Here is a 57,470-nt window from a genome sequence, read left to right as displayed (position 1 = left end):
GGAACTGGGCCCTCCCGAACTGGTCGAGGCCACGGTCGACGACCTGGCCGGCTTCCTGCTCAACCCGTCCTCGTACCGCAAGGTGCTGCGGACCATGCAGGACCGGGCGGACGAGTCATGGAAGGTCTGGCGGGAGGCGGAGAAGGTATGAGCGGCACGGTCAGCAGCGCGGGACCGGTGCGCACACCGCGCCGGATACCCACCCGGACACCGCACCAGGCGGTCCGTGCCGGGAACAGCGCCAAGAAGTACGGCGGCTCGCTCGCCGGCATCCCGTGGGCGACGCCCGCCCTGGGCCTCGTCGGCGTCCTCCTGGTCTACCCGTTCTTCCGCAGCGCCTACGGCAGTCTCTTCCAGGACAACGGCTTCACCAGCAGCTACACCGGGTTCGACAACTACAGCCGGCTCGCCGACGACCCGATCTTCGGACGTTCCGTCCTCAACACCCTGATGTGGGTGATCGGGACCCTGCTGCTCCCCGTGCTCGCCGGACTGCTGATCGCCGTGGCCACCCACCGGGTGCGCCTGGGCGGGTGGGCCCAGTTGGTGATCGTCCTGCCCTACGCCATCTCCGGTACCGCCACCGCCGTCCTGTGGAACTTCATGCTCACCTCCGACGGCGCCGTCAACCAGGTGCTGCGCGGGGTGGGCCTGGACTCCCTGGCCCGTCCCTGGCTGCTGGAGTGGCCGGAGAACACCATCTCGATGATCGTCGCCAGTACCTGGCAGGCCACCGGGCTCAACGTGGTGCTCTTCGCCATCGGGCTGCGGGCGATCCCCCGGGAGACCGTCGAGGCCGCCGAACTCGACGGCGCCACCGGCTGGCGGATGTTCCGCTACGTCACCCTCCCGCAACTGCGGGCCGTGACGGTGGTGGTGGTCGGCATGGCCATCGTCAACAGCCTCAAGGCGTTCGACATGATCTGGATCCTCACCAAGGGCGGCCCGTCCAGGTCCTCGGAGACCCTCGCCCTGACCATGTACCGCGAGACCTTCCGGCTGTTCCACGTCGGCTACGGCTCCGCCATCGCCCTCGTCCTTTCCGTCATCGTCGTGGCCTCCTCCTGGCTCTATCTGCGTCGCCAGATGCCCAGCTCGGGCCGGGACTGAGAGGAGCACCCCATGAGACAAGCGCCGAAGGCGCCGTCGAGGTCCTCCGCCGGCCACGCCCTGCGGAACCTGTTCATCGTCGGCTGCGTCCTGCTCTGGCTGGTACCGGTGTACCTGCTGTTGGTCAACGCCATGACGCCGCCGACCTCGTACACGGGGGAACCCGACTGGTCCCCCCAGGGGTTCGCCCTGTTCGACAACCTCGAGGTCGCCTGGGACCAGGCCGGCATCGGCGACAGCTTCCTGAACTCGATGCTCTACGCGACGGTCTGCGGGCTCGCAGCCGTGGTGGTCGCGGCGATGGCCGCGTTCGCCGTGGTGGTGCTCCCGATCCCCAAGCCGTCCCTGTGGTTCTGGGTGATCTACTCCGGGACGCTGTTCCCGCTCCAGATCTTCCTGGCGCCGCTCTTCGGGATGTACGCCGACGCCAACCTGTACGACACCCGGCTCGGACTGATGCTCGTCTACGCCGCCTGGGCGGTCCCGTTCGCGTTCTTCCTCATCCGCAACCAGATGACCACGATGCCCCCGGAGGTCACCGAGGCGGCGATGCTGGACGGCGCCTCGTTCCGCCGGATCTTCTGGCGCATCCACGTGCCGTTGATGAGCTCCAGCCTCGGTGCCGCGTTCATCTTCCAGTTCACGGCCGTCTGGAACGACCTGCTCTTCGGCATCACCCTGAGCCGCAGCCCCGAGGTCCAGCCGGTGATGGCGGCCCTGACCACCCTCAACAACGCGTACAGCTCCTCGGGGCCGCCGGTCATCCTGGCCGGTGCGCTGATCGTGTCACTGCCGACCCTGCTGGTGTTCCTGGTCTTCCGCGGCCTGTTCCTGCGGGGGATCGCGGCGACCGCCCGCTGACCGCGCCCCGGGCCCGGCGCCGCCCGCACCACCGACGTTCCGCACGACCGCACAACCACCCACCCCTCGAAGTGGAGACCCCCCGATGACAACCCGTGCCCTCGTCCGCACGACAGACTGGGACAACGACCGCATACGTCAGAGCCTGCGCGGCTCCGTGGTCACCGCGGAGGGCAGTCTCGACGGCCGTGCCCTGCGGTTCACCGAGGAGCCGCTGATGCGCCGCGCGACCGGCGGGGGGCTGCTCCAGTCGCTGCGGGTGGAGACGGCCGACGGCTCCGCGCTGCCGGAGGCGTTCACCGTGCGCACCGACTCCGGTGCCGCCCTGCCCGTGGAGCCGGTACCCGGCCCCAACGGCTCGGTGCGGCTGCTGCTGCCCGCCGTGGACACCCCCCGGCGGGTCGTGGTCGGCCTGCCCGGCGGGACGGGGGACGGCGGGGACGGCGACGGGGGCGTCACCGTCCCCCTCACCCCGCAACGGCAGTGGACCATCCACCTGGTGCACCACTCGCACCTGGACATCGGCTACACCGACCCGCAGGGCCGGGTCCTCGCCGAGCACCTGTCCTTCCTCGACTCCTGCCTGGAGCTCACCCGCGCCACCGACGACTGGCCCGCCGAGTCACGGTTCCGCTGGTGCGTGGAGTCCCTGTGGTCGTTCCAGCAGTGGGCCGACGCCAGGCCCGTGGAACAGGTCGAGGAGTTCGTGCGGCGGGTCCGCGAGGGACGCATCGAGCTGACCGCGATGCCGTTCAACCTGCACACCGAGACCTGCTCCACCGACGAGCTGCACGAACTGCTGCGCCTCGCCGACGACGTGCGCGGCAGGTACGGCGTCACCTTCACCTCGGCGATGCAGACCGACGTCCCCGGCTCGGTCGTCGGCCTGGTGGACGCGCTCGCCGCCGCCGGGGTGAAGTACCTGTCCGTGGCGCACAACTGGGCCGGCCGCTCGGTGCCGCACCTGGTCGGCGGGGAGAAACTGCCGCGCCTGTTCCGCTGGCGCGCCCCCAGCGGCAACAGCCTGCTGGTCTGGGTGACCGACACCCCGCACGGCCTGGCCTACATGGAAGGGCCGCTGCTCGGCTTCGACACCGACTACGGAAGCGTGGACGACCTGCTGCCGGCCTACCTGACGTCGCTGGCCACCAACCCCTACCCGTACCAGGGCGGGGTCTTCGGCTGGGCCATGGACAAGGCCGAGGTGGAACGCGAACCCTACCCGTGGGACGTGCTCCACCTGCGGGTGCAGGGCAAGTTCGGGGACAACGCCCCGCCCCGACGGATCATCGCCGACACCGTGCGCCGGTGGAACGAGACCTGGGCCTACCCGCAGCTACGGCTGTCCCGCAACGAGGACTTCTTCGCCGACGCCGAGTCCCGGCTCGGCGACCAGATCCGCACCTTCGACGGCGACTGGACCGACTGGTGGGTGGACGGCGTGGGCTCCGGCGCCCAGCCGATGTCCCTGGCCCGCACCGCCCAGTCGGTGGTCGCCGACGCCCAGACCCTCGGCACCTTCGCCGGTGTCCTCGGCGCGCCCGGCGCCGCCGACGACACCCGGGACGCGAACGGGGTCTACGAGGCGGTCTCGCTGTTCGACGAGCACACCTGGGGCGCGGGCGACCCGTGGACCCACGGCCATGACCACGCCCACTCCGGCGAGCACCAGTGGCACTGGAAGTACGGCCAGGCGATGCGCGGCCACGACGACGCGCAGTCCCTGCTCAACCGGGCCACGGCCAGGCTCGGCCAGCGACTGCCCCGCCAGGCCGGGACCGCCGCCTCCTACCACGTGGTCAACACCTGCTCCTGGCCGCGCACCGACGTGGCGGAGGTGTTCCTCCCGGAGAGCAGCGTCCCGTTGGAGCAGCCGGTCGCGGTCCACGACGCGCGCACCGGGCGTCGCCTGGACCACGAGGAGCGTCCGCAGGTCAACCCCGACCACCGGGACGCCGGGCGCTTCCTGCGCGTGCGGGTGGACGACGTGCCGGCGGCCGGCTCGGTGCGCCTGGACGTCGTCGCGGACACGGAGCCCGCGACCGGACCGGCCGAGGACACCGTGCTGAAGGCGGCCACCGGCTGGAACCCGACCGGCGGCACCGGGCAGGGCGACCCGGCCCGGCTCGCCGCCGAGGCCCACGCGCACCCCGACCCGACGCTGCTGGAGAACGAGCACCTGGTGGTGCGCGTGGACCTCGCCAGGGCCTGCGTCGCCTCCATCGTGGACAGGGCCACCGGTCGGGAACTGGTGGGGCAGGACGCCGTCGCCGGCTTCAACGGGTACATCCACGACAGCTACACCACCGCCGGGGCCTTCAACCACAACTCCAGCCGCACCACCGCGTCGGACCGCCTCGAACACCTCGGCGCCCGCGCCGTCGCCCCGCCCGCGGCGCTCGTCGCCCGCCGCTCCACGCCGACCGCGGAGATCCTCACCTACGAGACCCGGCCGGCCGGCGCCAACCGGCTGCGCACCACGCTGACCCTGCGGCACGGCGTGGCCCGCCTCGACATCGAGAACTGCCTGGACAAGGACGCCACCCTGGGCAAGGAGAGCGCCTACTTCGCCTTCCCGTTCGCCTTCGACGCCCCGACGGTGCGCATGGAGGCGTCCGGCGGCGTCACCGGCAGCGGCCTGCCGGTGGTCCCGGGCTCGGCGCTGCACATGCGGGCGGTGCGACGCTGGGTGACCCTGGAGCAGGACGACCTCACCGTCGCCTGGTCCACCCAGGACGCCCCGCTGGTGCAGTTCGGCAACATCGCGCTGCCGTACGCGCCGTTCCCCAAGACCCTGGAGGACGAGCCGGCGACGGTCTTCTCCTGGGTCCACAACAACCTGTGGGACACCAACTTCCCCAGCGAGCAGGGCTTCGAGCTGACGTTCAGGTACAGCGTGGCCTGCGCCCCGCGGGACGCCTCGGCGGGCCTCGGCGCCCGGACCTCCGCCGCCTGGAGCCGCCCGCTGCACGCGGTGCGGGCCCGGGGGGACGAGAGCCAGGACGCCCCGAGGACGCTGGCCTTCGTCGAGGTCGGCGACCCCAGGGTGCGGCTCGTCGGCGCCACCACGCCGGACGCGAACGGCGCGGTGCTGCTGCGGCTCCAGTCGTTCGCCGAGGAACCGGTGACCTGCCCGGTGCGGGCGCTGTTCCCGGTGACGACCGCCCACCGCAGCGACTACCTCGGCGCCACCGACAGGACCGGCGCCCCGGCCACCGAACTGCCCGTCACCGACGGGCGGCTGACCGTGGACGTCCCGGCGCTCGGCACCACCGCCGTGCTCCTGCGCCGCGACTGAACCGGCACCGGCCCCCACCGTCCGACCCCACCCCTACCCGCCCCCGTGACGACCGCGGGGCAAAGGAGATTCCGTGTACCGGCTCGACCCGCGCTACCCCCCGGCACCGCAGGCGACCCTGGTCGCCGGCTGGCAGCGCGTCGCCGCGCAGCTCCCCGATGGACCGGCGACCGTGGCAGTGGACGGTCCCCCGTCCGTCGACTGGGACCGGCTCGTCCGCGGCCTGCGGGACGAGCTGGCCGCCCGCGGCACGGCGGTGCGGGTGCTCGACGTCCGCGAGCACTACGCACCGCCGGCCGCGGTCACCGACCGCACCGTGGAGCCAGGGGCCGCCCCCGACCCCCACTACCACCGGCTCGCCGAGAACCCCCTCAGCGACCTCTTCGACCAGGTGCCGCGGGTCGAGCGGCCCACTGAGGGGCTGCTGCTGGCGTACGGCCCCGGCGCCGCCCTGGTCGCCCACGACCTGCTCTGGTACGCCGACCTGCCCAAGCGGTACGCCGAGGCCGCGGTGGGCGCGGGCACCGGCGTCAACCTCGGGCTGCCCGGCCAGCCGGGGGAGCTCAGGCGGCTGTTCTACGTGGACTGGCCGATGCTCGACCGGCACCGGGACGCGCTGGCCACCCGCATCGCCGGCTGGCTCGACGTCCAGGAGCCGGACCGCCCCGCCCTGCTGGACGGCGACGGGATGCGGGACACCCTCGCCGCGCTGGCCCGACGGCCGGTGCGGACCCGGCCGTACTTCAACTCGACCCCGTGGGGCGGGCACTGGGCACAGCGGGAGCTCGGGTTCAACCCCGGCGCGCGCAACACCGCGCTCGGCTACGAACTGATCGCCCCCGAGTCCGGCATCCTCGTGGGCCACGGACCGGAGGCCCAGGTCGAGGTGCCCTTCCAGTTGATGTGCGTGCTGTTCCCCGAGCAGGTGCTGGGAGAACGGGTGCACGCCACCTTCGGCTCGTCGTTCCCCATCCGCTTCGACTACCTCGACACCGTCGGCGGGGGCAACCTGTCGATCCACTGCCACCCACGGCAGGCGTACATGCGGGAGCGTTTCGGCTGGACCTACACCCAGGACGAGACGTACTACATGATGCGCGGCGGTGCGCGGACCACCGTCTACCTCGGACTGCGCCAGGACGCCGACGTGGACCGCTTCCGCAAGGAAGTGGAGGCGGCGGCCTCCGACGGGGTGCCCATGGAACCCGCCGACCACATCATGACCTTCCCCGGGGAACCCGGCCAGCTCTTCATGATCCCGGCGGGCACCCCGCACTCCAGCGGAGCCGGGAACCTGGTGCTGGAGATCAGCGCCACGCCCTACCTGTACAGCCTGCGCTTCTACGACTGGCTGCGGCCGGGCATCGACGGCACCCCCAGGCCTCTGCCGTACCAGCACGGCCTGGCCAACCTGGACGCCGAACGGCGCGGGGAGGCGGTGGAGCGGGACCTGGTCCAGCAGCCGCGGACCCTGCGCAGCGGCGACGGTTGGCGGGAGGAACTCCTCGGGGCGCTCGACGAGATGTTCTACGAGGTGCGGCGCTACGCTGTGGAGCCGAACGGTGTCGCAGAGGACGACACGGCAGGGCGCTTCCACGTGCTGAACGTGGTGGAGGGCGAGGGTGTGATCGTGCGGACGGCCGCCGGCGACCGGCACGAGCTGGCGTTCGCCGAGACCCTCACCGTGCCCGCCGCCGTCGGGCCCTACCAGATCCACGCCCCGGGCGGCCCGGTCAAGGTCGTGAAGGCGCTCGTCAGATGATCCCGGTTCTCGAGATCGGCGGCACCCACGTCACTGCCGCCTGGACGGACGCGGCGGCCACACGGGTGGGCGGACGGGTCCGCCGGTCGCTGGACGCGCAGGGCAGCGCCGAGGAGATCCTGGGCGCCATCGTCGGCTGCGCGCGGACGCTGCCGGTGCCCCCGGGAGCCCCCTGGGCGGTGGCCGTCCCCGGTCCCTTCGACTACGACCGGGGGGTCGCGCTCTTCGAGGGAGTCGGCAAGTTCGACAGCCTCCGCGGGACGGACGTCCGGGCGGCACTCCGCGCCAGGCTGCCCCAGCGGCCCGGCCGGGTGGTGTTCCGCAACGACGCGCACGCCTTCCTCGCCGGGGAGTGGCACGCGGGAGCCGCCCGCGGCCACCGGCGTTGCGTCGGCATCACCCTGGGCACCGGGGTGGGGTCGGCGTTCCTGGCCGACGGGCGGGCGTGCCGGGACGGCGTCGGGGTCCCCCCGCAGGGCCGGATCGACCTGGTGCGCGTGGGCGGGCGGCCGTTGGAGGACACCGTCTCCCGCCGGGCCATCCGGGCCGGCTACGGGGACCCGCACGCCGACGTGCGGGACATCGCGGAGCGGGCCAGGGCGGGGGACCCGCGGGCCCGTCAGGTGCTCGACCAGGCGTTCGGGGCTCTGGGGGAGGTGCTGGGGCCGTTCCTCGCGTCGTTCGGGGCCACCGTCCTGGTCGTGGGCGGCTCCATGGCCGCCTCCTGGGACGTGGTCGGCCCGGGCCTGCGCGGCGGGTTGGGCGACGCCCCCGTCGCGGTGCTGACCAGCGACCTCGCCGACGAGGCCGCTCTGATCGGCGCGGCCCTCGCCGTCGCCGGAGGGTGAGGAGGTCGGGTTTGGCGAAACCAGGAGCGTCCAGGGCCGGGCAGCCGACGCTGCGCGACGTGGCGGAACGCGCGGCGGTCAGTGCGATGACCGCCTCCCGTGCGCTGCGCGAGGACCCGAGGGTGCTGCCGGCGACCCGGGAACGGGTGTTGGCAGCGGTCGCCGAACTCGGCTACCGGCCGAACAAGGTCGCCCGCAGCCTGCGGCTCGGACACGGCACCGGCCTGGTCGGGGTGGTGGTCACCAACCTCGCGAACCCCTTCTACTCCCGGCTCGCCCTCGGCGTGGACTCGGTGGTCGGCCAGCAGGACCTGAAGACGGTGATAGGGAACACCGCCCAGGACCCCGACCGGGAGCGCAGCCTCGTCGCCGACCTGGTCGCCCGTCGGGTTGACGGGATCATCGCGGTGCCGGCCGGAGCCGACCAGCGCCACCTGGCCGCCGCCGCGGCCGAGGGCGTGCCGGTGGTGCTGGCCAGCCGCCCACCGGTCGGCTTCGACGCCGACTGCGTGCTGGTGGACGACTTCGGCGGGGCCCGGGCCGGCACCGAACGGCTGCTGGCCATGGGCCACCGCCGCATCGGCTTCCTCGGCTCCCCGCCCGCCGTCTACACCGGGACCGAGCGGCTGCGCGGCTACCGCGCGGCGCTGCGCGACGCGGACGTGCCGGTGGACGAGCGGTACGTCCGACAGGGGCAACGGGAGACCGCGGAGGCCGCGGCGGCGGCCGGTGAACTGCTGGCCCTGCCCGACCCGCCCACCGCGCTGTTCTGTTCCAACAACCGCAACACCATCGGGGCCTTCCGGGCGATCAGCGCCGCCGCCACCGACACCGCCCTGGCCGGCTTCGACGACTTCGAACTCGCGGACGCCCTGGGCCTTCCGCTGACCCTCGTCGCCTACGACCGCGACGAACTCGGCCGTGAGGCGGCCCGCCTCCTGCTGGACCGCATGCGGCACAGCAAGGGCACACCGGCCGCTCCCCGGCGCACGGTCGTGCCCACCACCCTGGTCGAGTACGGGGCCCGACACGTGGGTCCCGGGGCGTGACCCGGCGGACCTGTCCCTCGGCCGTGGGCGCAGGTGAAGGGCCGAGAACGGGTCCCTGGGATATGTTGGTTGAGCGACGTCACGCCGTTGGGAGAACGGTCGGTTCCGGGGAGGGGATGTTCCGTTGGGCGGACTCAACAAGGGACTCGGGAAGATCAAGGTGACGCTGAAGTGGGACCCCAGTGCCCTCGGCGAGCCGGACACCGACCTGGACCTCGTCGCCGGCACCTACCGGGCCGAGGCGCCGTTCGGTGCCCCCGCCTACCTGGTGCACTTCGACAGCCGTTCCCCGGACGGCACCATCATCCTCAACCGGGAGAGCCACACCGGCCAGGGGCTCGGTGCCGACGAGGACATGACCCTGGAGCTCGACCGGCTCGCCGACGAGTACGTGCGGGTCGTCGTCGGCGTGGCCATCCAGCAGCACGCGGGCCGCAAGACCTTCGGCGACATCGTCAACTGCGGCGCCAGGGTCCTCGACGGCTACACCGAACTGGCCAGTGTTGACTTCGGCGGGGTGCGGGACTGCACCGCGGCGACCGTGGCCGAGTTCTCCAGGACGGCCTCCGGGATCTGGACGTTCCACGCCCTGGTCCGCGGGTTCACCACCGACCCGTCGACCTTCTCCCTCACCATGGGCCAGCACTCCGCCTGACCACGCCGTGGCGAGCCGGTCCCGCACCCGCCCTGGGGAAAAGGGTTTGACCATGCGGTGCCGATCAGGTCATCCTTGCCCCTGCCTCCGCCGACAGGCCGGGGACCCACCAGGAACGCACGTACGGAGAGGAGGACGTAGCCCATGATCCGCATGATCATCGCGCTCGTGTCCTCCGGGGGAACGCACCTCGTCTGACCCCGGAACGGCCGGGCGCCCGCGCACAGGAGTGCCTAGACCGTGGAACAGAACGACCTGACCGTGCGTCCGCTCGCCGGACGCTCCGAACTCGACCTCTTCCTCACCCTCCCCTACGTCCGCAACGACGAACTGGCGACGGACCTCGACGAGGGACGCCGCCGGCCGGAGTGGATGTGGCTCGCCCTGCGGGGGGACCGCGTGCTGGCCAGGCTCGCCTGGTGGACCACTACGGGTGCGGACGAACCGAAGATGCTCGACATACTCGACGTCGACGACGACGCGCCAGCCGCAGAACGGGTGGACATCGGCGCGCGGCTGCTGCGCACAGCGATCGACGCGACCCTGCCGGCGGGGACGACCCCTCCGGAGTACATCCGCTTCGTTCCGGCCGACTGGCGCGACACCGCGGCGACCAGACAGGTCGTCGAGGACCGGATGGCGGTGCTGGAACGTGCCGGCGCCCGGCTCCTCGTGGAGCGGCTGTCCCTGGAGTGGCGCCCGGGAACCCCCGTACCGCCTCCGGCGGGACGCCTGGTGTTCCGGCAGGTCGAGGACACCGAGGAACTGCTCACCGCCATGACCCGCGTGGTGCACGGCACTCTCGACGCGCACGACGTCGCCGCCCTGACCCACATGTCCCCCCGCGAGGCGGCCGTCCAGCTCTACGAGGAGTACCTCAAGACCCTCCCCAGCCCCAGGGGGTGGTGGCGGCTCGCCGCACTGCCCGACGGTGAGCTGGTGGGATTCGTCCTCCCCGGCCGCAACGACTACAACGCGGTCATCAGCTACATCGGCGTGGTGCCGGAGCACCGTGGCCACGGGTACATCAACGACCTCCTCGCCGAGGGCACCCGCATCCTGGCCGAGCAGGGCGTGCCCCGCATCCGGGCGGCCACCGACCTGGGGAACGTCCCCATGGCCAACGCCTTCCGCCGAGCCGGGTACGTCAGCGAGCAGCACACCGTGAACATGGTCTGGGACTGATCGGGCGCCAGGGAAGCCGGGGCGGGGGTGACCCGCCCCGGCACCGGTCCCCGGTGTCATGTCCGGAACGTGTTGGCCGCCGCTCCGGCCGGCCGGGATCAGGGGGAGCAGAACTCGACGCTGTCCCCGTCGTCGGTGAGACTGAATCCGAGCTTCTCCGCGACCAGGGTCGTGCCGTCACTGAAGAACAGGGTGACGCGCGCGTCGTCGATGGTCCAGGTGTCGTTGCCGTTCGTCTTGATCCACATCCGCACCTTGAACCCGTCGCAGTTCGACTTGGTCGCACCGGGCGCCTCGACGACCAGGGGCACGATGTGGTGCGAGTCGTCGTTGTAGGTGGTCATGTCCTTGCCCGAGCTGTCCGCGTTGTTGATCGACGCCAGCAGGGTCCTGTCGTCACGGGTCTTGACGGTGATGTAGATGCCGGTGTCGTGGTCCTTGTTGTCCCCGTCGCCGGTCAGGGTGAACAGGTCGGCGCGGTACAGGGTCGGCTGCCTGTCCGTGCAGGGCCCTTCCTGGCAGCCGTCCTCGTTGACCCCCCTGGCGCGTTCGCCGAGCTGCTCCCGCTCGTCGGTGGGAGCCGGCGGTGGGTCCACATGCGACTGGTTGGTCATGGCGACATTCCTCTCGGGAGGCGTCTCAGGGGCTTGGCTGGTCGAGCGGTGCGTGTCCCCGCGGCACTCCTGCTCGCGGGCATTTCTCGCGTGCACGTGGTACGTCAATGGCGCCGCTTGATGACGCGTATTCACGCTGCCGGTTCCGCGGTGTCGTGCTCTTCGCGGTCACTCGGACGGATAAGGCGCGCGGTCGCGGTGATGAGCCGAAACGCGGGAGAATTTTCCCGCTGGTTGCGTTACTCATGGTCTGTGAGCGGTGAGGAGCTGTCAAGGTGCCGGATTGCGGTCTTTCAGGCACTCGCCGACAGAGCACCTCTTGTCCTTGAGTAAAGAGACGGATGTTATTGTCGAATAATCCGCTGATCTGTTTTTCTTCGACAGGTAAACGGCGGCCGAAACCCCACCCGCACTTCGCCGGACTGCCCGATCCGCAGATCCGACGCGGCGCCCCGGGGAAGGAGCACCTGGGGAAAGGAGCACCTGGGGAAAGGAGCACCTGGGGAAAGGGGCGCCGTCCCGCCGGGGAACGCCGCGCTGTCAGTGGGTTTCCCTACGCTGGCCCCATGTCTCGTACGACACCTCCTCGGCCGGTGGACATCGCCGCGGTCTTTCCGGAGCTCGCCCCGTTGGCCCGCACCGCGGTGCGGCTGCACCCGCGGCCCGGCACGCCCACCGCGCACGACAGTTCGATCGGCGGGCCCCTGCTGTGGCCGGAGGACGAGCCGTGGCCCAGGTGCGCCGAGCACGCCGGGCCCTGGCACGTCGGTTTCTCGCCGAGGGAGGTCAGGGCCCGGCGGAGCGCGTTGAGCGCCGGGTGGGCCAGGGCGCGGGACTGGCGCCTGTCCCTCACGCCGCAGGAGCGGGAGGCCGTCGATCGGGTCGGCCACACCGGTCGCCGGATCGCCCAGGACGGTCCGGTTCCCCTGCTCGGGGCCCTGCAACTGTTCGCCCGGGACCTCCCGCCCGGTGCCCCCGGGTGGCCGGGCCCGCGGGGGACCGACGTGCTCCAGGTCCTGTGGTGTCCGTTCATGCACGGCGACGGCGTGCCCGAGGCCCACCTGCGGTGGCGCGTCGCCGCGGAGGTCGGCCGGCCGCTGCCGCGGGCACCGGAGCCGGACGTCATCGAGGCCGGCGGTCACCTTCCCTCGCCGTGCGTCCTGCACCCCGAGAAGGTCACCGAGTACCCCGCCCCGCACGAGCTGCCACGCCCCCTCGTCCAGCGCGTCCACGCCTGGGAGGAGTCCAGCGGGCTCAGCTACCAGCTCGCGCTGTCGGTCGCCTGCGGCTGGAAGCTCGGCGGCTGGGGCCCGTGGAGCTTCTGCGATCCCTGGCCCATGGAGTGTCCGGACTGCGGCGGGCCGGTCCGCCCGCTGCTGACCGCGGCGAGCAGCGAGTGGGACGGGGAAGGGGACTGGTGCCCGGTGGAGGACAGCGCCGCCGAGGCCGCGCACCGGCCGGTCCACCCACCGCTGCACGAGCCCACGGAGATATCCATGGGGCGCGGCTACAACCTCCAGGTCCACGTCTGCGTCACGTCGGTGGACCACACCCCGCTGAGCGTCATGCAGTGATCCCCGCCGCCCCGTCCGCCCGTCCGCCCGTCCGCCGGTCCGCGAGCCGGGTGGGTGCCTGTCCGCGCGGGGCCGTGGCTCCTCCTGGTCACCGGCTACCGCGCGGTGTAGCCACCGTCGATCACCAGTTCACTTCCGGTGACGAACTTCGCCTCGTCGGAGGCGAGGTAGACGATCCCGGCGGCGATGTCCTCGGGCTCCCCGACGTGCCCGAGGGGGTGCAGGCCGTCGAGCACCCGGTGGAAGCCCTCCACCCCCTCGGACGAGTTCCTGGCCATCTCCTCGACCAGAGGCGTCCAGATGAACCCGGGATGGACCGAGTTGACCCGGATCTGGTCCTTGGCGTAGAGCAGCGCGTCGGTCTTGGACATCAGCCGCACCGCACCCTTGGAGGCGTGGTAGGGCGGGAGGTCCTCGGCGCCGATGATGCCGTAGATCGAGGAGAGGTTGACGATGGAACCTCCCCCCGCACGCCGCAGGTGGGGGATGGCGTGCTTGGTGCAGAGGAACACGCCCCGGACGTTGATATCGATGACGTGGTCCCACTCCTCGACGGTGATTTCGTCCGTGGGCTTGTCCACCCCGGAGATGCCGGCGTTGTTGACGAGCACGTCCAGCTTGCCGAAGGCCTCGACCACCTCGCCGATGACCTTCCGCACCGCCCCCTCGTCGGTCACGTCCATGGCCCAGAAGCGGGCCTTCCCCCCGGAGCCGCGTATCTCCTCGACGATCCGCTCCCCCTCGTCGGGCAGGAGGTCGGTGACCGCGACGGCTGCGCCCTCGCGGGCGAGCGCCCTGCTGGTGGCCGCGCCGATCCCGTGCGCCCCTCCGGTGACGAGTGCGACCTTCTCTGCGAGCCGTGGCATGGTTTCTCCACTTCTGCGTCGCCGGGGCCGCGGCCGGCCCACGGCTGTCGGGTGTGCGTGCCGGTGGTGGCCGGCTCCCGGACAGACCGGGGACGCCCCAGTGGGTACCCGGGGACGGCTGCCCCAATCGGGGGGCCGCCGCACGCGCGCACGGACCGGTGGGCCCCGCGGGGCGGTGTGGGGATCACGCGACCGCCGCATGCCGGGTCCGGGCCGGTGTGTTCTCGTTGACATGACGATCGTCGCTCAGAAGAATTCTCGGCAAGCGCGGAGGACCATTCTCGATCAGGTGCGAGATTGAGGTAGTAGTGCGCAGAAAAGAATTGATCGGAATTCTGGCTGGCATGTCATCCGTGTTGGCCCTGACTTCGACATCTCACGCGGTTGCCCAGCCGGGCGGCGATGTTTCCGTCACGGCTTCCCTGGCGGTCCGCAGCCCCTACGTGTCGCGGGGCGAGGTCTGGGCGATGATGGAGTACGCCGGCAGGTTCAGGAAGATCTGTGTCGAACTCCAGGGGCAGACCCTGTCGGGGTGGGTGTCACTGAAGGGCTACTGCACGGACCCCCGCAACACGGGCGGCAATATCGCTGTGACCGTGGCGTGCCCGACACGCGGTGCGTTCAGAACCTGGACAGTGGGCTATCCCAATTCGGGTGGGTCCCGGGTCAAGGCGTCATCCGGCGTGTACCTCGAGTGCTGACCGGCCACTGGGAGGTCTGACGGCCGCCGCTTCTGACCATGCCCGCTGCGGAACGTGGCCATGGTCAACGGGATCGCGGATCCTCCAATCCACTGTCAGTGGAACGCTCTCATCGTCAGCGAAGTTGCGGATCATGGAGGCGGTGGAGCCGCCGGGCCTTCAGCGTGAGGTGCAGCAGCAGGCGGTCCTCACCGCGGTCCAGGTCGAGGCCGGTGAGCTGTTCGACCCGGGAGAGCCGGTAGTAGAGGGTCTGGCGGTGGATGCTCAGGGCCTCGGCTGACTGTTGCGCGTGGCCCGCGTGGTCCAGGTAGACCTCCACGGTGCGGGCCAGCACCGTGTGCGCGGGAGACAGCAGCGGGGCCACGGCCGGGTCCAGGGCCGCCTCGGGTGACAGCTCGGAGAGCGGGCGGTAGGGGCCGAGGGCGTCCCAGGTCGCCACGGGTGCCCGTGCCGGGTCGCCCGCGGCGCAGGCAGCGGCGGTCCTGGCCTGCCGCAGGGCGACCCGGGCGTGGGGCAGGTGGTGCCACACGTCGCTGACCCCGGCGACCGGCGGGTGTCCCCCTCCGTCCCCACGCCCGAGGAGCTCCACCAGGCGCCCGGCGGTGCCGACCGCCTGGCGGGCGTCCCCGGCGAGCCGCGACGGCACCAGAAGAACCGTTTCGGTCCACTCTGCCGGCGCCAGGTCCGCGCGGGCTCCGTCCTGGGCCGCGGCCGTCGGGGGGCCGCCCTCTTCGGGCTCCTCCGCGGCCGGGGCCGCCGGCGCCGCCGGGGGGTTCCACACCACCGGACGGCCGGGCAGCGCGCGCACCCCGTGCGGCGGCCCGTCCCACGAGGCGGCGGCGCGGACCGAGACCACCGCGTACGGGGCGCCCTCGGGCAGTCGCAGCTCGGCGGCGAGCACCGCGGCGGCGGCCACCCGCTCCGCCGCCGCCCCGGTGAGCAGCCGCCCCAGCTCGGTGCCGAGCACCGAACCGGTGTGGGCCTCCCCGGCCATCAGCGCCCCGGCCCGGGCCGCGATCGCCATCCCGGCCCGCAGCACGCCCTCGTTCCAGCCGGGGCCCTGAGGGTCGTGGTCGAGCAACCACAGGTACCCGTAGGTCACCCCGTCGTGCCGCGCCGGGAGGCAGAGCCGTCCCAGCACGCCGGTCTCCGGCCACGGCGGGATGCGCACCGGCCCCGTCGCGCGGCCGATGCCGAACTGTTCGAACCAGCTCCGCACCCCGGCGGTGGACCGCCGGCTGAGGATCGACCGGGCCCGCACCGGGTCCGGCTCACCCTCATGGGCGCAGAAGGCCAACAGGGTGAAGTCGCGGTCCTCGAGCGTCGCCGGAGCCCCCAGCAGCCCCGCCGCCTCTTCCACCAGGTCCTGGTAGTCGCCGTGCACGTCGTTCACCCCGTCTCGTCGTTCATACAGTCGCACAAGTCGGCTGCCTGAAGGACGTGACGCTTGTCCATGGAGGGACATTCCGCCCGCAGCCTACGGTCGAGGAACACCCTTCTGGTCCCGTCCACCGGAGGCCCCGTTGCTCAGCTCCATCCTGCTGTCCGCCTCACGCAGTGCCCGTCTGCGCCAGATCGTCGCGACGACCCGGTGCACCCGTCCCGTGGTGGACCGGTTCGTGGCCGGGGAGGACCTGGGGGACGCCCTGGGCACCGTCCGCGAACTGACCGCCGCAGGGCTCACCGTCACCCTGGACTACCTCGGCGAGGACGTCACCGACCGGGCGGGGGCGACCGCGGTGCGCGACGCCTACCTGCGCCTGCTGGACATGCTCGGACCCGAGGGCCTGGGCACCGGGGCCGAGGTGTCGGTGAAGCTCTCCGCCTTCGGCCAGGCCCTGGAGAAGGACGGGCACGACGTGGCGCTGGCCAACGTGCGCCAGGTCTGCCAGGCCGCCGACGTCGCCGGGACCACGGTCACCCTGGACATGGAGGACCACACCACCGTGGACTCCACCCTCGCCATCCTGGACGACCTCCGCAAGGAGCACCCCGCGACCGGGGCGGTGCTCCAGTCCTACCTGTACCGGACGGAGGAGGACTGCCACCGCCTCGCCGTTCCCGGGTCCCGGGTCCGACTGGTCAAGGGGGCCTACCGGGAACCGAGCTCGGTCGCGTACCAGGACAAGCACCAGGTGGACCTCGCCTACGTGCGCTGCCTGCGCGTCCTGATGGCCGGTGGCGGCTACCCGATGATCGGTTCCCACGATCCCCGGCTCATCCGGATCGCCCAGGACCTCGCCTCCCGCTACGGCAGGGCCGCCGGCGAGTACGAGTTCCAGATGTTGTACGGCATCCGCACCGACGAGCAGCACCGGCTCGTCGAGCAGGGGGAAAGGGTGCGCGTCTACACCCCCTACGGCTCCGACTGGTACGGGTACTTCATGCGCCGGCTGGCCGAGCGCCCGGCGAACCTCGCCTTCTTCCTCCGCTCCTTCGTCCCGTCCGGGCCCCGGCTCCTCACCCGTCACTGACCGACCCGGGCTCGACCCTCCCCGCGCCACCCGTGGATACGCTGGGGCACTGACCCGTACCCGTGTGCGACCGCTGCCCGGGTTCGGAGAGCCAGCAGCGCGAGCCGCTGGTGCTGGCCAGCGGTGGACCCGTGGACGTCAGGGAGGGCACGTGGAGGAGGACCTGCCGGCCGGAGCGGAGGCCGACGTGGTGACCCGGTTCTGGACCGACCTGGGGCTGCCGGGGCTGGTGGACGTGCACACGCACTTCATGCCGGACCGGGTGATGGCCAAGGTGCGGGCGTACTTCGCGGCGGGAGGACCGCTGGTCGGCCGGAGCTGGCCCCTGGTCTACCGCCCGGAGCAGGACCGGGGACTCGCCACCCTGCGGGTGTTCGGAGTCCGTGCCTTCACCTCGCTGGTCTACCCGCACAAACCGGGCATGGCCCGGTGGTTGAACACCTGGGCGGCGGACTTCGCCGCACGCACGCCCGACTGCCTGCACACCGCGACGTTCTTCCCGGAGGACGGGGCGGCGGACTACGTGCGGGAGGCGGTGGAGGCGGGCGCCCGGGTGTTCAAGTGCCACGTCCAGGTCGGCGGCTACGACCCCAACGACGCCCGGCTCGACCCGGTCTGGGGGCTGCTCGCCGAGACGGGGACCCCCGTCGTCACCCACTGCGGTTCCGGCCCGGTGCCGGGCAAGCACACCGGCCCCGAGCCCGTCGCCCGCCTGCTCCACCGGCACCCACGCCTGCGCCTGGTCATCGCCCACCTGGGCATGCCCGAGTACCGCGACTTCTTCGACCTGGCCTGCCGCTTCGCACGCGTGCACCTGGACACCACCATGGCCTTCACCGACCACAGCAGGGAGCTGGCGCCGTTCCCCACCGCGGAGCGTCCCCGTCTGACGGACCTGGGGGACCGCATCCTGTTCGGCAGCGACTTCCCCAACATCCCGCACGGCTACGCCCACGCCCTGCGGGGACTCGCCGACCTCGACCTCGGCGACGACTGGCTCCGCGGCGTCTGCCACCACAACGCCGCCCGCCTCTTCGCGCTCCCACCACGGAAGTGAGGTCCGACCCCCGTCCGCGTTCCCGAGGTCCGTCCGCGTTCCCGAGGTCCGTTCGGGACGCCGGCGACCAGCGGGCCGCGTCGAACGCGGCCGGGCTCCGCTGGCGCGTCCCGGTGCGACCAGGCCAGGCCCTAGGATCACCTGCTCATGGACGCTGGCGCAGGAATCACGATGATTGCCGTCCCACCGGGCCAGGTGACCCTTTCGGACCGGCGGACAGAACGCCGTTGGTCGGTTGAGCTCGCGCCCTACCAACTGGCGGCGTACCAGGTCACCCAGGCGCTGTACGCACAGGTCACCGGGGAGTGGCCGGGAACCTCCGAGGGGGACGAGTCGCCCGTCGAGGGGGTTTCCTGGTGGGACGCGGTCCGGTTCTGCAACGCCCTGTCGCGGCGCGACGGATTCGTACCCGCCTACCACTTCGACGCCGGGGGCGTGGGCATCGAGTGGGACACCTCTGCCGACGGGTACCGGCTGCCGACCGAGGCCGAGTGGGAACACGCCTGCCGGGCCGGGATGAGCGGACCGCGTTACGGGCCGCTCGACGAGATCGCCTGGTACCGCGGCAACTCGCACGAACGAGTCCACGACGTGGGCGGCAAGCGGCCCAACCCGTGGGGCCTGTACGACATGCTCGGTAACGTGTGGGAGTGGTGCTGGGACGTCTACGACGCCGAGGTCTACGGCACCTACCGGGTGCTGCGCGGCGGTGGCTGGTTCGACGAGCACTGGAGCTGTCGGGCCTCCGTGCGCCGCCGTAGCCATCCGACCTTCCAGGTGGACGACGTGGGCTTCCGCATCGCACGGTCCGTCGGGGCTGACCGTCACCCCGCGTGATCACCTGGGGCGTGGCGGCCCGGGTTCCGCGCGGCAGGCGGTCGGTGCCGGGGCCCGCGCGGTGGTCAGCCCAACGTGATCCATCGCATGCCGAGCTGCTCGACCTGGGCGGTCTCCGTCGCGTCGAGTGCCGCGCGACCGGTGACCTTGGCCAGGAGGGTCGGTACGTCCCAGCCCAGTTCCCGCGCCCCGTCCAACCGACCCGGTCCGAGCAGCAGTTCCAGCACCGCCGCACCGGCCTCCGTGGTCAGCCACGGTTCGCGTCCCAGTGCGTCCGCCAGGTCCAGGCCGTGAACCGCGGCCTCCACCACTCTGGTGAGCAGGAACTCCGAGAGCAGCATCGCGTCGCCGTGACGCGTGCGCACCACACGGTCCTCAGCCTCGGCCCGGCACATCTGATCCACCTGCTGCCACGTCGCGGCGAAGTCCTCGGCGAGGGCGGCACCGCTGGCGTGTCCGGCCGCGTGGTCCTGGGCCAGGCCGATGCGGGCAGCGTTGGTCCGCGGGCTGAACCGGTCGTCGGGCCGGTAGTACTCCGCCGCACCGACCTCGGCCCTGTCCGGAGCGGGACCGTCCAGCATCCGCGGCAACCACGCGATCCCCACGCGGACGTGCCCCACCAGGTCGCGAACCGACCAGGGCTCACACCGCGTCGGACGATCCCACTCGGCCTCGGACAGCCCCGCAACCGCCCGGGAGAGCTCCCCGGCCTCGAGACGGAACGCTTCCAGCACGCGGCGTTGCTCCATGCCGATCAAGCTATCAACGGGTGGGGCGGGGCCGGAGCGGATCTCCCCGTGAGGGAGATCACCTCGGGGGCACCGGGGTGGCGCCTCGCGCGGGGTGCTGCCGGACGGGGGGAGGAAGCCAACCTCGTCAACTATCCTCTCCGCTGGCTCCACGGCCCGTCGTGGGCCTCGTCGAAGGGAGGGCGCGTGGCCGAGACACCCGGCAGTGGTGAGGGTTCCCGCTCAGGTCGTCCACCGGCCGCGTTGGCCATGAGCCCCGAGGTGGCCGCCGGTCTGTTCACCCCGAACGCCATGGAACGCCTCGCGGGCCTCGTCGAGCTGGTCCACCCGGCCCCGCTCGACGACCTCACCACGCCCACCGCGCGGGCCGCGCTGGAGCGGGTCGACGTGCTGGTCACCGGGTGGGGCTGCCCACTGATCGACGACCGGGCACTGGCCGCCGCGCCACGGCTGCGCGCCGTGGTGCACACCGCGGGCTCGGTGAAGGGCATCGTCGGCGCCGAGTGCTGGCGACGGGGGATCGAGGTCTCCTCGGCCGTCCAGATCAACGCCCTGCCGGTCGCCGAGTACACCCTGGCGGTGATCCTCCTGGCCAACAAGGGCGTCCTGGACGCCAGGGAGCGCTACCGAAGGCTGCGCGGCCCCGCGGACTGGCACGCCGAGCTGGCCGGGTACGGCAACTACCGGCGCACCGTGGGCGTCATCGGGGCGTCCCGGGTGGGGCGCCGGGTGCTTGAGCTGCTCCGGCCGCACGACTTCCAGGTGCTGCTCGCCGACCCCTTCCTGGCGGACGCCGACGCCCAGGCCCTGGGCGCGGAGCCCGTCGGCCTCGACGAGCTGTGCGCACGCAGTGACGTGGTGAGCGTGCACGCCCCGGCGCTGCCGGAGACCCGGCACCTGCTCGACGGCCCCCGACTGGCGCTGATGCGTGACGGCGCGCTGTTGGTCAACACCGCGCGCGGCTCCCTGGTGGACCACGACGCGCTGACCCGCGAGCTGGTCAGCGGGCGGCTGCGGGCCGTCCTGGACGTCACCGAGCCGGAGGTGCTGCCGCCCGACTCCCCCCTGTACGACCTCCCCAACGTGCTGCTCACCCCGCACGTCGCCGGGTCGATGGGCAACGAGCTGCACCGCCTGGCGGATTTCGCGCTGGACGAGCTGCAACGGTGGTGCGGCGGCCTGCCGTTCAGCGCCCCGGTGACCGCGGCGGAGCTGGGCCAGCAGGCGTGAGGCGGCGCCGGGCCGCCTGAGAACGGACGGTGCGGGGGCCGCCGGCCGGCGCGGGCACCCGGGCCTGCCGGCGGCCGCCCACGCACTACGGGGTGCCGGCCGCGCGGCCCAGCAGGGCCGTGGCGATGGCGACCTGGGCGGGTTCGAGGGCGTCCTCGCCGTCCTCGATGTCCCACAGGGCGTTCTGCAGGACGCGGCCGAGGGTCCAGCCGGTCGCCCGCTGCCGGTCCAGGCCCAGCACCTCGGTCAGCAGGTCGAAGCGCCGGAGCACGGCGCGGCTGACGTCGCCGGTCCCCACCACCTCGTCCCACCGGTTGCACAGCGCCGGGAGCAGGTCGAAGCCGGGGTCGCCGGCCAGGGGCTCCGGGTCGATCGCCAGCCAGGGCTCCCGCTCGCCGGCGAGGACGTTGTCGTAGTGCAGGTCCCAGTGGAGCAGGCGGTCGCCGGCCTCGCCGACCAGTTCGGCGACGGAGCGGGCGCAGGTACGCACCAGTCGTCGCTCGGCCGGGTCGCGCAGCTCCACCACGGCGTCCGGCGCCCGCTCCACCATGGCGGCGGCGACGTCGGCCAGGCGGCGCAGACCCGGGGGCGCCGGGACCGCGACCAGGCGGGCCAGCAGCTCCGCGAGGATCTGCAGCGCCGCGGTGTCGTCGGCCACCGACGACAGCGGCCGGTCGGCGTCCAGCCGTTCCAGCAGCACGGTCCCGGTGTCCGGGTCGTGGTCGAGCAGGAGCACCGCGCCGCGGCCGTTCCAGGTCCGCAAGCCCAGTACGGCCCCCGCGTTGTCCTCGGTGACCTGCTGGAGCTTCAGTGCCGCGGGGGTGCCGTCACCGCGGACGACCGGCAGGACCAGCGAGGCCATGCCGTGCCCCGCCGGGCCGTCCGGCCGCAGGGACCAGCGGTCGAGGAACTCCGCGGCCAGCGCCGGCAGGGCGGCGATCCAGGCGCGTCCGGACGCGCCGTTGCTCCTGCTGTACGACGCGGCGAGCGCGTCGGGAACGTCCAGGGAAAACGACGACGTGCCCATGGTGATGCCTCCTTCGTGGGTGCGGGTGTGCGTTCGCGGGGACGAAGGAGTGCGCGGGGGCGCCCGGGGTCCGGGCAGGCGTCAAAGCATCCCCTGAGCCTACCGGTTGCGGACCCCCGGTTCCGCGAGGAGCCGTGCCGGTCGGGTGACTCGCGCACCGGCGGGTTCCCCTGCTCGCCGGCGGAAATGCGTTGACCGCCGCCGACGCCTCTGTTGGACTACGCCGGCACTGATGACCACCCCTGTGAACAGGAGACCGAGGATGCGCACCGCGTTCATGTCCCACCTCGAAGAGAAGCGACCCACCGCCGACTCGAAGGACATGACGCACCGTGCGCACACTGAACCTGGGCATCCTGGCCCATGTTGACGCCGGCAAGACGAGCCTGACCGAACGGCTGCTCCACGTCGCCGGGGTCATCGACGAGGTCGGGCGGGTCGACGACGGCACCACCCGCACCGACACCCTGGCGTTGGAACGGCAACGGGGCATCACCATCAAGTCCGCCGTGGTGTCCTTCGTGACCGAAGGGGTCACGGTCAACCTCATCGACACACCGGGCCACCCGGACTTCATCGCCGAGGTCGAGCGGGTCCTCGGGGTACTCGACGGCGCGGTGCTCGTGGTGTCCGCGGTGGAGGGGGTCCAGGCGCAGACCCGGGTGCTCATGCGGACGCTGCGCCGACTCGGCATCCCGACCCTGCTCTTCGTCAACAAGATCGACAGCAGGGGGGCGGACTGCCGACGCGCCCTGCGGGACCTCGCCGCGAAGCTGACCCCCGGCGTGCTGGCCATGGGGACGGTCCGCGCGGAGGGCACCCGTGGCGCCCGGTGCACCGCGTGGACCGGTGCGGACGCCCACTTCGTCTCCGACCTCCTCGGGGTGCTCTGCGACCACGACGACGCCCTGCTCGCGGCGTACGTCGAGGAGGAGTCCGCGGTGCCGTACCGGCGACTCCGCGCGGAACTCGCGGCGCAGACCGCACGGTCGCTGGTGCACCCGGTGTTCTTCGGTTCGGCGATCACCGGCGCCGGGGTGCGGGACCTGCTCGCCGGTGTCCGGGAGCTGCTGCCGGCGGCCCAGGGGGACCCGCGGGGGCCGGTGGCGGGCACCGTGTTCAAGGTGGAACGAGGACCGGCGGGGGAGCGGATCGCCTGTGTGCGGATGCTCTCCGGCACGGTGCGGGTGCGCGACCGGCTGCGGTTGGGGCGGGGCGGCGCGGGGAAGGTCACCGCGATCAGCGTCTTCGACCGCGGCACGGCCGAGCCTAGGCCGCAGGCGCGGGCCGGAGAGATCGGCAGGCTCTGGGGGCTGGGTGACGTCCGGATCGGCGACACCCTCGGTGCCGAGGGGGAGCCGGCCGCCCCGGCGGGCCGGTTCTTCGCCCCGCCGACACTGGAGACGGCGGTGGTGCCCCGCCGTCCCGGCGACCGGGGTGCCCTGCACGCCGCGCTCACCCAACTGGCGGAGCAGGACCCGTTGATCAACCTGCGCCAGGACGACCAGCGTCAGGAGGTGCACGTCTCGCTCTACGGCGAGGTGCAGAAGGAGGTCATCCAGGCCACGCTGGCTGACGACTTCGGCGTGGACGTCACCTTCCGCCGCACCACGACGATCTGCCGGGAACGGCCGGACGGCACCGGCGAGGCCGTCGAGTTCATCGACAGGGAGCCCAACCCGTTCCTCGCCACCGTCGGCCTGCGGGTGGAACCCGCCCCGGTCGGCACCGGGGTGGACTTCCGTCTCGGCGTCGAGCCGGGGTCGATGCCCTCGGCGTTCTTCACGGCGGTCGAGGAGTCCGTGCGGGCGACGCTGCTCCAGGGCGTCCACGGCTGGGAGGTCACCGACTGCCGGGTCACCATGACCCACGCCGGGTACTGGGCGCGGCAGAGCCACGCCCACGGCACCTTCGACAAGAGCATGTCGAGCACCGCCGGGGACTTCCGGAACCTGACCCCCCTGGTGCTGGTGGACGCGCTGCGGCGGGCCGGGACCACCGTCCACGAGCCGATGCACCGGTTCCACCTGGAGGTCCCGGCGGACGCCCTCGGCGTGGTGCTGCCCGCCCTCGGGCGGCTGCGGGCGGTCCCCGGGACGCCGGAGCCGCGGGGGGAGTCCTACCTGCTCCAGGGACGGGTACCGGCGGCCATGGTGCACGCGCTGGAGCAGCAACTGCCGGGGCTGACCCGTGGCGAAGGGGTCCTTGAGTGCGCGTTCGACCGCTACCAGCCGGTCGTCGGTCCGCCTCCCGCCAGGGACCGCACCGACCACAACCCGCTGGACCGCAAGGAGTACCTGCTGCGCGTGGCGCGGCGGGTGGCCGGGCGGGAGCCGTGAGGGCGGCCGTGACACCGCCGGGTCGGGGCGCACTCCCGGCCCGGCGCCCGTCCGTCCCGGGCGGTGCGGTATTGCGGTGGCGCGGCGGCGCGTGCCCCGACGACGATGGGACGCATGTCGCAGGCACGGTACCTGGTCGAACAGCACACGATCCTGTCGGTGGTCGTCGGCTCCAGGGCGTTCGGACTCGCCCTCGCCACGTCGGACACCGATCGGCGCGGCGTCTACGTCGCTCCGACCGAGGAGTTCTGGAGGCTGGAGAAGCCGCCCCCGCACCTGGACGGCCCGTTGCCCGAGCAGTTCAACTGGGAGGTCGAGCGGTTCTGCGCGCTCGCCCTGGCCGCCAACCCGAACCTGCTGGAGGTCCTGCACAGCCCGCTGGTCGAACGGTGCACGCCGCTCGGAGAGGAGCTCCGCGAGCTGGCCCCCGCGTTCCTCTCCCGCCGCGTCCACCGGACGTACGCGCGCTACGCGCGGGCCCAGTTCGGCAAGGCGCGGGCCCGCCGGGAACGGGAGGGCGAGCCCCGGTGGAAGCACGTCATGCACCTGCTGCGCCTGTTGATCAGCGGTGCCGCGATCCTGGAGAGCGGGGACGTCCAGCTCGACGTCGGGGCGCACCGCGAACGGCTGCTGGCGGTACGTAGGGGTGAGCTGACCTGGGAGGAGGTCCTGGCGTGGCAGGACCTGCTGTCCACCCGTCTGGACGCCGCCCTGGGACACAGCCCGCTGCCGGCGGACCCCGACGTGGCGCGGGTGGACGACTGGCTGGTCTCGGTGCGCCGCCGCTGCCTCGTCGCCGGCGCGGGCAACGACGGCTGCCGCTGACCCGCTGACCCGTCGCGGGACGCGGATCAGGCGGCTGCCCGGGCGGGAACAGCGGCGCACCGGTCCGGCGCGAGGCGTGGCGGGGATGCTGAAACCTCACAACGCCGTTTGAAGGGAAGTGAGGTCATGTCCTCCCACCTACCGGAGACCGATGCCGGGCTGCTGAGCACGGTGTCCGCCGCCACGCCGGTCCACGCCGAGGTCTCCGACCGGGCCTGGCTCCAGGCGATGCTCGACGCCGAGTCGGCGTTGGCCAGGGCGCAGGCCGCACTGGGCAGCGTGCCCGCCGGGGCGGCGGCCACCATCACCGCCGCCGCCAGGGCCGAGAACCTGGACCTGGTGGAGCTCGCCCACCAGGCCCGGGAGGCCGCGAACCCGGTGGTGGCCCTGGTGCGGATGCTCACCGGGGTGGTCGCGGAGACCGACCCCGGGGCGGCCGAGTACGTGCACCGCGGCTCCACCAGTCAGGACATCCTGGACACCGGGGCGGTGCTGGTGGCCTCGCGGGCCCTGCGACTGGTCCTCGCCGACCTGGACCGCGTCGCGGTGGCCCTGGCCGGGCTCGCCGAGCGGTACCGGGACACCCCCATGGTGGGGCGCACGCTGACCCAGCACGCCGTGCCCACCACCTTCGGCCTGAAGGCCGCCGGCTGGCTCCAGGGGGTGAACGACGCCCGGCAGCGCCTGCGGCAGGTCCGCGGGACGCTGCCGGTGCAGATCGGCGGCGCGGCCGGCACCCTCGCCGGATACCTGGAACAGGTTCGCGGGGCGCTGCCGGACGGAATCACGTCCCTGGACGAGTACGCCACCCGGCTCATCGCCGGGTACGCGGCCGAGCTGGGGCTGGCCGAACCCGTGCTGCCCTGGCACACCACCCGCGGCACGTTCGCCGAGCTGGCCGGGGCGCTCGCGGTGGCCGGCGGCGCCCTGGGCAAGATGGCCGTGGACGTGCAGTCCATGACCCGCACCGAGGTCGCCGAGGTCGCCGAGCCAGCCGTCGCCGGACGCGGGGCGTCGTCGGCGATGCCGCAGAAGCGCAACCCGGTGCTGGCCACCATGGTCCGCTCGGCCGCCCTGCAACTGCCGCCGCTGGCCGGGGTGCTCACCTCCTGCATGCTCAACGAGGACGAGCGTTCCGGCGGCGCCTGGCACGCCGAGTGGCAGCCGCTGCGCGAGTGCCTGCGCCTTGCCGGTGGGGCCGCGCACACCGCGGCCGAACTCGCCGAGGGGCTGACCGTCGACAGCGAGCGGATGCGACGCAACCTGGAGCTGACGGAGGGAGCGGTGGTCACCGAGCGCGTCGCCGCGGTGCTCACCCCGCGACTGGGCCGGGCGGAGGCCAGGCAGGTGATGACCCGCCTGGCCGGGGCGCAGGTCGCGCAGGGCCGTCCGCTGGCGGAGTCGCTGGCCATGGCGCCCGAGCTCGCCGGTGGGTTCCCCGCCGGGGAGCTGGCGGGGCTGCTCGACCCGGAGGGCTACCTGGGGGCGGCCGGCGCCCTCGTCGATCGGGCGCTGCGGCACCACCGGCGGCTGACCTCCGGGGACGGCTGAGCCGTTGCGGACGGGACCGGGCCGCCGTCACCGGGCCACGACGGGGCCGGTGGCGGCGACCCGGTCGAGCGGTGCGCGTGTGCCGGGAAGGGGAACGCCCCGCGGGCTGTCACCCAGCCCGCGGGGCGGACGTCCCGGGCCGGCGCGGGGCACCGGCCCGGCGGCGCGGTCAGGAGCAGTACTGGCTCTCCTTGCCGATCACCCGGTAGACGCAGTCCGCGGCCTCGAGCAGCAGGAGCACCGCGGCGCGGTTGCGGCTGGTCTCCCGGCTGATGACCTCGTCGGGCGGGTAGAAGCCGCCGTCCCAGGAGGACGTGGGGTACATCTCGAAGGTGTAGCTGAAGATCCGCTGGCTGCCCCACAGCCAGTCGTCGATCGTTCCGTCGGTGATGTAGAGGTCGCTGGACTGCTCCGGGGTGTAGCCGTTGGTGTTCGCCATCTGCTGGCCCAGGGTGGCGAAGGCGTTGCGGTCGTCCTGGGTCATCCCGGTGTCGGTGTCGGAGTAGGTGTAGCCGTACGGCCACAGCACCAGTTCGCTGTAGGTGTGGAAGTCGATGGCCGCCTTGATCTGCTGGGCGCCGTTGACCACCCGGGTGCGGACGAAGTTGGCGACCGTCTTCACCTCGGGTGCCGACTCCGCGCCCGACCCGCGGTACGTCTCACTGGACGGCGTGCTTGAGGAGCCGCCACAGCAGCCCCACTTGTAGCCCCAGTTGCGGTTCAGGTCCGTGCCGACGGCTGAGCTGCCGCTGTTGGGCTGGCGGTTCTTGCGCCAACTGCGGTAGCTGCCGCTGGCGATGTCGTACTCGCTGCCGTCCGGGTTCATGGTCGGCACGATCCAGATCTCCCGGCTGTCCACGGCGTTCTTGATCCTGCTGTCCGTGGTGTATTTGCTGGTGAGCTCCTTCATCAGGTAGATGGCCATCTCGACGGTGAGGTGCTCCCTGGCGTGCTGCTGGGCGGTGAACAGCACCTCGGGTTCGGCCTCGTCGGTGGCGACGTTGTCGCTGATCTTGATCGCGACGATGTCGCGCTGTTCGTAGGACTTCCCGATGACCCGCTTGCTCATGATGGAGGGGTTGGCCGCGACCAGGTTGTTGATGGCCGAGGTCATCTCCGCGTAGTTGTGGTAGTTCGAGTCGCTGGACGGGAAGTCCATCGGGGTCACGTCGCCGCTGGTCCGGGGGGCCGCGATGGCGGTCAGCTCGTAGCCGAGGGCACGGACCTGCCGCGCCTGCTCGGCGTCGGCCGTGATCACCACGGCGCCGGACTGGACCTCGTCGATGGCCGCGCCCGTCCCGGCCACGCGGGTGCGCTCGGCCGCGGTGTCGGCGCCGTGCACGGTGTACTGCCTCACCTGTTCGGAGGCGGCCTTCGCCGAATCCTGTGGGGAGGAGGACGAGGCGTCCGCCTGGGCGGCGAACGAGGCGGTGAGGGCGAGTGCGAGCAGCGCGGCGGTGGCCGATGCCCGTCGTCCTCGGGTGGCGAGTCGCATGGAACGTCCTTCCGTTCGTGTCGGACGGGACGGTGCGTGCGGGGGCGGTGCCGGAACGGGGTGGGGCGAGCAACGCCCGGACGGCATGGTGCCGCGAGTGGCACAGTGCCCTAGTGGCATGAGCGCGTCAAGACCGCATTCAAGACCCCTGTTCGACGCGCGGCCTCCCGGCCGGTTCCGGCGTTGCGGAGGCGCGCCGCGGCAGCGCGCCAATAAAGGTGCGATAAGACGATGAAAAGCTAATCAATTCGCAAGGTTGTGAAAACGCCGTGGACTTCTCTTCTTTTTGTGGCCGTTTCCTGAAATGCGGTTGCCGTGTTTTCGTGTCGTCATCAATGCTGCTTGACGTGCGTTCACACCGCACCATTGCGGCTGATCGCTGTGGTTCGGATATCAGGTGAGGGCGAACGAAGGGGGAGGGACATGGCCACTCCGCTGACCGCCGGTCGAGTGCTGGACGTGTTGCGGGACGAAGGGCTGAGCGTCGTCGAGTGCCGGGACTGGCGCAACCACAACCGCAACAGCAGAGGCCCCTGGGGCCCGGTGCACGGCGTGATGATCCATCACACCGCGAGCTCGGGCACGGCCAACACCGTGCGGTTCTGCTACGAGGGGTCCCCGGAGCTCCCCGGGCCGCTGTGCCACGGCGTCGTCGCCAAGGACGGCACCATCCACCTCGTCGGCCACGGGCGGGCCAACCACGCCGGCTGGGGGGACGACGACGTGCTCCGCGCGGTCCGGGAGGAGCGCGCCCTGCCGACGGCCAACGAGAACAACACCGACGGCAACCCGCACTTCTACGGGTTCGAGTGCGTCAACCGTGGGGACGGGTCAGATAACTGGCCCGAAGCACAGCTCGACGCGGTGGCGAGGGCCGCTGCCGCGGTGTGCCGGGCCCACGGCTGGACCGAGCGGTCGGTGATCGGTCACCGGGAGTGGACCAACACGAAGATCGACCCCAGGGGCTTCTCCATGACCAGCATGCGCGCCCGGATCGCCCGCCGCCTGGGCACGGACTGAACGGGTCGGGACCGAACGGGCGCGGACCGCACGGGGGCCCGGACGTCATCGGACGGAGCGCCGCCGCGGTCGGGAACGCGATCGGTGAGCCGGTCGACGACGAGCCGGTCACCGAATCGCCCCGGCCCGGCGCCCGCGGGTCCGGGGCGGGGCCGGAGGCGGGGGCGGCCGAGCTCACCCCCGCTGGGTGCACGGGGAGGTGGACCCGCCGACGGCGGCGACGATGGCCCGGATCTCGGTCACGCTGGTCACCCGGCGGGCGAACTCGTCGCCGCGCAGGCGGCCGCCCATCGCCGGGCGGGGGTTGCGGTGGCGCATCGGGCCGTCCTCGGTGGCGCTGGCACTGAAGTGGAGGTCGCAGGCACCGGTGAGGTCCAGGATGCGCCGGGCGTTGTGCCGGGTGACGCCGGCTCCGGGCATGATCCGGATGCGGTTGCCCGCGGCCTCCACCAGTTGGGCCAGGAGGGGTGCGCCCTGCAGCGCCGAGGCTTCCTGACCCGACGTCAGTACCAGGTCCGCTCCCAGTTCGACCAGGGACTCCAGGGCGGCGAACGGGTCCCTGGCCATGTCGAAGGCCCGGTGGAAGGTGACCGAAAGTCCTGCGGCGGCGTCCACCAGCTCGCGACAGATGCCCATGTCGACATCGCCGTCTGCGGTCAGGGCGCCGATGACGACGCCGTGCGCGCCCATGGCGGACGCGGTGGCGATGTCGCTGACCATGGCGCGTACTTCCCGCGCGTCGTAGACGAAGTCCCCGCCGCGCGGCCTGATCAGGACGTTCACCTCGATGCCCGGGGCCGTCTCCAGTGTGGTCCCCAGCAGTCCGGGGCTGGGGGTGAGGCCGCCTTCCAGCAGTGCGCAGCACAGTTCGACCCGGTGCGCTCCGGCGTCCCGGGCGGCCCGGGCGCCTTCCGCGGAGTCGACGCACACCTCGAAGAGCGTCATCGCTCGTCCCCCTGGAGGGAGTCCACGGGGGGCCGGGGCGGTGCCACCGTGGCCGGATCGGTCAGGGCAGGGGGCACCGGCGCCCTCCGCAGGCGTGGTCGGGCGGACGGGTCGCGCCGCTGGAGCTCGCGTCCCAGCTTGGACAGGCTGCCGTTGACCACCAGGTAGACCGCCGCGACCACCAGGAAGGTCTGGATGAGCAGGTGGCTGTAGGTGGCGTAGACCTGCGCGCTGAACAGGAGCTCGTAGTAGCTGACGATGTAGCCGAGCGAGGTGTCCTTGATCAGCCCGACCGACTGGCTGACCAGGGACGGGATGACCCGGCGCAGGGCCTGCGGGAGCAGGATCAGGCGCATCGTCCTGCCGTTGGTCAGGCCCAGGGACAGCCCCGCCTCGCGCTGCCCCCGGTCCAGGGAGAGCAGTCCGGCGCGGAAGATCTCCGCGGTGGAGGCGGCGGTGGACAGGGCCAGCGGGGCCACCAGCTTCCAGTACAGCGACAGGTTGACGCCGTACTGGGGGAGCGCGAATAGCGTGATGTAGATCAGGAGCAGCACCGGGACGGTGCGCATGATCTCGACGTACGCTCCGGCCGCCCACCGCACCGCGCGGCGCGGGGACAGCCGGCCGACCGCGAGGAGCAGCCCCAGGGGCCCCGCGATCGCCGCCGCGCCCGCCGCGGCGAGCAGGCTGTACCAGGCGCCGTTGAGGAGGAAGCGCCAGGTGCCCCACGCGGTGAACGGCTCCCACTTGGCGCTGTCGAGCTGGCCCCGTTCGGCGAAGCGGTGCACGGCGACGGCCAGCAGGGCGAGCCCGGCGATGCCCACGGCGACGCTCAGGATGCGTTGTCTGCGCTGGGCCCGGGGGCCGGGGGCGTCGAACAGGACGGTGGATTCGTGCTGGCTCATCGTACGATCGCCACTTTCCGTTCGATGAGGCCCGTCGTCAGTCCGATGGTCAGGGTGACCGCCATGTAGGCGAGGCCGGCGCCGACGAAGACGGGGATGGGCTGGGCTTCGGCGAGGTTGACCTCGTTGGCGGCGTGGGTGAGTTCGACGACACCGACGGCCGCGGCGAGGGAGGTGTTCATGGTGAGGGCGATGAGCACGTTGCCGATGGGCTGGACCACGGACCGCAGCGCCTGCGGGAGGACGACGTGGCGCAGGGTCTGCGGTGTGGTGAGCCCCAGGGAGCGTGCCGCCTCCGCCTGACCCCTGCCCACGCTGTTGATGCCGCTGCGGATCGCCTCGGCCATGTACGCCGCCTCGTAGAGGGCGAGGACGATCACTGCCGTGGTGAACAGGGGGAAGATCACCCCGACTTCGGGCAGGGCGAAGACGAACAGCAGCAGCCACACCAGCAGCGGGATGTTCTGGAACAGCTCGACGTAGCCGGTGGCGGCGGCGCGCAGCGAGCGGACCGGGCTCACCCGGGCGGCCGCCACCAGCACTCCGATCGCCAGGGACCCGGCGAAGGAGAGCACCATCAGCAGGCAGGTGGACAGCAGCCCGTCGAGTAGTTGGGGGAGGTGTTGGGTGAGTACGGACACCTGGAGGGTCAGTCCTTCGCGGTGTAGACGTCCGGGACGGAGCCGACGACGGGCGGCTCGTGGTCGCCGAGGGAGGCGCCGAAGTTGGCCTTCCAGACCTCGGTCCAGTAACCGTCCTTGATCACCTTCTTGAGCCAGGTGTCGACGAACGCGGCCATGTCGGCCTGGTCCTTGGGGACGCCGATGCCCATGTCACCCTCGGCGAAGGGCTTGCCGACGACCTTCAGCTCCGGGGCGCTGTCGATGCTGCCGGCCAGGGTGATGTTGTCCTGCACGTAGGCCTTGCCGCGTCCCTGCTTGAGGGCCTGGATGCAGGCGGGGTCGCTGTCGAAGGTGAGGATCTTCGCCTTGGGGGCGGCCTTCTTGATGGCGGGGATGGCGGGGGTGTTGGCGCCGGCGATGACGGTCTTGCCGTTGAGGTCGGCGAGGGTGGATATGTCGGTGGCGTCCTTGCGGGTGGCGATCTGGAAGCCGCTGGAGAGGTAGGGGCCGACGAAGGTGACCTGCTCGGCCCGTTCCGGCGTGATGCTGTAGGTCTGGAAGACCACGTCGACGGTGTGGTTCTTCAGCAGTGCCTCCCGGGTCTGGGTGGCGGAGCTGACGATGCGGACCTTGGGCTCACCGAGGATGTAGGTGGCCAACAGGCGGCCCATGTCGGCGTCGAACCCCTCGTACTTGCCGGTGAGCGGGTTCTTCTGGGACAGCAGGGGAGCGTCGGAGGAGCCGCCGACGATCAGGTAGCCGCGCTCGCGGATCCGGTCCATGGTCGAGCCGTCGGGCATGGCGGCGGCGGCAGCCGTCGGAGCGCCCTTGACGTCGGCCGCCGCGGGCTTCTTGTCAGGGCCGGAGGGGCTGGCGGGGGAGGAGCCGCTGCCGCAGCCGGTGAGGACCGTGGCCGTCGCGGCGGCGAGGAGGACGAAGGCGCGGCGGGTGGGGAGGGGGCGCATGGCGGTGTCCTTGTGCGTTAGCTGTGGATGAGGATCTTGGACAGGAAGTCCTGGGCGCGCTGGCTGCGGGGGGCGGAGAAGAACTGCTCGGGAGGTGCCTGCTCGACGATGCGTCCGGCGTCCATGAAGACGACGCGGTCGGCCGCTGAGCGGGCGAAGCCCATCTCGTGGGTGACCACGATCATGGTCATTCCGTCCCTGGCCAGGGACTTCATGACGTCCAGGACCTCGTTGATCATTTCCGGGTCCAGGGCGGAGGTCGGCTCGTCGAAGAGCATGACCTTGGGGTCCATGGCCAGGGACCGGGCGATGGCGACGCGCTGCTGCTGACCGCCGGAGAGCTGCGCCGGGTACTTGGCCGCCTGGGCCCCGACACCCACGCGGTCCAGCAACTCCTGGGCTCGCTGCCGGGCCTGGGCGGGGCGCTGCCGAAGGACCTTGACCGGCCCCAGGGCGACGTTCTCCAGCACCGTCCGGTGGGCGAAGAGGTTGAACTGCTGGAAGACCATGCCGACTTCGGCCCGGATGCGGGCGAGCTGTCTGCCCTCGAGCGGCACGGGCTGGCCCCCGATGGTGACCTCGCCGGAGTCGGGCACCTCGAGCCGGTTGATGCAGCGGCACAGGGTGGACTTGCCCGAGCCCGAGGGGCCGGCGATCACGACCACTTCCGCGGCGCCCACCTCGAGGTCCACGTCGTCCAGGACCAGGTGGCCGCCGTAGGACTTCCGCAGCCCACGGATGCTGACCATGGGGACGCCCGGGCCCGCACCACCCCTTGATCCATCCAGCATCGACAACTCCCATCGATTGAGTCGAGTGACCTGTATGAAAAGTCCAGGTGTCGAACAAAGTCAAGGGGGTCGTTCCGAAAATATTGCTGTGCTATCTATGGGGCATGCACTTTCACGTGGGTCATGTCCCGGACTGGGGGTCCGCCTCGCACCTGCTGCGCCTCGTGGCACGGGGCGAGGCGGAGTCCCGCTCCGACCTGGTGCGTCTGGTGAAGTTGGCGCCCTCGACCGTCTCCGCCCGGGTCGAGTTCCTCCTGGAACGCGGCTACTTGCGTGAGTCGGGCAACGGCCGCTCACACGGCGGGCGCCGCCCCCGGCTGTTGGAGATCCGCACGGACGGCGGCATGCTGCTCGCCGCGGACTTCGGGGCCCGCCACGCGCGGCTCGCGGCCGTTGACGTCGCCGGCGCGGTGCACCTGGTCCAGGAGTACGACTGGGACGTGACCGAGGGGCCGGAGCGCACCGTTGACTGGCTGGTGGAACGGTGCGAGGAGCTGTTGGCGTCACCGTCCATGGGCCAGGTGCCCGCCCGGGGGCTGGGTGTCGGTCTGCCCGGGCCCGTTGACCACCGACGCGGTCAGGTCGTGCTCCCCTCCCGCATGCCCGGATGGCACGGCGCCGCCATCCGGGAGGAGCTCAGCCAGCGGCTCTCCCTCCCCGTCATGGTGGAGAACGACGCCAACCTCATGGCAGTGGGTGAACACCTCACCGCCCGCGCCGACGCCGACCACCTGCTGATCGTGAAGGTCGGCTCCGGCATCGGCTGCGGAGTCATCTCCGCCGGCCGCCTGCACCACGGAGCCATGGGAGCGGCCGGGGACATCAGCCACGTCCGCGTCCCCTCGGCGGGTGACACCTCCTGCGCCTGCGGCAACACCGGCTGCCTCGAGACGGTGGCCAGCGGGGCCGCGATCGCCCGGGGCCTCAACGCCCGCGGCATCAGGGTGGACCGACCCACCGACATAGTTCGACTGGTGGAGGAAGGCAACGTCGAGGCCACCACGCTGGTCCGCGACGCCGGCCGCAGCCTCGGTGAGGTCCTGGCCACCGTCGTGAACTTCTTCAACCCCAACCTGGTGGTCCTGGGCGGGGTGTTGGGCGGTGCGCAGCCACTGCTCGCCGGGGTCCGGGGCGTCATCTACGAGCGGTGCCTCCCGCTGGCCACCGGTTCCCTGGAGATCGACGCCGCGGCCACCGGTCCCAACGCGGGTGTCACCGGTGCCGGACTGATGGTCCTTGAGCACGTCCTGTCCCCGTCCCAGTCCGGAAGTGAGAAGGCCGCACGATGACCAGCCCCCTCGACCGGCCGATCAGCGGCCCGCTGCGCGTCGGCGTCGCCGGGCTGCACATCGAGTGCAGCACCTTCAGCCCGCACACCACCCACGACGAGGACTTCACGGTGCGCCGCGGCCAAGGGCTGCTCGACCTCTTCGACTTCACCAGGCGCGGTGCCGCCGCGTGGGCCGAGCAGGTGGAGTGGGTGCCGTTGGTCCACGCCCGCGCCGTACCGGGAGGGCCCGTCGCCCCCGCCACCTACCAACGGCTGCGCGACGAACTGCTCGACCGGCTCACTGGCGCCGGTCCGCTCGACGGCCTCCTGCTCGACCTGCACGGCGCCATGCACGTGCCCGGCCACGACGACATCGAGGCGGCGCTCGCCGCCGACGTCGCACGCACCGTCGGCGCGGACTGCCTGATCTCCTGCCCGACCGACCTGCACGGCAGCATCACCGAGGCACTGGTGACACAGGTTGACCTGATCACCGCTCACCGCCTCGCCCCCCACGAGGACGAGTGGGAGACCCGGGAGCGCGCCGCCCGCCTGCTGGTCCACTGCCTGCGCACCGGGCAGCGCCCCAGCAAGGCGTGGGTGCGCATCCCCGTGCTGCTCCCCGGCGAGAAGACCAGCACCCAGGTGGAGCCCGGCCGGGGGCTGTACGCCTCACTGGCCGAGGTGGAGGCCGCCCCCGGAGTCCTGGACGCCGCCCTGTGGGTGGGGTACGCCTGGGCGGACGAACCGCGCGGCGCCGCCGCGGCCGTCGTGCTGGGAACCGACGAGCAGGCGGCGGTGACGCACGCCGGCAGGATCGCCGAACGCTACTGGAACGCCCGCGACGAGTTCGTGTTCGTGGGACCCACCGGCACTCCCCAGGAGGCGGTGTCGGCCGCCGTGTCGGCGGTCCGGCGGCCCTTCGTGATCAGCGATTCCGGGGACAACCCCACCGCCGGCGGGGCCGGGGACGTCGCGGGCCTGCTCCAGACGCTGCTCGACGACGCCCGACTCGCCGAAGGCGGGCTGGAGACGATCTACGCCTCGATCGTGGACCCGGAAGCCGTGGCGGAGTGCGTCCGCTCCGGGGCCGGCTCCACCGTGAGGCTGGCGGTCGGCGGGCGGATGGACGTCCTGCACGGCCGACCCGCCGAACTCGTCGGCCGGGTGGACTTCCTCTCCGACAGCGACGCTCCCGGCGGACGCACCGCCGTGGTGACGAGCGGCGGCGTCCACACGATCCTCACCAGCCGACGGCAGCCCTTCCACCACATCGAGGACTTCACCCGGCTGGGCCTCGACCCCTTCGGCGCCGACATCGTCGTGGTCAAGATCGGCTACCTCGAGCCGGAGCTCCGCGCCCTCGCCGCTGACTGGATGATCGCGCTCACCCCCGGGGGCGTCGACCAGGACCTGCTCCGCCTCGGCCACCGACGCCTGGCCAGGCCCCTCCACCCGTTCGACCCGGAGCTGACCGACCCGGACCTGACACCACGTCTCGTGCCACCCAGGAGCGCCGCTCTCCGAGGGGACCGGCCGTGACCGGCCCCCTCCACCTCGGCGCCGACATCGGCGGGACGAAGATCGAAGGGGTCCTGGTGGCAGCGGACGGCACCGTCCTCGCCCACCACCGCGTCCCGACACCGGCGCGGGAGGGGCGGGACGCCGTCCTGGGGGCCCTGCTCACCCTGCTGGCGGAGCTCAGGGGCCACGCGCCGGCGGGGCTCCCCGTGGTCGGCGTCGGGTTGGGCACCCACGGCGTGGTCTCGCACCACGACGGCGTCGTCACCCTCGCCTCCGGAGCGCTGCCGGGCTGGACGGGCACCCCGCTGCGCCGCGCCGTCGAGGAGGAGCTCGGGCTCCCCGTCGTGGTGGACAACGACGTCAACGTCCTGGCCTACGCCGAAATGGCGTTCGGCGCGGGGCAGGGCCACCAGGACCTGCTCTTCGTGACCGTGGGCACCGGGGTGGGCGGCGCCGTCATCACCGACGGGCGGCTCCTGCGGGGCGAGCACGGTTCCGGCGGGGAACTCGGCCACGCGCCGGTGGCCGCCGCCGCCGGGCTGCCCTGTTCCTGCGGCGCCGAGGGGCACCTGGACGCCGTCGCCAGCGGCACGGCCATAGCCAGGGCCTACACCGCCGCCGGGGGGGCGGAGCTGAGCACCTCGCAGATAGCCCGCCGGGCCGCTGAGGGGGACCCCCGTGCCCAGACGGCCCTGGCCGTCGCCGGAAGCGCGCTGGGGGAGGCGGTCGGCGGGCTGGTCAGTGTCCTGGACCCGGCGCTGGTCGTCATCGGCGGGGGAGTGGCCTCGTGCGGCGACCACTGGTGGGAGCCGCTGCGCCGGGGGGTGCGCGCCGCCGCGCTGCCCCTGCTGCGTGACGTTCCGCTCCGCCGCCCCCGGCTCACCCGCGCGGCGGCGGCCAGGGGCGCCGCCGCGCTGGCCGCACGCACGCTCCTCCCCCCGTCATCCCGCCAGGCCCCCGCCACCCCGCGGGCTCCGGCCCGGCCGGAGGCGGCGGAGTCGCCGGGCACGGCCGAGGCCGGCGCGGCGTGACCGGTCCGGTGCCCGCCGCCCCCGGGGTGTGCCCGGCCTGACCAGCGAGCACCCCCGGTGTGCCGACCACCGGGGGCGGGCCGTCCGGCGGACCGGCGGGTTTGTCGGTGTCCGTGCGGGGGCACTTGTTCGCGGCGGTCGCAGGAGGTGTTCCGATGCAGGCGAGCAAGGTTCTCTACAAGCCGGTCGGGGTGGGCCTCGGCGCACTCGGAGGTGCGTTGGCCGGCGTGGCGTTCAACCAGGTCTGGAAGTGGGTGGGGTCCGAGGAGCAGGCTCCCGAGCCCACGGACGAGCGTTCCGCCTGGCGGGAGGTGCTGCTCGCGGCGGCGCTCCACGGGGCCATCTTCGCCGTCGTCCGGGCGGCGGTGCAGCGCGGCGGTGCCACCGGGGTGCGCCGGCTCACCGGTGTGTGGCCGGCCACCTGACCGGCGCGGCGCGACGGTTCCCCACGGCGGGGCCCGACGGTTCCCCACGGGCCGGGGCGCGACGGTTCCCCACGGCCCGTGCGGGCCGCCGCTCCGGTCGGTGGCGGCCCCCACGGTCGGCGCGCTTTACCAGGCAGCCCCGGTGAGGTCCCGGATGGCGGGCAACGCCGCCCGGAGCACCGTGGGGAACCACGCCGAGAACCGCGCCTCCTGCTGGAGCCCGGCCAGCTCCGGGGCGCTGACGAACGCGGTCTCCGCGATCTCGTCCGGGTCCGGGCGGAGCGTCGGGTTGACCCGCCCCACGAACAGGTGGTTGTACTCCTGCTCGACCAGACCGGACAGGGGGTCCGGGTGGTTGTAGCGGACCGTGCCGGCCTCCTCCAGCAGCGACGGGGCCTCCCCGAGTTCCTCCGCGGTGCGCCGGGACGCGGCGACGAAGGGCGGCTCGCCCGGGTACGGGTGGCCGCAGCAGGTGTTGGACCACACCCCGGGGGAGTGGTACTTGCCCAGTGCCCGGCGCTGGATGAGCAGGCGACCCCGGGTGTCGAAGAGGAACACCGAGAAGGCCCGGTGCAACTGCCCGGGGGGCTGGTGGGCGGCGAGTTTCTCCGCGGTGCCGATGGTCGTGCCCTGCTCGTTGACCAGTTCCAGCAGGATCTCACCGGTCGCCCCGTCCGGCCTCGGGTCACCGGAGAGGTCACTGGCGGCGGAGGGGGTGGACGAACAGGTCGGCATGGAAGTCCTTAGCGGGAGACATCGTGCGGCTGACGACGGAAGGTGCGGGAGTGGGATCACCAGCAGTCATAGTCTGCATCACCCGGCGTGCGCGGGTCAGTGGCACAGGCCGGCCTCCCGGGCGGCGTACCCGGCGGGCTCGAGTTGGAAGGTGCAGTGCGCCACGTCGAAGTGGTCGCCGAGGCAGTCCTGGAGGCCGTGCAGCACGTCCTCGTGCCCGCGCTCGGCGAGGGTCCGTTCGTCCACCACCACGTGCGCGGAGAGCACCGGCAGCCCCGAGGTGATGGTCCACACGTGGAGGTCGTGCAGGCCCTGCACCCCGGGCAGGGCCAGCAGGTGGGCCCGGACCTCGGCCATGTCCACGTCCTTGGGGGCGGCCTCGAGCAGCACGTCGAGCGCCTCGCGCAGCAGGTGCCAGGTGCGCGGGATGATCATGGCGGAGATCAACAGGGAGGCGATGGCGTCGGCCCGGGTGAAGCCGGTGGCCATGATCACTGCCGCCGAGAGCACCACCATCAGCGAACCCAGGGCGTCGGAGAGCACCTCCAGGTAGGCGCCGCGCACGTTCAGGCTCTCCTTCTGCCCGCGCGCCAGCAGGGACAGCGCCACGAGGTTGGCGACCAGGCCGACCGAGCCGAACACCACGGTGAGGCCGCCCTCCACCTCCGTCGGCTCGACCAGCCGCCGCACCCCCTCGTAGGCGATGTAGGCCCCCACGGCGATCAGCAGCAGTGCGTTGAGCACGGCGGCCAGGATCTCCGCCCGGGCGTAGCCGAAGGTCCTGCGCTCGGTCGGGGGCCGGTTGGCGATGTGGATCGCCACCAGCGCCATGGTGATGCCGGCCGCGTCGGTGGCCATGTGGCCCGCGTCGGCGAACAGCGCCAGCGACCCGGACAGCGCGCCGCCCACGACCTGGGCGGCCAACGTGGTCAGGGTCAGCGCCAGGGCGATCCGCAGCCGCCCCCGGTGTGCCGAGCCCGCGGTCCCGCGCCCGGCGGCGCCTCCGTGACCATGGCCGTGTCCATGCCCGTGGCCTACGCCCATGGAAACGTTTCCCTCCGGTAGCCGACACCGGCGGGCGCACCGCCCGCAGCCGCCCGGGCGGGCTGGCCAGAGCCCAGTGAACATCGCCGGGAGGTCGCCGGCAACTCAGCACTGACAACGGTTGTCATACCGCTTGACCTGCGGCGATGTCACTCAGGCGGGAAGCGCACGAGACCTGCTCCGCCACCCCTCCCAGGCGGAGCTGATCATGTCCCGCAGTCCGTAGTGGGCGGTCCAGCCGAGCTCCTTGGTGATCAGTTCCGCCGAGCCGACCACCCGCGCGGGGTCCCCGGCCCTTCGGGGCTCCACCACCGGCGCCGGCTCGGTCAGCCCGGTGACCTCACCGATGAGGGTGACCATCTCCCGCACCGACACGCCCTCACCCCGGCCGACGTTCGCGGTCAGCTCCGTGCCGGGACCGGCCTCGACCAGGTGGCGGGCCGCCGCCAGGTGTGCCGACGCGACGTCAGCGACGTGGACGTAGTCCCGCACGCAGGTGCCGTCGGGGGTGGGGTAGTCGTCGCCGAAGATCACCGGCGGCAGCCCGGCGGCGATCCGCTGGAACACCATGGGGACCAGGTTGGACACCCCGGTGTCCGCCAGCTCGGGCGCGGTGGCCCCCGCCACGTTGAAGTACCGCAGCGAGGCCGTCGCCATCCGGTGGGCCCGGCCCACCGAACGGACCAGCCACTCGCCGGCCAGCTTGGTCTCGCCGTACGGGTTCATCGGCACGCACGGCGTCGTCTCGCTGACCAGCTCCACGTCAGGCAGCCCGTACACGGCCGCGGACGAGGAGAACAGGAACCGGTCCACCCCGGCGTCCACCGCCGCCTCGAGCAGCGTCTGGAGGCCCAGCAGGTTCTCCCGGTAGTAGCGGAACGGCTGCTGCACCGACTCCTCCACCTGCTTGCGCGCGGCCAGGTGCACCACTCCGGTCACCCCGTTCCCACGCAGTACCCGGTCCAGCTCCACCCGGTCGAGTACCGAGCCGGTCACCACCGGGACCTGGTCGGGCAGCCGGTTCGCCCGGCCGGAGGACATGTCGTCCAGCACCACCACACGCTCCCCGGCCTCCGTCATCGCTCGGGTCACGTGGGCACCGATGTATCCGGCTCCACCCGTAATCAACCACGTCATGGACCGAACCTTACGGCCCCGGCCACCCCGCCGGTTTGGCCGGCCGGCGCTCCCCGGGTCATGATGATCAAGCCGCCGGGTGCCCCGCGGACCGCGCCGGGACACCAACGCGGCCCCGGCAATCGGATACTCTCTGTCGTCGTGCCGACGGGGGGCGTGAGACCAAGCCGTGTCGGGCGCGTCCAGGACGTCCAGTGCTGTGCGCCGCACACCCCGTGAGGGAGTGAGTTTCGACTGTCGATCGTCATCCTCACCGGACCGCCGCCGGACGCGGCGGCACCCGCTGTCGAAGAGGACCTGCGGGTGCTGGGCTTCGACGTCGTGGCGGCCAAGGACAGCGCCGACCTGGTGGCCCGGCTCGCCGACGCCCCCGACCACGGGCGTGTCGCGGTGGTGGACCGCCGTTTCGTCGGACACCGCCACGCACTGCGGCTGACGCTGACCGACCCCAGGTTCCGCGCCTCGGCGGCACCCGGCCTGCTCGCCGTGGACCCGGCGGCCCGTCCGGCGCTGCTGCGCGCCGCCGAGGCCGAGGCCGCCCGGGACGCCCAGCCGGACACCGGCCGGCTCACCGACGCACTCGCCGCGGCCGTCGAGGTCCACCGGCCGGCCCTGGGCGCCCTGGTCGCCGCCGTGCCCCAGGGCCCGGTCGCCCGGGCCGCCGCGGAACGCGCGGTGGCCGCCGTGGACGACGAGGCGGTGCGACTGCGCTGCTCGGTCAAGCCCCAGGACGGGCTCTTCACCACCTTCTGCGTCAGTCCCTACTCGCGGTACCTCGCCCGCTGGTGCGCCCGTTGCGGGTTGACCCCCAATCAGGTCACCCTCTCCTCGCTGCTGGTCGCGCTCGCCGCGGCGGGCTGCGCCGCCACCGGTGACCGCGGCGGGTACGTCGCCGCGGGCGTGCTGCTGCTCGGCTCCTTCGTCCTGGACTGCACGGACGGTCAGCTCGCCCGCTACGCACTGCGGTACAGCACCCTCGGGGCCTGGCTCGACGCGACCTGCGACCGGGTCAAGGAGTACGCCTTCTACGCCGGCCTGGCCCTGGGCTCGGCACGCGGCGGCGACGACGTGTGGGCCCTCGCGCTGGGTGCCATGGCCGTGCAGTCGGTGCGTCACATCGTGGACTCCTCGTTCAACGAGTCCGGGCGCGGCGGCCGTGACGGTGCCGCCGCCGCCCTGTCGGAACGGTTGGACGCGGTGGGCTGGACGGTGTGGGCGCGTCGGGTCGTGGTGCTGCCCATCGGTGAACGCTGGGCGGTCATCGCCGTGCTCACCGCGCTGACCACCCCTCGGGTGGTCTTCGTCGCCCTGCTCGCCGCCAGCGCCGTCGCCGGCTGCTACACGCTGACGGGACGCCTGCTGCGTTCCCGGGGCCGCGGCGCGGCTCCCGTGCGTGCCGCGCGGTCGCTCGCCGACCTCGCCGACTCCGGGCCACTGGCCGAGGCCGTCGCGGAGCGAACGGGCCCGGAAGAACGGGCGCGTTGGCTCCCCCGCGTGCCCGCACCGCTGTTCGCCGCGGCCGGCAGCGCCGCGCTGGCCTGCACCGCCTGGTGGGCGCCGGCGGGGAGCTGGTGGCCGCTGGTGGCCGCCGTCGGCTACGCCCTCTGTGCGGGTGCCGCCGTCGCCCGCCCGTTGACCGGCCCGGTGGACTGGCTGGTGCCCCCCCTGTTCCGCGCCGCCGAGTACCTGACCGTACTCGCCCTGGCCGCGACGGCCGGTGACTCCGGGGTGAACAGTGCGGTACCGGCCGCTTTCGGCCTGGTGGCAGCCGTCGCATACCATCACTACGACACGGTGTACCGCATCCGCGGCGGCACCGGCGCACCTCCACGCCGACTGGTCCGCGTGATCGGGGGGCACGAGGGCCGGTTGCTGCTGGTCACCGCCGTGGCCGCGGTCACGTACGGGCACGAAGGCGCTCTGCGGATCGCGCTGGCGGCTTTGGCCGGGGCCCTGGCCCTGGTGGTACTCACCGAGAGCGTCCAGTTCTGGACGTCCTCGCACGCTCCCGCTGCACCCGACGAAACAGGAGTTCCCGCATGATCGGCCTCGTGTTGGCGGCCGGCGCCGGACGGCGCCTTCGTCCCTACACCGACACCCTCCCCAAGGCGCTGGTGCCGGTGGACGGCGAACGGACGGTGCTGGACCTGACGCTCGGCAACTTCGCCGAGGTCGGGCTGCGGGACGTGGCCGTCGTCGTCGGGTACCGCGCGGAGGCGGTGCGCGAGCGGCAGTCCGTCCTGGAGAAGAAGTACGGCGTCACCCTGCACCTGATCGACAACGACAAGGCCGAGGTGTGGAACAACGCCTACTCGCTGTGGTGCGCGAGGGACGTGCTCACCGACGGGGTCATCCTGGCCAACGGTGACACGGTGCACCCGGTCTCCGTCGAGCGGACGCTGCTCGACGCCCGCGGCGGTGACAAGCAGATCATCCTGGCGCTCGACACCGTCAAGAAGCTCGCCGACGAGGAGATGAAGGTCGTCGTCGAGCCCGGACGCGGGATGCGCCGCATCACCAAGCTGATGAACCCGGCCGACGCCAGCGGTGAGTACATCGGCGTCACCCTCATCGAGCCCGCCGCCGCCGCGCCCCTGGCGGACGCGCTGAAGGCCACCTTCGAACGCGATCCGGACCTCTACTACGAGGACGGCTACCAGGAACTGGTCGACCGGGGCTTCACCATCGACACCGCCGCCATCGGCGAGGTGCCGTGGGTCGAGATCGACAACCACGACGACCTGGACCGCGGCCGGGAGATCGCGTGCCGGTACTGACCCGACTCATCCCCTCGCCGGCCGTGGTGGACATCCGGGACGGGGCCCTCGCCGACCTCGCCACCCTCCTGGCCGACCAGCGCATCTCCACGTCGGGGCAGATCGCCGTCGCGATCAGCACCCGCTCGGGGGCCGCGCTGCGGGACCGGCTCGCCCCCCAGTTGCCGGGCGCCGACTGGTACCCGGTGGCCGACGGGACCATCGACGCCGCGGTCGCCCTCGCCGACTCCATGCGGGGCAACCACTACGACGCGGTGGTCGGCCTCGGCGGAGGGAAGATCATCGACGTGGCGAAGTACGCCGCCGCGCGGGTCGGACTGCCCATGGTGGCAGTGGCGACCAACCTCTCCCACGACGGCATCTGCTCCCCGGTGTCCATCCTGGACAACGACGCCGGCCGCGGCTCCTACGGGGTGCCCACCCCCATCGGCCTCGTCATCGACCTGGAGGTGATCCGCAACGCCCCGGCGCGCTACGTCCGCTCCGGCGTCGGCGACGCGGTCTCCAACATCTCCGCCATCGCCGACTGGGAGCTGTCCCACCGGGAGACCGGCGACCCCATCGACGGGCTCGCCGCGGCCATGGCCCGCACCGCGGGGGAGTCCGTGCTGCGCCACCCGGGGAGCTGCCAGCACGACGAGTTCCTCGTGGTGCTGGCGGAGGGGCTGGTGCTCTCCGGCATCGCCATGTCGATCGCCGGGCACACCCGTCCTTCCTCGGGGGCCTGCCACGAGATCTCGCACGCCCTGGACCTGCTCTACCCCCGTAGGGCCGCGCTCCACGGCGAGCAGGTGGGGATCGGGGCCGCGTTCGCCATGTACCTGCGCGGGGCCAAACAGGACTCCGCGCTCATCGTCGAGTGCCTGGCCCGTCACGGGCTTCCGGTGCTGCCCCAGGAGATCGGCTTCAGCGACGCCGAGTTCGTGCGGGCCGTGGAGTTCGCCCCGCAGACACGCCCGGGGCGGTACACCATCTTGGAACACCTCAACCTGGACCACGACGCGATTCGGGACGTCTACACCGACTATGCCAAAGCCCTCAGTAGCTGAGCTGCGCCCGGTCGTGCATCCGACCGGGCTGAAAGACCGCCGGAGCGGTGAACACTGGGCCGGGCGGATCTACATGCGAGAGGTCTCGCTGCGGATCACCCGGCACCTGGTCAACGCCCGGGTGAGCCCCAACCAGCTCACCCACCTCATGGTCCTCACCGGGATCGGCGCGGGCGCGTGCCTGCTGGTGCCCGGCCTGACCGGCGCCGTCCTCGGCGCCGTCCTCATCCAGGTCTACCTGCTCCTGGACTGCGTGGACGGGGAGGTCGCCCGTTGGCGCAGCCAGACCTCCGTCACCGGGGTGTACCTGGACCGCATAGGCCACTACCTGGCCGAGGCCGCCCTGCTGGTCGGTGCCGGCCTGAGGGCGGCCGACCTCTTCCACCGGGAGGACGCCACCACCCAGTGGCAGTGGGCGTTCATCGGGACCGTCGCCGCCCTGGGCGCCATACTCATCAAGGCGGAGACCGACCTGGTGGACGTGGCCCGCTCCCGCAGCGGTCTGGCCGCGGTGCAGGACTCCGCCTCCGTTCCCCGTTCCTCCGGGATGGCCGTCGCCCGCAGGCTCGCCTCCGGGCTGAAGTTCCACCGGCTGGTCGGAGGGGTCGAGGCGTCGCTGTTCATCCTGCTGGCCGGCATCCTCGACGCCTTCGACGGCGGCCTGCTGTACACCCGCATCGCGGTGGCCACACTCGCCGCCATCGCGGTGCTCCAGACCCTGCTGCACCTGGTCAGCATCCTCGCCTCGAGCAGGCTGCGGTGAGCGCCGCCGAGGCCGGTCGGCCGGCCGTCCAGCCGTCGCCCTCCGCGGGCTCCGCCCCCGACTCCACCATGACGCTCGGTGCGGTCGTGCTCACCATGGGCAACCGCCCGGCGGAGCTGCGTGCCCTGCTGGACTCGGTGGCCGCGCAGGTCGGCCCCCGGGTCGAGGTGGTGGTGGTCGGCAACGGTGCCCCGCTGCCCGAGTTGCCGGACGGCATCCGCACCGTCGAACTGCCGGAGAACCTCGGCATCCCCGCCGGGCGGAACGTCGGGATCGAGGCGTTCGGTCCGAACGGTCAGGAAGTCGACGCCCTGCTCTTCCTCGACGACGACGGGCTGCTCCCGAGGACCGACACCGCTGCCCTGATCCGTGAGGCGTTCGCCGCGGACCCTGGGCTCGGCATCATTACCTTCCGGATCGCCGATCCGGACACCGGCGTCACCCAGCGTCGCCACGTGCCCCGGCTGCGGGCGTCCGACCCGATGCGCTCGTCACGGGTCACCACGTTCCTCGGCGGCGCCAACGCGGTGCGCACGGCCGTGATCGCCGAGGTCGGGGGGCTGCCGGGCGAGTTCTTCTACGCCCACGAGGAGACCGACCTGGCCTGGCGGGCGCTCGACGCGGGGTGGTCCATCGACTACCGGTCCGACATGGTGCTGCACCATCCGACGACCGAACCGAGTCGGCACGCCGTGTACCACCGGATGGTCGCCCGCAACCGGGTGTGGCTGGCCCGGCGGAACCTCCCCTGGCTCCTGGTCCCCGCCTACCTGAGCACCTGGATCGTGCTGACGCTGGTCCGCAGGCCTCCCCGGCAGGCCCTGGCTGCGTGGTTCGGCGGTTTCTGGGAGGGGTGGCGCACCCCCTGCGGCGCCCGTCGTCCCATGCGCTGGCGCACCGTGTGGCGACTGACTCGACTGGGCCGCCCTCCGATCATCTGACAAGCTCGACCTGAGAGCATCGGGCGCACCGGGCCGTCCTGGCCCCGCCCCTTGAGGATGAAAGTGTCAACTGTGAGCGAGACAACGCACGACGGTGCGGTCGCCCTCGGCGACCGACCGGCGAAGTCGCCCGACGACGGTCTGTCCCCGGCCGAGCTGGCGGCGAAGTACGGTCTGGCGGTCAGCGGCGCCCGACCCTCGTTGCCGGACTACGTCCGGCAGCTCTGGAGCCGCAGGCACTTCATTGCCGCCTACTCCCGGGCCCGGGTCACCGCGATGTACACCAAGGCGGGCCTGGGGCAGCTCTGGCAGGTGCTCACCCCACTGATGAACGCCGGGGTGTACTACCTCATCTTCGGTCTGCTGCTGAGCACGGACCGCGGAGTGGAGAACTACCCGGCGTTCCTGATCACCGGGGTGTTCATCTTCACCTTCACCCAGCAGTCGGTGCTCTCCGGCACCCGCTCGGTGGCGGACAACCTCGGGCTGATCCGGGCGCTGCACTTCCCGCGGGCGTGTCTGCCGATCGCGTTCACCCTGATCCAGCTCCAGCAGCTCCTGGTGTCGATGGGGGTGCTGCTCGTCGTGGTGGTCCTCACCGGTGAGGTGCCCACGCTGGCCTGGCTGCTGCTGTTCCCCGCGCTGTGCCTCCAGGCGCTCTTCAACACGGGCCTGGCCATGGCGATGGCCCGGGTCGGCAGCAAGATCCGCGACATGACGCAGCTCATGCCCTTCATCACCCGGACCTGGCTCTACGCGTCCGGGGTCTTCTACAGCATCGACCACGTGGTGGACGACGCCCCGCGCTGGGCGGAGATCGTGCTGGACCTCAACCCGGCGGCGATCTACATCGACCTGATGCGGTTCGCCCTGATGGAGTCGGTGAACTCCAGCACGGTGCCGACCCACGAGTGGGCGTTGGCCGCGGGTTGGGCCGTGGTGATGGCGGTGTTCGGTTTCGTGTACTTCTGGAAGGCTGAGGAGTCCTACGGCCGTGGCTGACGACAACACCGGTGCGCAGGGCACCGGCGACCGCATCCCCACGATCATCGTGGACGACCTGCACATCGTCTACCGGGTGCACGGCGCCGGCAGCGGCAGGGGCAGTGCGACGGCGGCGCTCAGCCGGATCGTCCGGCGGAAGGCGTCGCCGAACATCCGCGAGGTGCACGCGGTCAAGGGGGTGACCTTCACCGCCTACCGGGGTGAGGCCATCGGTCTGATCGGGTCCAACGGCTCGGGGAAGTCCACCATGCTCAAGGCCATCGCCGGCCTGCTCCCGGCGGAGCGCGGCAAGGTGTACACCGACGGTCAGCCCTCGCTGCTCGGGGTCAACGCGGCGATGATGAACGACCTGACCGGGGAGCGGAACGTCATCCTCGGCGGTCTGGCCATGGGCATGACCAACGAGCAGATCCGCGCCCAGTTCGACGACATCGTCAGCTTCTCCGGGATCAACGACAAGGGCGACTTCATCTCGCTGCCGATGCGCACCTACTCGTCGGGCATGGCGGCCAGGCTGCGCTTCTCCATCGCCGCGGCCAAGAGCCATGACGTCCTGATGATCGACGAAGCGTTGGCCACGGGTGACCGGCAGTTCCAGAAGCGCTCCGAGGAGCGGATCCGCCAGTTGCGGCGGGAGGCGGGGACGGTCTTCCTGGTCAGCCACAACAACAGGTCGATCAGGGACACCTGCAACCGGGTGCTCTGGCTGGAGGCCGGGCGGCTGGTCATGGACGGCCCCACGGAAGAAGTGGTCAAGGCGTACGAGGCCAAGATCAGAGGCAAGTAGGTCGGGACCGGGCCCCCGCGGACCGCGCGACGCGGACCGCGGGGGCCCGTGAAACGTCCCCCGTTCGGCCTCACCGCGTTCGTGATCGTGGCCATCCCCCGCGAAAGGAGCGTTTGCACCCGAAACGCGCCCCGGCGTACGCGGGAGGCGCGGCACCCGTAAGCTGTACCGGTACTGATCCAGCGCGCGCTGGTCGTTTCGGTCTGGTGCCCAGGTCACGAGGGGGCTGGCTTGCCGGGGCCGGGACCTGGCGGCGCGGCGTGTCCGCAGCGCGCTGGTCCTGGGAGACGGTGTAGAACGGGGATGTGGCGGCAATGGCTCGACGGACCATCTCCAGCGTTCCCGCCGGAGCCGGGTGCCCGGTCCGGTGTCGGAACGCGGTCCACGTCTGCCCTCCGGGCCATCCGCTGTGACGCTCGAGGACGAGCGCGACCTGCCCGGCACCCCCTCCAACGGTCCTCCCGCACCAGGCGCCGCGGCGCAGTCCCGGCAGGTGCTGGCCAAGGCCGGCGGGGAGAACTTCCCGGTGGCCCCCTTCTTCCTGCCCGCCGCGGCGCGCCAGGACCTGATGGCCGTCTACGGCTACGCCCGTCTGGTGGACGACATCGGCGACGGCGACCTGCCGCCCGGCCGGGACGACGCGGTCTGGCTGGGCCTGGAAGGCCCCACCGAGGACCGGCTCGCCCTGCTGGACGCGTTCGAACAGGACCTGCACCGGGTCTTCACCGGCACCCCGGGCCACCCGCTGCTGCGGGCGCTGCGGCCCACCGTGCTGCGGCACCGGCTCACCCCGGAGCCGTTCGTCAAACTGATCGAGGCCAACCGCCAGGACCAGCGGGTACGGCGATACGCGAGCTTCGCCGAGCTTGAGGCCTACTGCGAGCTGTCCGCCAATCCGGTGGGGCACCTGGTGCTGCGGGTCGCCGGAGCGGAGAGCCCGGAACGCGTCCGCCGCTCCGACGCCGTCTGCACCGCCCTGCAGATCGTCGAGCACCTCCAGGACGTCGCGGAGGACCTCACCAGGGACCGGATCTACCTGCCCGCGGAGGACCTGGCCAGGTACGGGGTGACCGAGGCAGACCTGGCCCGCCGCAGCGCGAGCCCGGCGGTCCGGGAACTGATCGCCTTCGAGGCCGGCAGAGCACGCGAACTACTGCATGAAGGCACCCCCCTGGTGGGTAGCGTGCACGGCAGGCTCAGGTTGCTGCTCGCGGGCTTCGTCGCGGGCGGGAACGCCGCGCTCGACGCCATCGCCGCAGCGGACCACGATGTGCTGCCCGGACCACCCAGGGCCTCGAAGTTCGGCGTGCTGCGCGAAGTGCTGGCGACCCTGCGAAGGAAGAGGTGAATCGGCGAGTGGAGGCCCCCCGTTCTCCCAGCGGCCCACGGCCGTCGCTGCCCGTCCTCGCGGCCTACGAGTACTGCGAAGTGGTGACGGGACAGCAGGCGCGCAACTTCGCCTACGGCATCAAGCTGCTCCCCCTGGCCAAACGTCAGGCGATGTCCGCCATCTACGCCTTCGCGCGCAGGATCGACGACATCGGCGACGGCACCCGGGACGACACGGAGCGGAAGGCCGTGCGGCTCGAGGAGGCCAGGGCGCTGCTGGAGCGCATCCGCCGGGGAGAGGTGCGCGAGGACGACATCGACCCGGTGGCCGTGGCGCTCGGGCACGCGGCACGGCGGTTCCCCATCCCGCTGCGCGCCCTGGACGAGCTGATCGACGGCGTGCTGATGGACGTGCGGGGCACCAGCTACGAGTCCTGGGAGGACCTGCGGGAGTACTGCCGGTGCGTCGCCGGGTCCATCGGCCGGCTCTCCCTGGGGGTCTTCGGCACGGTGCCGGGCGCCGCCGACGCCGAGCACGCCCCGGAGATCGCCGACACCCTCGGCCTCGCCCTGCAGATGACCAACATCCTGCGGGACGTCCGGGAGGACGCGCTCAACGGGCGGACGTACCTGCCGGCGGAGGACCTGGCCAAGTTCGGCTGCCAGGACGGCTTCGCCTCCGCGGAACTACCGCCCGGGTCCGACTTCACCGGCCTGGTGCGGTTCGAGGCAGGGCGGGCCAGGGCCCTGTTCGACGACGGGCTGCGGCTGCTGCCCATGCTCGACCGGCGCAGCGGTGCCTGCGTCTCCGCCATGGCCGGCATCTACCTGCGGCTCCTGACCCGGATCACCGCCGACCCGGCGGCGGTCCTGCGCGGCCGGGTGTCCCTGCCGGGGCGGGAGAAGGCGTACGTGGCGCTGCGCGGCCTCACCGGCCGGCGCGCCGGCACCCCGGCCACCAGGGGGCGGCCGTGACCACGAGCCCCAGCGACCAGACCTCCGCCGGCCAGGTGCCGGCCGGCCGCGGCCCTGAACGGACGGAGTCCGGCCTCCCCGGCACCCCGGAGCCGGGAGCCGGAGACCCCGGGAGCGGCCGTTCCGGGCAGCGACCCACGGCGGTGGTGATCGGCGGCGGACTCGCCGGGATCACCGCCGCGCTGCACCTGGCCGACCGCGGGACCCGGGTGACCCTGCTGGAGGGACGGCCCCGCCTGGGCGGCCTGGCCTTCTCCTTCCGCCGGGGCGAGCTGTGGGTGGACAACGGCCAGCACGTCTTCCTGCGGTGCTGCACCGCCTACCGGGCGTTCCTCGACCGCATCGGCGCCAGCGGCCTGGTGACGCTCCAGGACCGGCTCGAGGTTCCGGTGCTCGACGCCGGGACGGGCCGGCTGGGCACGCTGCGGCGCGCCGCGCTGCCCGTTCCGCTGCACCTGGCCGGCAGTCTGTCCACGTACCCGCACCTGTCGGCGTCCGAGCGGCTCTCGGTGGGCCGCGCCGCCCTGGCGCTGCGCGGCCTGGACCCGAAGGACCCGGCGCTCGACCGCCAGGACTTCGCGAGCTGGCTGCACGCCCGGGGCCAGTCACCGCGCACCGTCCGCGCGGTGTGGGACCTGGTCGCGGTGGCCACCCTCAACGCCCGCTGCGCCGACATCTCCCTCCAGCTCGCGGCGATGGTGTTCCGCACCGGGCTGCTCACCGACCCCGGCGCGGCCGACATCGGCTGGGCCAGTGTTCCGCTCGGCCGCCTCCACCACGAGGTGGCGGGGGCCGCGCTGGACCGCGCCGGGGTGCGGGTGCTGCTGCGCACCCGGGCCACCGCCGTGGTCCCCCACCGCGACGGGCACCGCGTGCGGACCTCCGGCCACGGCCCGGACCGGCCCGCCGAGCTTCCGGCGGACGCGGTGGTCCTCGCGGTGCCCCAGGAGCACGCCCGCCCGCTGCTGCCCGAGGGCGCGCTGACCGACCCGGAGCGGTTGCTCGAGCTGCGCCACTCCCCGATCCTCAACATCCACGTCGTCTACGACCGCAGGGTGTTGCGGCGCCCGTTCTTCGCCGCGCTCGGCAGCCCGGTGCAGTGGGTCTTCGACCGCACGGAGTCCTCGGGTCTCGACGGCGGCCAGTACCTGGTGCTGTCCCAGTCCGCGGCGCAGGACGACATCGACCGGCCCACGGCCGGGCTGCGGGCGCGTTACCTGCCGGAGCTGTCCAGGCTGCTGCCGCCGGCCCGGAGCGCCCGGGTACGGGACTTCTTCGTCACCCGGGAGCGTACGGCCACCTTCGCTCCCCGGCCCGGGGTGGGCCGGCTGCGGCCCCGCCCCAGGACGCGGGTGCCCGGCCTGTACCTGGCCGGAGCATGGACGGACACCGGGTGGCCGGCGACGATGGAGGGCGCCGTGCGCAGCGGCCAGCAGGCGGCCGAGGAGGCGCTGCGCCAGATCCATCGTTCCCCGGCGGACAACCAAGGCAGGGCAGTGTGAAAGGCAGGGCATTGACAGGCCCCCACGAACAAGCCCGGGCAGGGCAGAAGGAGACACGGTGAGTCCCGCGCAGGACGACTTGGACATCGCGGCGCTACTGGAACGCGGCCGGACCCTGGCCGCTCCGGTGCTGCGGGCCGCCGTGGACCGGCTGGCCGCCCCCATGGACACGGTGGCCGCCTACCACTTCGGCTGGATCGACGCCGAGGGCAGGCCATCGGCGGGTGACGGAGGCAAGGCGGTGCGCCCGGCGCTCGCCCTGCTCTCCGCGGAGGTACCGGGCAGTCCGCCGGAGGTCGGGGTTCCGGGTGCGGTCGCCGTGGAGCTGGTGCACAACTTCTCGTTGCTGCACGACGACCTGATGGACGGCGACGAGCAGCGCAGGCACCGGGACACGGTGTGGAAGGTGCACGGCCCGGCGCAGGCGATCCTGGTGGGCGACGCCCTGTTCGCGCTCGCCAACGAGATATTGCTGGAGTCCGGCTCCGTGGAGGGCGGCCGGGCCGCCCGGCGGCTCGCCTCCGCCAGCCGCAAGCTCATCGACGGGCAGGCCCAGGACCTGGCGTTCGAACACCGTGACCGGGTCACCGTGCAGGAGTGCCTCCAGATGGAGGGGAACAAGACCGGCGCCCTGCTGGCCTGCGCGGTCTCCATCGGCGCGGTGCTCGGCGGCGCTGACGAGGCCACCGCGGACACCCTGGAGGAGTACGGTCACCACCTCGGCCTGGCGTTCCAGGCGGTGGACGACCTGCTGGGCATCTGGGGCGACCCGGAGGCGACCGGCAAGCAGGCCTGGAGCGACCTCCGCCAGCGCAAGAAGTCCCTGCCCGTGGTGGCGGCGCTGGCGGCCGAGGGCCCCGCGGCCCGGCGGCTGGCGGAGTTGCTCGCCGCCGACGCCAAGGCGCGGGCGGCGCTGGGAGAGGAGTCCGCCGACTTCGACGAGGCGGAGTTCGCCCTGCGCGCCGAGCTGATCGAGGAGGCGGGCGGCCGGACCTGGACCGCGGACGAGGCAAGACGGCAGCACGCCAGGGCCCTGACGGTCCTGGACCGCGTCGCGATGCCGGACCGGGTCCGCAGGAATCTGGTCGCGCTCGCCGACTTCGTTGTGGTACGCCAGAAGTGATCAGATGATCTGATCCTGTGGTCATGTCCCGACGGCGCCTGGTGGTGACACCGAGCGCCCACCCCAACGACCGATCCTGAGACCGACTCCACCGCGCGGCCCTGGGAGGGCGAGACGGGTGAACGAGACGGATGTGTGAGAGACGAAACGCGTGTGACGGAATCCATGGAATGAGGCCCATGGGAAAGGAGTTAGTCACCTAGCGCCGGGCAGTACCCACGGAAGACGGCTCACCAGCCGCCTCACCCATTGCAGAAACCACCACTGCCAGGGGGAGAGATGACAGCCAAGACCGACGGCAAGGCCCAGGACGACGACAGCCGCACGGACCTGAACACCGACACCACAGACCGGGCCACCGAGGTGGCGGGTCGGCCCGCGGACGAGGAGGACCCGGGCGGTCGGACACCCGCGCGCAAGGAATCGCGGGTCCCCCAACGACGCCTGAGCAGCGAAGAGTTGGCATCCCGAGCCACCGAACGGGCCACAGCTTACCTGCTGTCACTGCAACACCAGGACGGCTGGTGGAAGGGCGACCTGGAGACCAACGTCACCATGGACGCCGAGGACCTGCTGCTCCGACAGTTCCTCGGAATCCGCACCGAGGAACAGACCCGGGCCACGGCACGGTGGATTCGCTCGCAGCAGCGGGAGGACGGCACCTGGGCGACGTTCCACGGCGGACCCGGCGAGCTGTCCACCACGGTGGAGGCCTACGTGGCGCTCCGGCTGGCCGGGGACTCGCCCCAGGACGAGCACATGGCCATCGCCGCCAAATGGGTGCGGGAACAGGGCGGCATCGCCTCGGCCCGGGTCTTCACCCGGATCTGGCTCGCCCTGTTCGGCTGGTGGCGGTGGGAGGACCTGCCCGAAGTCCCGCCCGAGGTGATCTACCTGCCCAAGTGGATGCCGCTGAACATCTACTCGTTCGGCTGCTGGGCCCGCCAGACCATCGTGCCGCTCACCATCGTCTCCGCGCTCCGTCCCGTGCGTCCCGCGCCGTTCTCCCTCGAGGAGCTGCACACCGATCCCCAGCAGCCCAACCCCAGGCGCCGGCCGGCGCCGCTGGCGAGCTGGGACGGCGTGTTCCAGCGGCTGGACAAGGCGCTGCACGTCTACCACAGGTTCGCCCCGCGCGCCCTGCGCAGGGCCGCGATGAAGAGCGCCGCCCAGTGGATCATCAAGCGACAGGAGGCGGACGGTTGCTGGGGAGGCATCCAGCCGCCCGCGGTGTACTCGCTGATGGCCCTTCACCTGTTGGGCTATCCGCTGGACCACCCGGTGATGGCCAAGGGCCTCAAGGCCTTCGACGACTTCACCGTGCACACCCCCGACGGGATGCGCTGGCTCGAGGCGTGCCAGTCCCCGGTGTGGGACACCTGTCTGGCCACCATCGCGCTGGTGGACGCGGGTGTGCCGGCGGACCACCCCGCGCTGGTCAGGGCCGCCGACTGGATGCTGGGCGAACAGGTGCTGCGCCGGGGCGACTGGTCGGTGCGCCGGCCCTCGCTGAGCCCCGGGGGTTGGGCCTTCGAGTACCACAACGAGAACTACCCGGACATCGACGACACCGCCGAGGTGGTGCTGGCCCTCAAACGCGTCGAGCACCCCGATCCGGAGCGGGTGGACACCGCGGTGCGCCGCGGCGTCGAGTGGAACCTGGGCATGCAGTCGAAGAACGGCGCCTGGGGCGCCTTCGACGTGGACAACACGAGTCCGTTCCCCAACCGGCTCCCGTTCTGCGACTTCGGTGAGGTCATCGACCCGCCGTCGGCCGACGTCACCGCCCATGTCGTCGAGATGCTGGCCGCGGTCGGCAGGGCCGACGACCCGCGCACCCGCCGGGGGGTGAGCTGGCTGTTGGCCGAGCAGGAACCCGACGGCTCGTGGTTCGGGAGGTGGGGCGTCAACTACGTCTACGGCACCGGTTCCGTCGTCCCCGCACTGGTCGAGGCGGGGCTGCCCACCGACCACCCGGCGATCCGCCGCGCCGTGCGCTGGCTGGAGCAGCACCAGAACGAGGACGGGGGCTGGGGAGAGGACCTGCGCTCCTACCGCGACCCCTCATGGGCCGGGCGGGGGGCCTCGACCGCCTCGCAGACCGCGTGGGCGCTGATGGCCCTGCTCGCGGCGGGGGAGCGCGGCCCGGCGACCGAACGCGGGGTGCGCTGGCTCGCCGAGAACCAGCGGGAGGACGGTGGCTGGGACGAGCCGTACTTCACCGGCACCGGCTTCCCCTGGGACTTCTCCATCAACTACCACCTGTACCGGATCGTGTTCCCGGTCACCGCGCTGGGCCGGTACGTCCACGGAGGCCGGCCGGAGGGCGCCGCGAAGGGAGCCTGATGACCGAGCCACCCTCACCGGGCCCGCCAGGACTGCTGCTGGTCTGCGCCCTGCGGACCGAGCAGCGGGCGCTGCGCGCCGCCCGGGGGACGCTGCGCCTGCTGCGCACCGGCATGGGCCCCCGCGCCGCGGAGGCGGCCACCCGCGCGGCCCTGCGCCCAACGGACGGTCGCACCGCCGTCCTGGTCACCGGCTTCTGCGCGGGTCTGGCACCCGGCCTGGCCCCCGGGGACGTGGTGGTCGCCACCGAACTGTGCCCGTGGACCGGGACGACCGGAGCCCGGGCCGGCGTCGAGGGGGCCGTGCTGGACACCGAGGGGGCGGTGCCCTGCCCGCGGGCAGCCCCCCTGGCGGGGATCGTGGCCGAGGTGCTGTCCCGGTCCTCTCCGGCGGCGGGCGCGGGCGGTGCCGTCCCCGGACCCCGCGCCGGCACGCGCGGGACCGTGCACACCGGGCTGCTCGCCGGCGCGGACCACGTGGTGCGCGGCCGGGAGCGGGCGGAGCTGCGCGCGGCCGGCGCGCTCGCCGTGGACATGGAGTCCGCGGCGGTGGTGCGCGCCGCCCTCGCCACCGGGCCCCGGCCGGTGGCCGCCGTCCGCGTGGTGGTGGACACCCCGGACCACGAACTCCTGCGACCCGGCACGCTCCGTTCCGGCCTCGTCGCCTACCGGACCCTTCGCGCCCTCGTCCCGGCCTTCACGGCCTGGCGCGACACGCTGGCCGACGCCCGGCGAGACCCCATCCACCCGATCAACCCCACCGCATCGTCCGCTCTCCCCGGAGGTGAGCCGAATGGCCATGCCGCTGCGTCAGACCATCCGTGTCGGGACCTACCTCTTTGAACAGAAGACCATCCGGCGGCGCGAGAAGTTCCCGCTGATCGTGGAACTCGAACCGCTCTTCGCGTGCAACCTGAAGTGCGAGGGCTGCGGCAAGATCCAGCACCCGGCCGGGGTGCTCAAGCAGCGCATGCCCGTCGCCCAGGCGGTCGGCGCGGTGCTGGAGTCCGGTGCCCCCATGGTCTCCATCGCCGGTGGGGAACCACTGATGCACCCGCAGATCGACGAGATCGTGCGCCAGCTCGTGGAGCGGAAGAAGTTCGTCTTCCTGTGCACCAACGCGCTGCTGATGCGCAAGAAGCTCGACCTGTTCCAGCCCTCCCCGTACTTCGCCTTCGCGGTGCACATCGACGGACTGCGCGAGCGGCACGACGCCTCGGTGGCCAAGGAAGGCGTCTTCGACGAGGCGGTGGAGGCGATCAAGGAAGCCAAGCGACGGGGTTTCCGGGTGACCACCAACTCCACCTTCTTCAACACCGACACCCCGCAGACGGTGGTGGAGGTGCTCAACTACCTCAACGACGAACTGCAGGTGGACGAGATGATGATCTCGCCTGCGTACGCCTACGAGAAGGCGCCGGACCAGGAGCACTTCCTCGGGGTCGAGCAGACCAGGGAGCTGTTCCGGAAGGCGTTCTCCGGGGGGAACCGGCAGCGCTGGCGGCTCAACCACAGCCCGCTGTTCCTGGACTTCCTCGAGGGGAAGATCGATTTCCAGTGCACCGCGTGGGCCATCCCCAACTACTCGCTGTTCGGTTGGCAGCGCCCCTGTTACCTGATGAGTGACGGGTACGTGCCGACCTACCGGCAGTTGGTCGAGGAGACCGACTGGGACAAGTACGGCCGGGGCAAGGACCCGCGCTGTGCGAACTGCATGGCGCACTGCGGCTACGAGCCGACGGCGGTCCTGGCGACCACGTCGTCCCTGAAGGAGTCGCTGCGCGCCGCCAGGGCGACCGTGTCGGGCAGCCACAAGTAGGGCGTGGCCCCGTACCGACAGCACCGCCGAACGACCCGCGAATCGAAGAAGACGAACGACCTGACGTACCGTGCGTGCCGCACGAGCAGGGGGTGGACCGTGACACTGCTGGAGAAGATCCAAGGACCGGACGACCTGAAGCAGGTCCCGCCGGAGCAGCTTGTTGAGCTTGCGGGGGAGATTCGTGCGTTTCTGGTGGAGGCGGTGTCGCGGACTGGGGGGCATTTGGGTCCGAATTTGGGTGTGGTGGAGTTGACGTTGGCGTTGCATCGGGTGTTTGAGTCGCCGCGGGATCGGGTGTTGTTTGATACGGGGCACCAGTCGTATGTGCACAAGGTGTTGACGGGTCGGCAGGATTTCTCGGGGTTGCGGTGTCGGGGTGGTTTGTCGGGTTATCCGTCGCGGGGGGAGTCGGTGCATGATGTGATTGAGAATTCGCATGCGTCGACGGTGTTGGGGTGGGCGGATGGTTTGGCGAAGGCGAATGAGGTGTTGGGGCGGCGGGATCGGCATGTGGTGGCGGTGATCGGGGA

General features: G+C 72.3%; 50 protein-coding genes and 1 pseudogene (1 of these 51 running past the window's edge). 37 read left to right on the top strand and 14 right to left on the bottom strand.

Annotation, left to right across the window (positions count from 1 at the left end):
- The 9 genes from A3IG_RS0117170 to A3IG_RS0117130 all read left to right on the top strand — a co-directional run.
- On the top strand, positions 1–151 hold the 3' portion of the coding sequence (locus A3IG_RS0117170; protein ID WP_086019955.1) for an ABC transporter substrate-binding protein. 1,193 nt of this gene lie to the left of the window's left edge; the window shows 151 of its 1,344 coding nt (coding positions 1,194–1,344); the start codon falls outside the window, past its left edge; its stop codon occupies positions 149–151.
- On the top strand, positions 148–1,110 hold the full coding sequence (locus A3IG_RS0117165) for a carbohydrate ABC transporter permease (RefSeq protein ID WP_018384816.1): 963 nt from the start codon (positions 148–150) through the stop codon (positions 1,108–1,110). Before A3IG_RS0117170 ends, A3IG_RS0117165 begins: the two co-directional genes overlap by 4 nt.
- 12 nt (positions 1,111–1,122) lie before the next feature.
- Positions 1,123–1,971 (top strand): carbohydrate ABC transporter permease, encoded by an 849-nt coding sequence (locus tag A3IG_RS0117160; RefSeq protein ID WP_018384815.1) that lies wholly within the window; start codon positions 1,123–1,125, stop codon positions 1,969–1,971.
- Positions 1,972–2,056: 85 nt separating this feature from the next.
- Positions 2,057–5,269, top strand: a complete 3,213-nt coding sequence (locus tag A3IG_RS0117155; RefSeq protein WP_018384814.1) for a glycoside hydrolase family 38 N-terminal domain-containing protein — start codon at positions 2,057–2,059, stop codon at positions 5,267–5,269.
- A 73-nt stretch (positions 5,270–5,342) separates the two neighbouring features.
- Entirely contained in the window at positions 5,343–7,031 is a 1,689-nt protein-coding gene (locus A3IG_RS0117150; protein WP_018384813.1) for a class I mannose-6-phosphate isomerase, read from the top strand.
- A complete protein-coding gene (locus A3IG_RS0117145; protein WP_018384812.1) occupies positions 7,028–7,879 on the top strand; it encodes an ROK family protein in 852 nt (283 codons plus the stop codon). Before A3IG_RS0117150 ends, A3IG_RS0117145 begins: the two co-directional genes overlap by 4 nt.
- Before the next feature lie 11 nt (positions 7,880–7,890).
- Positions 7,891–8,928, top strand: coding sequence for a LacI family DNA-binding transcriptional regulator (locus A3IG_RS0117140; protein WP_026220358.1), 1,038 nt, complete (start codon positions 7,891–7,893; stop codon positions 8,926–8,928).
- Between the two features lie 124 nt (positions 8,929–9,052).
- The gene (locus A3IG_RS0117135; protein ID WP_018384810.1) at positions 9,053–9,583 is read left to right on the top strand and encodes a TerD family protein; all 531 of its coding nucleotides are present in this window, start codon (positions 9,053–9,055) and stop codon (positions 9,581–9,583) included.
- 240 nt (positions 9,584–9,823) lie between these two features.
- The gene (locus A3IG_RS0117130) at positions 9,824–10,768 is read left to right on the top strand and encodes a GNAT family N-acetyltransferase (RefSeq protein WP_018384809.1); all 945 of its coding nucleotides are present in this window, start codon (positions 9,824–9,826) and stop codon (positions 10,766–10,768) included.
- A 98-nt stretch (positions 10,769–10,866) separates the two neighbouring features.
- Here A3IG_RS0117130 and A3IG_RS30110 read toward each other — a convergent pair whose 3' ends face one another.
- A complete protein-coding gene (locus A3IG_RS30110) occupies positions 10,867–11,382 on the bottom strand; it encodes a hypothetical protein (protein WP_018384808.1) in 516 nt (171 codons plus the stop codon).
- Positions 11,383–11,948: 566 nt separating this feature from the next.
- Here A3IG_RS30110 and A3IG_RS0117120 point away from each other — a divergent pair.
- A complete protein-coding gene (locus A3IG_RS0117120; RefSeq protein ID WP_026220357.1) occupies positions 11,949–12,956 on the top strand; it encodes a hypothetical protein in 1,008 nt (335 codons plus the stop codon).
- A gap of 95 nt (positions 12,957–13,051) precedes the next feature.
- Here A3IG_RS0117120 and A3IG_RS0117115 read toward each other — a convergent pair whose 3' ends face one another.
- Both A3IG_RS0117115 and A3IG_RS0117105 read right to left on the bottom strand, forming a co-directional pair.
- Entirely contained in the window at positions 13,052–13,822 is a 771-nt protein-coding gene (locus tag A3IG_RS0117115) for an SDR family NAD(P)-dependent oxidoreductase (RefSeq protein ID WP_018384806.1), read from the bottom strand.
- Positions 13,823–14,638: 816 nt separating this feature from the next.
- A complete protein-coding gene (locus A3IG_RS0117105; RefSeq protein WP_018384804.1) occupies positions 14,639–15,916 on the bottom strand; it encodes a PucR family transcriptional regulator in 1,278 nt (425 codons plus the stop codon).
- A gap of 130 nt (positions 15,917–16,046) precedes the next feature.
- On the opposite strand from A3IG_RS0117105, the gene A3IG_RS0117095 reads away from it, so the two are divergent.
- The 3 genes from A3IG_RS0117095 to A3IG_RS0117085 all read left to right on the top strand — a co-directional run bounded on the left by A3IG_RS0117095 (position 16,047) and on the right by A3IG_RS0117085 (position 18,891).
- Positions 16,047–16,997 (top strand): proline dehydrogenase family protein, encoded by a 951-nt coding sequence (locus A3IG_RS0117095; RefSeq protein ID WP_018384802.1) that lies wholly within the window; start codon positions 16,047–16,049, stop codon positions 16,995–16,997.
- Between the two features lie 151 nt (positions 16,998–17,148).
- Positions 17,149–18,054 (top strand): amidohydrolase family protein, encoded by a 906-nt coding sequence (locus A3IG_RS0117090; RefSeq protein ID WP_018384801.1) that lies wholly within the window; start codon positions 17,149–17,151, stop codon positions 18,052–18,054.
- Between the two features lie 171 nt (positions 18,055–18,225).
- A complete protein-coding gene (locus A3IG_RS0117085) occupies positions 18,226–18,891 on the top strand; it encodes a formylglycine-generating enzyme family protein (protein ID WP_018384800.1) in 666 nt (221 codons plus the stop codon).
- A gap of 65 nt (positions 18,892–18,956) precedes the next feature.
- On the opposite strand, the gene A3IG_RS0117080 is transcribed toward A3IG_RS0117085, so the two are convergent.
- Positions 18,957–19,640: a maleylpyruvate isomerase N-terminal domain-containing protein gene (locus tag A3IG_RS0117080; protein WP_026220353.1), complete on the bottom strand. Its 684-nt coding sequence runs from the start codon at positions 19,638–19,640 to the stop codon at positions 18,957–18,959.
- A 249-nt stretch (positions 19,641–19,889) separates the two neighbouring features.
- Here A3IG_RS0117080 and A3IG_RS0117075 point away from each other — a divergent pair, with 249 nt between their 5' ends.
- On the top strand, positions 19,890–20,870 hold the full coding sequence (locus A3IG_RS0117075; RefSeq protein WP_040911753.1) for a hydroxyacid dehydrogenase: 981 nt from the start codon (positions 19,890–19,892) through the stop codon (positions 20,868–20,870).
- Positions 20,871–20,955: 85 nt separating this feature from the next.
- Here A3IG_RS0117075 and A3IG_RS0117070 read toward each other — a convergent pair whose 3' ends face one another.
- Positions 20,956–21,897 carry an aminoglycoside phosphotransferase family protein gene (locus tag A3IG_RS0117070; protein ID WP_018384797.1) on the bottom strand — a complete coding sequence of 314 codons (942 nt, stop codon included), beginning with the start codon at positions 21,895–21,897 and terminating at the stop codon, positions 20,956–20,958.
- A gap of 332 nt (positions 21,898–22,229) precedes the next feature.
- On the opposite strand from A3IG_RS0117070, the gene A3IG_RS0117065 reads away from it, so the two are divergent.
- The 3 genes from A3IG_RS0117065 to pcaB all read left to right on the top strand — a co-directional run bounded on the left by A3IG_RS0117065 (position 22,230) and on the right by pcaB (position 26,612).
- Complete coding sequence (locus A3IG_RS0117065) at positions 22,230–24,236, top strand: elongation factor G (RefSeq protein WP_018384796.1); 2,007 nt, start codon at positions 22,230–22,232, stop codon at positions 24,234–24,236.
- Positions 24,237–24,350: 114 nt separating this feature from the next.
- Positions 24,351–25,061 carry a nucleotidyltransferase domain-containing protein gene (locus tag A3IG_RS0117060; protein ID WP_018384795.1) on the top strand — a complete coding sequence of 237 codons (711 nt, stop codon included), beginning with the start codon at positions 24,351–24,353 and terminating at the stop codon, positions 25,059–25,061.
- 126 nt (positions 25,062–25,187) lie between these two features.
- Positions 25,188–26,612, top strand: coding sequence for a 3-carboxy-cis,cis-muconate cycloisomerase (gene pcaB, locus A3IG_RS0117055; protein ID WP_018384794.1), 1,425 nt, complete (start codon positions 25,188–25,190; stop codon positions 26,610–26,612).
- Between the two features lie 169 nt (positions 26,613–26,781).
- Here the strand turns inward: pcaB and A3IG_RS0117050 are convergent, their stop codons facing one another.
- The gene (locus A3IG_RS0117050) at positions 26,782–28,107 is read right to left on the bottom strand and encodes a M14 family metallopeptidase (RefSeq protein ID WP_018384793.1); all 1,326 of its coding nucleotides are present in this window, start codon (positions 28,105–28,107) and stop codon (positions 26,782–26,784) included.
- A 423-nt stretch (positions 28,108–28,530) separates the two neighbouring features.
- Between A3IG_RS0117050 and A3IG_RS0117045 the strand changes: the two are divergent.
- Positions 28,531–29,118 (top strand): annotated as a pseudogene (locus tag A3IG_RS0117045) (peptidoglycan recognition protein family protein); the annotation flags it as partial.
- Positions 29,119–29,301: 183 nt separating this feature from the next.
- Here A3IG_RS0117045 and A3IG_RS30105 read toward each other — a convergent pair.
- The 5 genes from A3IG_RS30105 to A3IG_RS0117020 are packed head-to-tail and all read right to left on the bottom strand — an operon-like array spanning position 29,302 to position 33,314.
- Positions 29,302–30,072, bottom strand: a complete 771-nt coding sequence (locus A3IG_RS30105; RefSeq protein ID WP_018384791.1) for a copper homeostasis protein CutC — start codon at positions 30,070–30,072, stop codon at positions 29,302–29,304.
- Positions 30,069–30,977, bottom strand: a complete 909-nt coding sequence (locus A3IG_RS30100) for an amino acid ABC transporter permease (RefSeq protein WP_018384790.1) — start codon at positions 30,975–30,977, stop codon at positions 30,069–30,071. Before A3IG_RS30100 ends, A3IG_RS30105 begins: the two co-directional genes overlap by 4 nt.
- Entirely contained in the window at positions 30,974–31,618 is a 645-nt protein-coding gene (locus tag A3IG_RS0117030) for an amino acid ABC transporter permease (RefSeq protein ID WP_018384789.1), read from the bottom strand. The genes A3IG_RS30100 and A3IG_RS0117030 overlap by 4 nt, the downstream gene beginning before the upstream one ends.
- Before the next feature lie 8 nt (positions 31,619–31,626).
- On the bottom strand, positions 31,627–32,565 hold the full coding sequence (locus A3IG_RS0117025) for a glutamate ABC transporter substrate-binding protein (RefSeq protein WP_018384788.1): 939 nt from the start codon (positions 32,563–32,565) through the stop codon (positions 31,627–31,629).
- A gap of 17 nt (positions 32,566–32,582) precedes the next feature.
- Positions 32,583–33,314, bottom strand: a complete 732-nt coding sequence (locus A3IG_RS0117020) for an amino acid ABC transporter ATP-binding protein (protein ID WP_018384787.1) — start codon at positions 33,312–33,314, stop codon at positions 32,583–32,585.
- 146 nt (positions 33,315–33,460) lie between these two features.
- On the opposite strand from A3IG_RS0117020, the gene A3IG_RS0117015 reads away from it, so the two are divergent.
- From A3IG_RS0117015 to A3IG_RS0117000, 4 genes are all read left to right on the top strand, one after another.
- Positions 33,461–34,645, top strand: coding sequence for an ROK family transcriptional regulator (locus A3IG_RS0117015; RefSeq protein WP_040911749.1), 1,185 nt, complete (start codon positions 33,461–33,463; stop codon positions 34,643–34,645).
- Complete coding sequence (locus tag A3IG_RS0117010) at positions 34,642–36,168, top strand: M81 family metallopeptidase (RefSeq protein WP_018384785.1); 1,527 nt, start codon at positions 34,642–34,644, stop codon at positions 36,166–36,168. The genes A3IG_RS0117015 and A3IG_RS0117010 overlap by 4 nt, the downstream gene beginning before the upstream one ends.
- Positions 36,165–37,181 carry an ROK family protein gene (locus tag A3IG_RS30095; protein ID WP_018384784.1) on the top strand — a complete coding sequence of 339 codons (1,017 nt, stop codon included), beginning with the start codon at positions 36,165–36,167 and terminating at the stop codon, positions 37,179–37,181. The genes A3IG_RS0117010 and A3IG_RS30095 overlap by 4 nt, the downstream gene beginning before the upstream one ends.
- Positions 37,182–37,336: 155 nt before the next feature.
- Complete coding sequence (locus A3IG_RS0117000; protein WP_018384783.1) at positions 37,337–37,606, top strand: DUF4235 domain-containing protein; 270 nt, start codon at positions 37,337–37,339, stop codon at positions 37,604–37,606.
- A 126-nt stretch (positions 37,607–37,732) separates the two neighbouring features.
- On the opposite strand, the gene idi is transcribed toward A3IG_RS0117000, so the two are convergent.
- From idi to galE, 3 genes are all read right to left on the bottom strand, one after another.
- Positions 37,733–38,341 carry an isopentenyl-diphosphate Delta-isomerase gene (gene idi, locus A3IG_RS0116995; RefSeq protein ID WP_018384782.1) on the bottom strand — a complete coding sequence of 203 codons (609 nt, stop codon included), beginning with the start codon at positions 38,339–38,341 and terminating at the stop codon, positions 37,733–37,735.
- A gap of 96 nt (positions 38,342–38,437) precedes the next feature.
- Positions 38,438–39,385, bottom strand: coding sequence for a cation diffusion facilitator family transporter (locus A3IG_RS0116990; RefSeq protein WP_018384781.1), 948 nt, complete (start codon positions 39,383–39,385; stop codon positions 38,438–38,440).
- Between the two features lie 153 nt (positions 39,386–39,538).
- The gene (gene galE, locus A3IG_RS0116985) at positions 39,539–40,522 is read right to left on the bottom strand and encodes a UDP-glucose 4-epimerase GalE (protein WP_026220350.1); all 984 of its coding nucleotides are present in this window, start codon (positions 40,520–40,522) and stop codon (positions 39,539–39,541) included.
- A 234-nt stretch (positions 40,523–40,756) separates the two neighbouring features.
- Here galE and A3IG_RS0116980 point away from each other — a divergent pair, with 234 nt between their 5' ends.
- From A3IG_RS0116980 to A3IG_RS30090, 15 genes are all read left to right on the top strand, one after another.
- On the top strand, positions 40,757–42,565 hold the full coding sequence (locus A3IG_RS0116980) for a DUF5941 domain-containing protein (RefSeq protein WP_078500600.1): 1,809 nt from the start codon (positions 40,757–40,759) through the stop codon (positions 42,563–42,565).
- A complete protein-coding gene (locus A3IG_RS0116975) occupies positions 42,562–43,299 on the top strand; it encodes a phosphocholine cytidylyltransferase family protein (protein WP_018384778.1) in 738 nt (245 codons plus the stop codon). The genes A3IG_RS0116980 and A3IG_RS0116975 overlap by 4 nt, the downstream gene beginning before the upstream one ends.
- Positions 43,287–44,348, top strand: a complete 1,062-nt coding sequence (locus A3IG_RS0116970; RefSeq protein ID WP_018384777.1) for an iron-containing alcohol dehydrogenase family protein — start codon at positions 43,287–43,289, stop codon at positions 44,346–44,348. The genes A3IG_RS0116975 and A3IG_RS0116970 overlap by 13 nt, the downstream gene beginning before the upstream one ends.
- Positions 44,326–45,111, top strand: coding sequence for a CDP-alcohol phosphatidyltransferase family protein (locus A3IG_RS0116965; protein ID WP_078500598.1), 786 nt, complete (start codon positions 44,326–44,328; stop codon positions 45,109–45,111). Before A3IG_RS0116970 ends, A3IG_RS0116965 begins: the two co-directional genes overlap by 23 nt.
- Before the next feature lie 68 nt (positions 45,112–45,179).
- The gene (locus A3IG_RS0116960) at positions 45,180–46,052 is read left to right on the top strand and encodes a glycosyltransferase family 2 protein (RefSeq protein ID WP_026220349.1); all 873 of its coding nucleotides are present in this window, start codon (positions 45,180–45,182) and stop codon (positions 46,050–46,052) included.
- A gap of 72 nt (positions 46,053–46,124) precedes the next feature.
- Entirely contained in the window at positions 46,125–47,054 is a 930-nt protein-coding gene (locus A3IG_RS0116955; protein WP_018384774.1) for an ABC transporter permease, read from the top strand.
- Complete coding sequence (locus tag A3IG_RS0116950) at positions 47,047–47,844, top strand: ABC transporter ATP-binding protein (RefSeq protein ID WP_018384773.1); 798 nt, start codon at positions 47,047–47,049, stop codon at positions 47,842–47,844. The genes A3IG_RS0116955 and A3IG_RS0116950 overlap by 8 nt, the downstream gene beginning before the upstream one ends.
- Before the next feature lie 493 nt (positions 47,845–48,337).
- The gene (gene hpnC, locus A3IG_RS0116945; protein WP_026220348.1) at positions 48,338–49,192 is read left to right on the top strand and encodes a squalene synthase HpnC; all 855 of its coding nucleotides are present in this window, start codon (positions 48,338–48,340) and stop codon (positions 49,190–49,192) included.
- A gap of 8 nt (positions 49,193–49,200) precedes the next feature.
- On the top strand, positions 49,201–50,148 hold the full coding sequence (gene hpnD / locus A3IG_RS0116940; RefSeq protein ID WP_018384771.1) for a presqualene diphosphate synthase HpnD: 948 nt from the start codon (positions 49,201–49,203) through the stop codon (positions 50,146–50,148).
- A gap of 143 nt (positions 50,149–50,291) precedes the next feature.
- On the top strand, positions 50,292–51,650 hold the full coding sequence (gene hpnE, locus A3IG_RS0116935) for a hydroxysqualene dehydroxylase HpnE (RefSeq protein ID WP_026220347.1): 1,359 nt from the start codon (positions 50,292–50,294) through the stop codon (positions 51,648–51,650).
- A 58-nt stretch (positions 51,651–51,708) separates the two neighbouring features.
- Positions 51,709–52,773 (top strand): polyprenyl synthetase family protein, encoded by a 1,065-nt coding sequence (locus A3IG_RS0116930; protein ID WP_018384769.1) that lies wholly within the window; start codon positions 51,709–51,711, stop codon positions 52,771–52,773.
- Between the two features lie 279 nt (positions 52,774–53,052).
- Positions 53,053–55,119: a squalene--hopene cyclase gene (gene shc, locus A3IG_RS0116925; protein WP_018384768.1), complete on the top strand. Its 2,067-nt coding sequence runs from the start codon at positions 53,053–53,055 to the stop codon at positions 55,117–55,119.
- Positions 55,119–55,961 (top strand): phosphorylase family protein, encoded by an 843-nt coding sequence (locus A3IG_RS0116920; protein WP_018384767.1) that lies wholly within the window; start codon positions 55,119–55,121, stop codon positions 55,959–55,961. Before shc ends, A3IG_RS0116920 begins: the two co-directional genes overlap by 1 nt.
- Positions 55,912–56,937: an adenosyl-hopene transferase HpnH gene (hpnH, locus tag A3IG_RS0116915; RefSeq protein WP_018384766.1), complete on the top strand. Its 1,026-nt coding sequence runs from the start codon at positions 55,912–55,914 to the stop codon at positions 56,935–56,937. Before A3IG_RS0116920 ends, hpnH begins: the two co-directional genes overlap by 50 nt.
- Before the next feature lie 99 nt (positions 56,938–57,036).
- Positions 57,037–57,470, top strand: a 434-nt coding sequence (locus A3IG_RS30090; RefSeq protein WP_040911747.1) for a 1-deoxy-D-xylulose-5-phosphate synthase N-terminal domain-containing protein, incomplete at its 3' end; no start/stop codon positions are given.

The organism is Wenjunlia vitaminophila DSM 41686 (assembly GCF_000380165.1).
Lineage (GTDB): Bacteria > Actinomycetota > Actinomycetes > Streptomycetales > Streptomycetaceae > Wenjunlia > Wenjunlia vitaminophila.
This window is presented reverse-complemented; position numbering and strand designations above follow the sequence as displayed.

What these genes read in the sequence shown, in the direction of transcription:
- A3IG_RS0117165 (WP_018384816.1), top strand. Translation starts at nt 148, where the DNA reads ATGAGCGGCACGGTCAGCAGCGCGGGACCGGTGCGCACACCGCGCCGG.
- A3IG_RS0117160 (WP_018384815.1), top strand. Translation starts at nt 1,123, where the DNA reads ATGAGACAAGCGCCGAAGGCGCCGTCGAGGTCCTCCGCCGGCCACGCC.
- A3IG_RS0117155 (WP_018384814.1), top strand. Translation starts at nt 2,057, where the DNA reads ATGACAACCCGTGCCCTCGTCCGCACGACAGACTGGGACAACGACCGC.
- A3IG_RS0117145 (WP_018384812.1), top strand. Translation starts at nt 7,028, where the DNA reads ATGATCCCGGTTCTCGAGATCGGCGGCACCCACGTCACTGCCGCCTGG.
- A3IG_RS30110 (WP_018384808.1), bottom strand. Translation starts at nt 11,382, where the DNA reads ATGACCAACCAGTCGCATGTGGACCCACCGCCGGCTCCCACCGACGAG.
- A3IG_RS0117120 (WP_026220357.1), top strand. Translation starts at nt 11,949, where the DNA reads ATGTCTCGTACGACACCTCCTCGGCCGGTGGACATCGCCGCGGTCTTT.
- A3IG_RS0117115 (WP_018384806.1), bottom strand. Translation starts at nt 13,822, where the DNA reads ATGCCACGGCTCGCAGAGAAGGTCGCACTCGTCACCGGAGGGGCGCAC.
- A3IG_RS0117085 (WP_018384800.1), top strand. Translation starts at nt 18,226, where the DNA reads ATGATTGCCGTCCCACCGGGCCAGGTGACCCTTTCGGACCGGCGGACA.
- A3IG_RS0117080 (WP_026220353.1), bottom strand. Translation starts at nt 19,640, where the DNA reads ATGGAGCAACGCCGCGTGCTGGAAGCGTTCCGTCTCGAGGCCGGGGAG.
- A3IG_RS0117075 (WP_040911753.1), top strand. Translation starts at nt 19,890, where the DNA reads ATGAGCCCCGAGGTGGCCGCCGGTCTGTTCACCCCGAACGCCATGGAA.
- A3IG_RS0117070 (WP_018384797.1), bottom strand. Translation starts at nt 21,897, where the DNA reads ATGGGCACGTCGTCGTTTTCCCTGGACGTTCCCGACGCGCTCGCCGCG.
- A3IG_RS0117060 (WP_018384795.1), top strand. Translation starts at nt 24,351, where the DNA reads ATGTCGCAGGCACGGTACCTGGTCGAACAGCACACGATCCTGTCGGTG.
- pcaB (WP_018384794.1), top strand. Translation starts at nt 25,188, where the DNA reads ATGTCCTCCCACCTACCGGAGACCGATGCCGGGCTGCTGAGCACGGTG.
- A3IG_RS0117050 (WP_018384793.1), bottom strand. Translation starts at nt 28,107, where the DNA reads ATGCGACTCGCCACCCGAGGACGACGGGCATCGGCCACCGCCGCGCTG.
- A3IG_RS30105 (WP_018384791.1), bottom strand. Translation starts at nt 30,072, where the DNA reads ATGACGCTCTTCGAGGTGTGCGTCGACTCCGCGGAAGGCGCCCGGGCC.
- A3IG_RS30100 (WP_018384790.1), bottom strand. Translation starts at nt 30,977, where the DNA reads ATGAGCCAGCACGAATCCACCGTCCTGTTCGACGCCCCCGGCCCCCGG.
- A3IG_RS0117025 (WP_018384788.1), bottom strand. Translation starts at nt 32,565, where the DNA reads ATGCGCCCCCTCCCCACCCGCCGCGCCTTCGTCCTCCTCGCCGCCGCG.
- A3IG_RS0117020 (WP_018384787.1), bottom strand. Translation starts at nt 33,314, where the DNA reads ATGGTCAGCATCCGTGGGCTGCGGAAGTCCTACGGCGGCCACCTGGTC.
- A3IG_RS0117015 (WP_040911749.1), top strand. Translation starts at nt 33,461, where the DNA reads ATGCACTTTCACGTGGGTCATGTCCCGGACTGGGGGTCCGCCTCGCAC.
- A3IG_RS0117010 (WP_018384785.1), top strand. Translation starts at nt 34,642, where the DNA reads ATGACCAGCCCCCTCGACCGGCCGATCAGCGGCCCGCTGCGCGTCGGC.
- A3IG_RS0117000 (WP_018384783.1), top strand. Translation starts at nt 37,337, where the DNA reads ATGCAGGCGAGCAAGGTTCTCTACAAGCCGGTCGGGGTGGGCCTCGGC.
- idi (WP_018384782.1), bottom strand. Translation starts at nt 38,341, where the DNA reads ATGCCGACCTGTTCGTCCACCCCCTCCGCCGCCAGTGACCTCTCCGGT.
- A3IG_RS0116990 (WP_018384781.1), bottom strand. Translation starts at nt 39,385, where the DNA reads ATGGGCGTAGGCCACGGGCATGGACACGGCCATGGTCACGGAGGCGCC.
- galE (WP_026220350.1), bottom strand. Translation starts at nt 40,522, where the DNA reads ATGACGTGGTTGATTACGGGTGGAGCCGGATACATCGGTGCCCACGTG.
- A3IG_RS0116975 (WP_018384778.1), top strand. Translation starts at nt 42,562, where the DNA reads ATGATCGGCCTCGTGTTGGCGGCCGGCGCCGGACGGCGCCTTCGTCCC.
- A3IG_RS0116965 (WP_078500598.1), top strand. Translation starts at nt 44,326, where the DNA reads ATGCCAAAGCCCTCAGTAGCTGAGCTGCGCCCGGTCGTGCATCCGACC.
- A3IG_RS0116960 (WP_026220349.1), top strand. Translation starts at nt 45,180, where the DNA reads ATGACGCTCGGTGCGGTCGTGCTCACCATGGGCAACCGCCCGGCGGAG.
- shc (WP_018384768.1), top strand. Translation starts at nt 53,053, where the DNA reads ATGACAGCCAAGACCGACGGCAAGGCCCAGGACGACGACAGCCGCACG.
- A3IG_RS0116920 (WP_018384767.1), top strand. Translation starts at nt 55,119, where the DNA reads ATGACCGAGCCACCCTCACCGGGCCCGCCAGGACTGCTGCTGGTCTGC.
- hpnH (WP_018384766.1), top strand. Translation starts at nt 55,912, where the DNA reads ATGGCCATGCCGCTGCGTCAGACCATCCGTGTCGGGACCTACCTCTTT.